The 55151-nt window shown below is 61.9% G+C and carries 62 protein-coding genes and 1 pseudogene; 51 read left to right on the forward strand and 12 right to left on the reverse strand.

Annotated features, from left to right (window positions below; translation table 11 throughout):
* The 38 genes and pseudogenes from tuf to EN808_RS09040 all read left to right on the forward strand — a co-directional run.
* Positions 1-127, forward strand: a pseudogene (gene tuf / locus EN808_RS08855) (elongation factor Tu); the annotation flags it as partial.
* 69 nt (positions 128-196) lie between these two features.
* On the forward strand, positions 197-505 hold the full coding sequence (gene rpsJ, locus EN808_RS08860; RefSeq protein ID WP_010909272.1) for a 30S ribosomal protein S10: 309 nt from the start codon (positions 197-199) through the stop codon (positions 503-505).
* Between the two features lie 61 nt (positions 506-566).
* Positions 567-1289 (forward strand): 50S ribosomal protein L3, encoded by a 723-nt coding sequence (gene rplC, locus EN808_RS08865; RefSeq protein ID WP_023757978.1) that lies wholly within the window; start codon positions 567-569, stop codon positions 1287-1289.
* Positions 1289-1909: a 50S ribosomal protein L4 gene (gene rplD / locus EN808_RS08870; protein WP_015317984.1), complete on the forward strand. Its 621-nt coding sequence runs from the start codon at positions 1289-1291 to the stop codon at positions 1907-1909. Before rplC ends, rplD begins: the two co-directional genes overlap by 1 nt.
* Positions 1906-2199 carry a 50S ribosomal protein L23 gene (locus EN808_RS08875; RefSeq protein WP_010909275.1) on the forward strand — a complete coding sequence of 98 codons (294 nt, stop codon included), beginning with the start codon at positions 1906-1908 and terminating at the stop codon, positions 2197-2199. Before rplD ends, EN808_RS08875 begins: the two co-directional genes overlap by 4 nt.
* A gap of 22 nt (positions 2200-2221) precedes the next feature.
* Positions 2222-3055, forward strand: a complete 834-nt coding sequence (rplB, locus tag EN808_RS08880; RefSeq protein ID WP_127278266.1) for a 50S ribosomal protein L2 — start codon at positions 2222-2224, stop codon at positions 3053-3055.
* Positions 3056-3071: 16 nt separating this feature from the next.
* Positions 3072-3350: a 30S ribosomal protein S19 gene (gene rpsS / locus EN808_RS08885; protein WP_027044977.1), complete on the forward strand. Its 279-nt coding sequence runs from the start codon at positions 3072-3074 to the stop codon at positions 3348-3350.
* 2 nt (positions 3351-3352) lie between these two features.
* Positions 3353-3742: a 50S ribosomal protein L22 gene (gene rplV, locus EN808_RS08890; RefSeq protein ID WP_006205462.1), complete on the forward strand. Its 390-nt coding sequence runs from the start codon at positions 3353-3355 to the stop codon at positions 3740-3742.
* The gene (gene rpsC / locus EN808_RS08895) at positions 3742-4467 is read left to right on the forward strand and encodes a 30S ribosomal protein S3 (RefSeq protein ID WP_013895697.1); all 726 of its coding nucleotides are present in this window, start codon (positions 3742-3744) and stop codon (positions 4465-4467) included. The genes rplV and rpsC overlap by 1 nt, the downstream gene beginning before the upstream one ends.
* Positions 4468-4494: 27 nt before the next feature.
* Positions 4495-4908: a 50S ribosomal protein L16 gene (gene rplP / locus EN808_RS08900; RefSeq protein WP_006205460.1), complete on the forward strand. Its 414-nt coding sequence runs from the start codon at positions 4495-4497 to the stop codon at positions 4906-4908.
* A gap of 13 nt (positions 4909-4921) precedes the next feature.
* Entirely contained in the window at positions 4922-5122 is a 201-nt protein-coding gene (gene rpmC / locus EN808_RS08905) for a 50S ribosomal protein L29 (protein WP_006205459.1), read from the forward strand.
* Positions 5123-5133: 11 nt separating this feature from the next.
* Positions 5134-5373, forward strand: a complete 240-nt coding sequence (gene rpsQ / locus EN808_RS08910; protein ID WP_010909280.1) for a 30S ribosomal protein S17 — start codon at positions 5134-5136, stop codon at positions 5371-5373.
* A 72-nt stretch (positions 5374-5445) separates the two neighbouring features.
* Complete coding sequence (gene rplN / locus EN808_RS08915) at positions 5446-5814, forward strand: 50S ribosomal protein L14 (protein ID WP_006205457.1); 369 nt, start codon at positions 5446-5448, stop codon at positions 5812-5814.
* A 12-nt stretch (positions 5815-5826) separates the two neighbouring features.
* On the forward strand, positions 5827-6141 hold the full coding sequence (gene rplX / locus EN808_RS08920; protein ID WP_006205456.1) for a 50S ribosomal protein L24: 315 nt from the start codon (positions 5827-5829) through the stop codon (positions 6139-6141).
* Positions 6134-6712, forward strand: a complete 579-nt coding sequence (gene rplE / locus EN808_RS08925; protein WP_127278265.1) for a 50S ribosomal protein L5 — start codon at positions 6134-6136, stop codon at positions 6710-6712. The genes rplX and rplE overlap by 8 nt, the downstream gene beginning before the upstream one ends.
* 27 nt (positions 6713-6739) lie before the next feature.
* The gene (rpsN, locus tag EN808_RS08930; protein ID WP_010909282.1) at positions 6740-7045 is read left to right on the forward strand and encodes a 30S ribosomal protein S14; all 306 of its coding nucleotides are present in this window, start codon (positions 6740-6742) and stop codon (positions 7043-7045) included.
* Positions 7046-7057: 12 nt separating this feature from the next.
* Complete coding sequence (gene rpsH / locus EN808_RS08935; RefSeq protein ID WP_006205453.1) at positions 7058-7456, forward strand: 30S ribosomal protein S8; 399 nt, start codon at positions 7058-7060, stop codon at positions 7454-7456.
* 88 nt (positions 7457-7544) lie between these two features.
* Positions 7545-8078 carry a 50S ribosomal protein L6 gene (gene rplF / locus EN808_RS08940; protein WP_013895694.1) on the forward strand — a complete coding sequence of 178 codons (534 nt, stop codon included), beginning with the start codon at positions 7545-7547 and terminating at the stop codon, positions 8076-8078.
* 138 nt (positions 8079-8216) lie between these two features.
* Positions 8217-8576: a 50S ribosomal protein L18 gene (gene rplR / locus EN808_RS08945; RefSeq protein WP_135915581.1), complete on the forward strand. Its 360-nt coding sequence runs from the start codon at positions 8217-8219 to the stop codon at positions 8574-8576.
* A gap of 76 nt (positions 8577-8652) precedes the next feature.
* The gene (gene rpsE / locus EN808_RS08950; protein WP_032933400.1) at positions 8653-9216 is read left to right on the forward strand and encodes a 30S ribosomal protein S5; all 564 of its coding nucleotides are present in this window, start codon (positions 8653-8655) and stop codon (positions 9214-9216) included.
* A gap of 24 nt (positions 9217-9240) precedes the next feature.
* A complete protein-coding gene (gene rpmD / locus EN808_RS08955) occupies positions 9241-9438 on the forward strand; it encodes a 50S ribosomal protein L30 (RefSeq protein WP_006205449.1) in 198 nt (65 codons plus the stop codon).
* Positions 9439-9460: 22 nt separating this feature from the next.
* On the forward strand, positions 9461-9934 hold the full coding sequence (rplO, locus tag EN808_RS08960) for a 50S ribosomal protein L15 (RefSeq protein WP_095775807.1): 474 nt from the start codon (positions 9461-9463) through the stop codon (positions 9932-9934).
* Positions 9935-10127: 193 nt separating this feature from the next.
* Entirely contained in the window at positions 10128-11468 is a 1341-nt protein-coding gene (gene secY, locus EN808_RS08965; protein WP_015317976.1) for a preprotein translocase subunit SecY, read from the forward strand.
* Positions 11465-12061, forward strand: coding sequence for an adenylate kinase (locus EN808_RS08970; RefSeq protein WP_127281107.1), 597 nt, complete (start codon positions 11465-11467; stop codon positions 12059-12061). The genes secY and EN808_RS08970 overlap by 4 nt, the downstream gene beginning before the upstream one ends.
* Before the next feature lie 217 nt (positions 12062-12278).
* Entirely contained in the window at positions 12279-12647 is a 369-nt protein-coding gene (rpsM, locus tag EN808_RS08975; protein WP_006205445.1) for a 30S ribosomal protein S13, read from the forward strand.
* Positions 12648-12807: 160 nt separating this feature from the next.
* A complete protein-coding gene (rpsK, locus tag EN808_RS08980; RefSeq protein WP_006205444.1) occupies positions 12808-13197 on the forward strand; it encodes a 30S ribosomal protein S11 in 390 nt (129 codons plus the stop codon).
* Positions 13198-13299: 102 nt separating this feature from the next.
* Positions 13300-14310, forward strand: coding sequence for a DNA-directed RNA polymerase subunit alpha (locus tag EN808_RS08985; protein WP_006205443.1), 1011 nt, complete (start codon positions 13300-13302; stop codon positions 14308-14310).
* Positions 14311-14414: 104 nt separating this feature from the next.
* Complete coding sequence (gene rplQ / locus EN808_RS08990; RefSeq protein ID WP_127279754.1) at positions 14415-14843, forward strand: 50S ribosomal protein L17; 429 nt, start codon at positions 14415-14417, stop codon at positions 14841-14843.
* Positions 14844-15024: 181 nt separating this feature from the next.
* Positions 15025-16518 (forward strand): DegQ family serine endoprotease, encoded by a 1494-nt coding sequence (locus EN808_RS08995; RefSeq protein ID WP_135915582.1) that lies wholly within the window; start codon positions 15025-15027, stop codon positions 16516-16518.
* A 40-nt stretch (positions 16519-16558) separates the two neighbouring features.
* A complete protein-coding gene (locus EN808_RS09000; RefSeq protein ID WP_127279756.1) occupies positions 16559-17866 on the forward strand; it encodes a replication-associated recombination protein A in 1308 nt (435 codons plus the stop codon).
* Positions 17867-17895: 29 nt separating this feature from the next.
* A complete protein-coding gene (locus EN808_RS36950) occupies positions 17896-18543 on the forward strand; it encodes a DUF930 domain-containing protein (protein WP_245525051.1) in 648 nt (215 codons plus the stop codon).
* Positions 18544-18700: 157 nt separating this feature from the next.
* Positions 18701-19531, forward strand: coding sequence for an aspartyl/asparaginyl beta-hydroxylase domain-containing protein (locus EN808_RS09010; protein ID WP_127869363.1), 831 nt, complete (start codon positions 18701-18703; stop codon positions 19529-19531).
* Between the two features lie 351 nt (positions 19532-19882).
* A complete protein-coding gene (locus EN808_RS09015) occupies positions 19883-21538 on the forward strand; it encodes a hypothetical protein (protein WP_135915583.1) in 1656 nt (551 codons plus the stop codon).
* 75 nt (positions 21539-21613) lie between these two features.
* The gene (gene crcB, locus EN808_RS09020; protein ID WP_127869361.1) at positions 21614-21988 is read left to right on the forward strand and encodes a fluoride efflux transporter CrcB; all 375 of its coding nucleotides are present in this window, start codon (positions 21614-21616) and stop codon (positions 21986-21988) included.
* 107 nt (positions 21989-22095) lie between these two features.
* Positions 22096-23076 (forward strand): RluA family pseudouridine synthase, encoded by a 981-nt coding sequence (locus EN808_RS09025; protein ID WP_135880295.1) that lies wholly within the window; start codon positions 22096-22098, stop codon positions 23074-23076.
* Positions 23077-23123: 47 nt separating this feature from the next.
* Entirely contained in the window at positions 23124-23996 is an 873-nt protein-coding gene (locus tag EN808_RS09030; RefSeq protein ID WP_189524082.1) for a DMT family transporter, read from the forward strand.
* Between the two features lie 11 nt (positions 23997-24007).
* The gene (locus EN808_RS09035; protein ID WP_135915585.1) at positions 24008-24799 is read left to right on the forward strand and encodes an ATP12 family chaperone protein; all 792 of its coding nucleotides are present in this window, start codon (positions 24008-24010) and stop codon (positions 24797-24799) included.
* A 184-nt stretch (positions 24800-24983) separates the two neighbouring features.
* On the forward strand, positions 24984-26873 hold the full coding sequence (locus EN808_RS09040; RefSeq protein ID WP_135915586.1) for an MFS transporter: 1890 nt from the start codon (positions 24984-24986) through the stop codon (positions 26871-26873).
* 80 nt (positions 26874-26953) lie between these two features.
* Here the strand turns inward: EN808_RS09040 and EN808_RS09045 are convergent, their stop codons facing one another.
* A complete protein-coding gene (locus tag EN808_RS09045; protein ID WP_127280109.1) occupies positions 26954-27148 on the reverse strand; it encodes a DUF2735 domain-containing protein in 195 nt (64 codons plus the stop codon).
* A gap of 312 nt (positions 27149-27460) precedes the next feature.
* Here EN808_RS09045 and EN808_RS09050 point away from each other — a divergent pair, with 312 nt between their 5' ends.
* Positions 27461-28501, forward strand: coding sequence for a glutamine synthetase beta-grasp domain-containing protein (locus tag EN808_RS09050; protein ID WP_135915587.1), 1041 nt, complete (start codon positions 27461-27463; stop codon positions 28499-28501).
* A 115-nt stretch (positions 28502-28616) separates the two neighbouring features.
* Here the strand turns inward: EN808_RS09050 and EN808_RS09055 are convergent, their stop codons facing one another.
* Positions 28617-29789 (reverse strand): P1 family peptidase, encoded by a 1173-nt coding sequence (locus tag EN808_RS09055; RefSeq protein WP_135915588.1) that lies wholly within the window; start codon positions 29787-29789, stop codon positions 28617-28619.
* Positions 29790-29823: 34 nt separating this feature from the next.
* A complete protein-coding gene (locus EN808_RS09060; RefSeq protein ID WP_135915589.1) occupies positions 29824-30426 on the reverse strand; it encodes a TetR/AcrR family transcriptional regulator in 603 nt (200 codons plus the stop codon).
* Positions 30427-30572: 146 nt separating this feature from the next.
* Here EN808_RS09060 and EN808_RS09065 point away from each other — a divergent pair, with 146 nt between their 5' ends.
* The gene (locus tag EN808_RS09065; RefSeq protein ID WP_135915590.1) at positions 30573-31997 is read left to right on the forward strand and encodes an APC family permease; all 1425 of its coding nucleotides are present in this window, start codon (positions 30573-30575) and stop codon (positions 31995-31997) included.
* Positions 31998-32807: 810 nt separating this feature from the next.
* Here the strand turns inward: EN808_RS09065 and glnA are convergent.
* Both glnA and EN808_RS09075 read right to left on the reverse strand, forming a co-directional pair.
* The gene (gene glnA / locus EN808_RS09070; protein WP_127279623.1) at positions 32808-34217 is read right to left on the reverse strand and encodes a type I glutamate--ammonia ligase; all 1410 of its coding nucleotides are present in this window, start codon (positions 34215-34217) and stop codon (positions 32808-32810) included.
* 66 nt (positions 34218-34283) lie between these two features.
* Entirely contained in the window at positions 34284-34622 is a 339-nt protein-coding gene (locus EN808_RS09075) for a P-II family nitrogen regulator (protein WP_006205430.1), read from the reverse strand.
* Positions 34623-34978: 356 nt separating this feature from the next.
* Between EN808_RS09075 and EN808_RS09080 the strand changes: the two genes are divergently transcribed.
* On the forward strand, positions 34979-36508 hold the full coding sequence (locus EN808_RS09080) for an NAD(P)H-hydrate dehydratase (RefSeq protein WP_135915591.1): 1530 nt from the start codon (positions 34979-34981) through the stop codon (positions 36506-36508).
* Between the two features lie 26 nt (positions 36509-36534).
* On the opposite strand, the gene EN808_RS09085 is transcribed toward EN808_RS09080, so the two are convergent.
* On the reverse strand, positions 36535-38067 hold the full coding sequence (locus EN808_RS09085) for an acyl-CoA carboxylase subunit beta (RefSeq protein ID WP_127869351.1): 1533 nt from the start codon (positions 38065-38067) through the stop codon (positions 36535-36537).
* A 411-nt stretch (positions 38068-38478) separates the two neighbouring features.
* Between EN808_RS09085 and EN808_RS09090 the strand changes: the two genes are divergently transcribed.
* Complete coding sequence (locus tag EN808_RS09090) at positions 38479-39903, forward strand: DEAD/DEAH box helicase (RefSeq protein ID WP_135867747.1); 1425 nt, start codon at positions 38479-38481, stop codon at positions 39901-39903.
* A gap of 104 nt (positions 39904-40007) precedes the next feature.
* Here EN808_RS09090 and EN808_RS09095 read toward each other — a convergent pair whose 3' ends face one another.
* Complete coding sequence (locus EN808_RS09095) at positions 40008-40982, reverse strand: alpha/beta fold hydrolase (RefSeq protein ID WP_127869349.1); 975 nt, start codon at positions 40980-40982, stop codon at positions 40008-40010.
* A gap of 92 nt (positions 40983-41074) precedes the next feature.
* The gene (locus EN808_RS09100) at positions 41075-41896 is read right to left on the reverse strand and encodes an SDR family oxidoreductase (protein ID WP_127280474.1); all 822 of its coding nucleotides are present in this window, start codon (positions 41894-41896) and stop codon (positions 41075-41077) included.
* A gap of 225 nt (positions 41897-42121) precedes the next feature.
* On the opposite strand from EN808_RS09100, the gene EN808_RS09105 reads away from it, so the two are divergent.
* The 6 genes from EN808_RS09105 to EN808_RS09130 all read left to right on the forward strand — a co-directional run bounded on the left by EN808_RS09105 (position 42122) and on the right by EN808_RS09130 (position 46681).
* Positions 42122-43156 (forward strand): cysteine synthase A, encoded by a 1035-nt coding sequence (locus EN808_RS09105; protein ID WP_127869348.1) that lies wholly within the window; start codon positions 42122-42124, stop codon positions 43154-43156.
* Complete coding sequence (locus EN808_RS09110; RefSeq protein ID WP_135915592.1) at positions 43156-43899, forward strand: alanyl-tRNA editing protein; 744 nt, start codon at positions 43156-43158, stop codon at positions 43897-43899. Before EN808_RS09105 ends, EN808_RS09110 begins: the two co-directional genes overlap by 1 nt.
* Before the next feature lie 36 nt (positions 43900-43935).
* Positions 43936-44802 carry a 3-mercaptopyruvate sulfurtransferase gene (gene sseA / locus EN808_RS09115; RefSeq protein ID WP_135915593.1) on the forward strand — a complete coding sequence of 289 codons (867 nt, stop codon included), beginning with the start codon at positions 43936-43938 and terminating at the stop codon, positions 44800-44802.
* Positions 44803-44806: 4 nt separating this feature from the next.
* The gene (locus tag EN808_RS09120) at positions 44807-45370 is read left to right on the forward strand and encodes a GNAT family N-acetyltransferase (protein WP_127280900.1); all 564 of its coding nucleotides are present in this window, start codon (positions 44807-44809) and stop codon (positions 45368-45370) included.
* 98 nt (positions 45371-45468) lie between these two features.
* Positions 45469-46026 carry an OmpA family protein gene (locus EN808_RS09125; RefSeq protein WP_135915594.1) on the forward strand — a complete coding sequence of 186 codons (558 nt, stop codon included), beginning with the start codon at positions 45469-45471 and terminating at the stop codon, positions 46024-46026.
* A 187-nt stretch (positions 46027-46213) separates the two neighbouring features.
* Positions 46214-46681: a DUF1203 domain-containing protein gene (locus EN808_RS09130; RefSeq protein ID WP_127869345.1), complete on the forward strand. Its 468-nt coding sequence runs from the start codon at positions 46214-46216 to the stop codon at positions 46679-46681.
* Between the two features lie 234 nt (positions 46682-46915).
* Here EN808_RS09130 and EN808_RS09135 read toward each other — a convergent pair whose 3' ends face one another.
* Complete coding sequence (locus EN808_RS09135) at positions 46916-48220, reverse strand: outer membrane beta-barrel protein (RefSeq protein ID WP_127869344.1); 1305 nt, start codon at positions 48218-48220, stop codon at positions 46916-46918.
* 215 nt (positions 48221-48435) lie between these two features.
* On the reverse strand, positions 48436-49551 hold the full coding sequence (gene ald, locus EN808_RS09140) for an alanine dehydrogenase (protein ID WP_019858003.1): 1116 nt from the start codon (positions 49549-49551) through the stop codon (positions 48436-48438).
* 156 nt (positions 49552-49707) lie between these two features.
* Between ald and EN808_RS09145 the strand changes: the two genes are divergently transcribed.
* On the forward strand, positions 49708-50181 hold the full coding sequence (locus EN808_RS09145) for an Lrp/AsnC family transcriptional regulator (RefSeq protein ID WP_015317948.1): 474 nt from the start codon (positions 49708-49710) through the stop codon (positions 50179-50181).
* Here EN808_RS09145 and EN808_RS09150 read toward each other — a convergent pair.
* Positions 50178-50600 (reverse strand): hypothetical protein, encoded by a 423-nt coding sequence (locus EN808_RS09150; protein WP_127280884.1) that lies wholly within the window; start codon positions 50598-50600, stop codon positions 50178-50180. The genes EN808_RS09145 and EN808_RS09150 overlap by 4 nt on opposite strands.
* A 196-nt stretch (positions 50601-50796) precedes the next feature.
* On the reverse strand, positions 50797-51447 hold the full coding sequence (locus tag EN808_RS09155; protein WP_127280883.1) for a 5-formyltetrahydrofolate cyclo-ligase: 651 nt from the start codon (positions 51445-51447) through the stop codon (positions 50797-50799).
* 164 nt (positions 51448-51611) lie between these two features.
* Here EN808_RS09155 and EN808_RS09160 point away from each other — a divergent pair, with 164 nt between their 5' ends.
* Both EN808_RS09160 and EN808_RS09165 read left to right on the forward strand, forming a co-directional pair.
* The gene (locus EN808_RS09160) at positions 51612-52877 is read left to right on the forward strand and encodes an NAD(P)/FAD-dependent oxidoreductase (protein ID WP_135915595.1); all 1266 of its coding nucleotides are present in this window, start codon (positions 51612-51614) and stop codon (positions 52875-52877) included.
* Positions 52878-53028: 151 nt separating this feature from the next.
* Entirely contained in the window at positions 53029-55008 is a 1980-nt protein-coding gene (locus EN808_RS09165) for a bifunctional 2',3'-cyclic-nucleotide 2'-phosphodiesterase/3'-nucleotidase (RefSeq protein ID WP_135915596.1), read from the forward strand.
* Positions 55009-55151: the final 143 nt, after the last annotated feature.

Below are 55151 nucleotides of genomic sequence, written 5' to 3' on the forward strand. Positions count from 1 at the left end.
CGGCGACAACATCACGGTCGATGTCGAGCTGATCGTGCCGATCGCCATGGAAGAGAAGCTGCGCTTCGCCATCCGTGAAGGCGGCCGCACCGTCGGTGCCGGCATCGTCGTCACCATCAAAGAGTAATTTGGACTTAAACCGATCTGTCGCGGGCGCCGGAGTTGCCCGCGCCGCGCCAGAACAAGGAAGTGACGCATGAACGGACAGAATATCCGCATCCGCCTGAAGGCGTTTGATCACCGCGTGCTCGACGCCTCGACGAAGGAAATCGTGTCGACGGCCAAGCGCACCGGTGCAAACGTCCGCGGCCCCATTCCGCTGCCGACGCGGATCGAAAAGTTCACGGTCAACCGGTCGCCTCACGTCGACAAGAAGAGCCGCGAGCAGTTCGAGATGCGCACGCACAAGCGTCTGCTCGACATCGTCGATCCGACCCCGCAGACCGTCGATGCTTTGATGAAGCTCGATCTGGCCGCCGGCGTCGACGTCGAGATCAAGCTCTAAGGGAATGAGAGCGCGGTAAGGGGCGGTGTCCCTGGCCCGGAACTCTAAAGGAATTGAACCGATGCGTTCAGGTGTGATTGCAAAGAAGGTGGGAATGACCCGCATCTATAATGATGCGGGGGAACATGTTCCCGTCACCGTTCTCCAGATGGAGAACTGCCAGGTCGTGGCACAGCGCACGCAGGAGAAGAATGGCTACACCGCCGTTCAGCTCGGCGTTGGCCTCGCCAAGGTGAAGAACACGTCGAAGGCGATGCGCGGCCATTTCGCGACCGCTTCCGTCGAGCCTAAGGCGAAGGTCGCCGAGTTCCGCGTCTCCGCCGACAACATGATCGATGTTGGCGCCGAGATCACCGTCGAGCACTTTGTCGCCGGCCAGAAGGTCGATGTGACGGGCACGACGATCGGCAAGGGTTTCCAGGGCGTCATCAAGCGTCACCACATGGGTGGTGGTCGCGCGACGCACGGTAACTCGGTATCGCACCGTACACACGGTTCGACCGGCCAGCGTCAGGACCCGGGCAAGGTGTTCAAGGGCAAGCACATGGCTGGCCACATGGGCGACACCAGGGTCACCACGCAGAATGTCGAGATCGTCTCGACCGACGCCGACCGCGGCCTGATCCTGATCCGCGGTGCGGTTCCCGGATCGAAGGGCGCCTGGATCCTGGTCCGCGACGCGGCCAAGGTGGCGCTGCCGGCCAATGCGCCGAAGCCCGCCGCGATCCGTGCTGTTGCGGCAGCTGCGAAGAACGAGGCTCCGGCCACAGAGGGAGCGGAATAATGGATCTCAAGATCACAACGCTCGGCGGTAAAGACGCCGGCAAGGTGGAACTTTCCGACGGAATTTTCGGCCTTGATCCGCGCGAGGACATCCTGCAGCGCGTCGTGCGCTGGCAGCTTGCCAAGAAGCAGCAGGGCACGCACAAGGCCAAGGGCCGCGCCGAAATCGCGCGCACCGGCGCCAAGATGTACAAGCAGAAGGGTACGGGCCGCGCCCGTCACCACTCGGCACGCGCTCCGCAGTTCCGCGGCGGCGGCAAGGCCCACGGCCCGGTCGTTCGCAGCCATGAGCATGAACTGCCCAAGAAGGTTCGTGCGCTTGGCCTCAAGCATGCTCTCTCGGCCAAGGCCAAGAGCGCGTCGATCATCATCATCGACGAGCTGAAGCTGACCGAGGCCAAGACGAAGGCGCTGATCGCGAATTTCGCGACGCTGGGTCTGACCAACGCCCTGGTGATTGGCGGCGCCGAGCTTGACAAGAACTTCAAGCTGGCAGCCACCAACATCCCCAACATCGACGTGCTGCCCATCCAGGGCATCAACGTCTACGACATTCTGCGCCGCGGCACGCTGGTCCTTTCGAAGGCCGCCGTCGAGGCTCTCGAGGAGCGCTTTAAATGACCGACCTTCGTCACTACGACGTGATCGTCTCGCCGGCGATCACCGAAAAGTCGACCATGGCCTCCGAGCAGAACCAGGTCGTCTTCAACGTCGCCAAGAAGGCGTCGAAGCCGGAAATCAAGGCCGCCGTCGAAGCGCTGTTCGGCGTCAAGGTGATGGCCGTGAACACGCTTGTCCGCAAGGGCAAGATCAAGCGCTTCCGCGGCACGATCGGCCGCCAGAGCGACGTCAAGAAGGCGATCGTGACGCTGGCCGACGGCCAGTCGATCGACGTCGCGACGGGTCTCTGAGCAAGGCCGCGAGGACAGGACAATGGCACTTAAGAAATTCAACCCGATAACGCCGAGCACCCGCCAGCTGGTCATCGTCGACCGCTCGGGCCTCTACAAGGGCAAGCCCGTCAAGGGCCTGACCGAAGGCCTGACCAAGTCGGGCGGCCGCAACAATTACGGCCGCATCACGGCCCGCTTCATCGGCGGCGGTCACAAGCGTTCGTACCGCATCATCGACTTCAAGCGCCGCAAGTTCGACGTCGTCGGCACGGTCGAGCGCATCGAATACGATCCGAACCGCACCGCCTTCATCGCGCTGATCAAGTATGATGATGGTGAGCTGTCCTACATCATTGCTCCGCAGCGCCTGGCTCCCGGCGACAAGATCGTGGCGGGCGAAGCCGTCGACGTGAAGCCGGGCAACGCGATGCCGCTGGCCTCGATGCCGGTTGGCACCATCGTCCACAACATCGAGCTGAAGCCGGGCAAGGGCGCCCAGGTTGCCCGCTCCGCGGGTGGTTACGGCCAGCTGGTCGGCCGTGACCAGGGCATGGCGATCCTGCGCCTCAACTCGGGTGAGCAGCGTGTCGTTCACGGCTCCTGCATGGCCACCGTCGGTGCCGTGTCCAATCCGGACCACGGCAACATCAATGACGGCAAGGCCGGCCGCACGGTTTGGCGCGGCAAGCGTCCGCACAATCGCGGCGTGACCATGAACCCGGTCGACCATCCGCACGGCGGCGGCGAAGGCCGCACCTCCGGTGGCCGTCATCCGGTCAGCCCGTGGGGCAAGCCGACCAAAGGCAAGAAGACGCGGTCCAACAAGGCGACCGACAAGTTCATCCTGCGCTCGCGCCATCAGCGCAAGAGCTAAGAAGAGGTAACGCCAAGTGACTCGTTCTATTTGGAAAGGCCCCTTCATCGACGGCTACCTTCTCAAGAAGGTGGATAAGGTTCGTGAAGGTGGTCGCAATGAGGTGATCAAGATGTGGAGCCGTCGCTCCACCATCCTGCCGCAGTTCGTCGGCTTCACCTTCGGTGTCTACAACGGCCAGAAGCACGTTCCCGTCGCGGTGAACGAGGACATGGTCGGTCACAAGTTCGGTGAATTCGCTCCGACGCGGACCTATTACGGTCACGGCGCGGATAAGAAGGCGAAGAGGAAATAATCATGGGCAAGGCCAAAGCTCCGCGCAGGCTTGCTGACAACGAAGCGCGCGCCGTGTTGCGCACGATCCGTATCAGCCCGCAGAAGCTGAACCTGGTTGCCGCGCTGATCCGCGGCAAGAAGGTCGCGACAGCGCTTTCCGATCTCGAATTCTCGGCCAAGCGGATTTCCGGCACGGTCAAGAAGACGCTGGAATCGGCAATCGCCAACGCGGAAAACAACCACGACCTCGACGTCGATGCGCTGATCGTGGCGGAAGCCTATGTCGGCAAGTCGATCGTCATGAAGCGGTTCCACGCTCGTGGCCGCGGTCGCGCCAGCCGTATCGAGAAGCCGTTCTCGCACCTCACGATCGTCGTTCGTGAAGTCGAAGAAAAAGGGGAGGCCGCATAATGGGCCAGAAAGTCAATCCGATCGGTCTTCGCCTCGGCATCAACCGCACCTGGGATTCGCGCTGGTTCGCGAACACCGGCGAGTACGGCAAGCTGCTGCATGAGGACATCAAGATCCGCAAGTATCTTGAGAAGGAGCTCAAGCAGGCCGCGATCTCCAAGGTCGTGATCGAGCGTCCGCACAAGAAGTGCCGCGTCACCATCCATGCCGCGCGCCCGGGTCTGATCATTGGCAAGAAGGGCGCCGACATCGAGAAGCTTCGCAAGAAGCTGATGGAGATGACGAAGTCCGAGACGCACCTCAACATCGTCGAAGTGCGCAAGCCGGAAATCGACGCGACCCTGGTCGCCCAGTCGATCGCCCAGCAGCTCGAGCGCCGCATCGCGTTCCGCCGCGCCATGAAGCGTGCCGTGCAGTCGGCCATGCGCCTCGGTGCCGAAGGCATCCGCATCAACTGCGCCGGCCGTCTTGGCGGCGCCGAGATCGCGCGCATGGAATGGTACCGTGAAGGTCGCGTGCCGCTGCATACGCTGCGCGCCGATGTCGACTACGGCACGGCCGAGGCGAATACGGCTTACGGCATTTGTGGCGTCAAGGTCTGGGTATTCAAGGGCGAGATCCTCGAGCACGATCCGATGGCTTCGGAGCGTCGTGCGACCGAGGGCGATGCCGCGCATGGCGGTGGTGGTGATCGCGAACGCGGTCGTCGTCGCGAAAACGCCTGAGACATTTAGGAATTTGGAGTTAGAACGATGCTGCAGCCAAAGCGCACAAAGTTCCGCAAGCAGTTCAAGGGCCGTATCCATGGTACCGCAAAGGGCGGCACCAACCTGGATTTCGGTGGTTTCGGGCTGAAGGCGCTTGAGCCGAACCGCGTCACCGCGCGTGAGATCGAGGCGGCCCGCCGCGCGATCACTCGCGAAATGAAGCGCGCTGGCCGCGTCTGGATCCGTATTTTCCCGGACGTGCCGGTCACGTCGAAGCCGACCGAAGTCCGCATGGGCAAGGGCAAGGGCGCGGTCGACTACTGGGCGGCGCGCGTCAAGCCGGGCCGCATCATGTTCGAGATCGACGGCGTCAATGAAGAAACCGCCCGTGAGGCGCTGCGTCTCGGCGCGGCCAAGCTCTCGGTCAGGACGCGCTTCGTACAGCGCATCGCAGAATAAGGACGGGCTGATCATGAAAGCCGAAGATATCCGGACCAAGACCCAGGACCAGCTGACCGACGACCTGGCCAGCCTGAAGAAGGAGCAGTTCAACCTGCGCTTCCAGAAGGCCACCGGCCAGCTCGAGAAGACCGCGCGCGTGAGGCAGGTTCGTAAGGACATTGCGCGTATCAAGACCATCGCTGCGGAAAAGTCCGCGGCCAAGAAGGCTTAAGGACGAAAACCATGCCAAAGCGCATTCTGCAGGGCACCGTCGTCAGCGACAAGAACGAGAAGACGGTTGTCGTCAAGGTCGAACGGCGCTTCACGCATCCCGTGATGAAGAAGACCGTGCGCATGACCAAGAAGTACAAGGCGCACGACGAGAACAACGCCCACAAGGTCGGCGATCAGGTGTTCATCCAGGAATCGAAGCCGATTTCCAAGGATAAGCGCTGGATCGTCGTGTCCTCGGACCAGGCGTAAACAAACGAATTTTGGACAGACCGGGGAGGGGCTTCGAGCCCGTCCCGTTAGGAAAGAAGAAGGCGGCCAGTCATGATTCAGATGCAAACAAACCTCGACGTGGCGGATAATTCCGGCGCGCGTCGTGTCATGTGCATCAAGGTGCTGGGCGGCTCGAAGCGGAAATACGCTTCCGTGGGCGACATCATCGTGGTGTCGATCAAGGAAGCCATTCCGCGCGGCCGCGTTAAGAAGGGCGATGTGATGAAGGCGGTCGTGGTTCGCACGGCCAAGGACATCCGCCGCCCGGACGGCAGCGTGATCCGTTTCGACAAGAACGCGGCCGTTCTCGTCGACAACAAGAAAGAGCCGATCGGCACGCGTATCTTCGGACCGGTTCCGCGCGAACTTCGCGCCAAGAACCACATGAAGATCATCTCGCTCGCGCCTGAAGTGCTGTAAGGAGCCGGACCAATGCAAAAGATTAGAAAAGGCGACAAGGTCGTCGTGCTGGCCGGCAAGGACAAGGGCCGTTCGGGCGAAGTCCTTTCGGTTCAGCCGAAGGATGACACCGCGCTGGTGCGCGGCGTCAACATGATCCGTCGTCACCAGAAGCAGTCCCAGTCCCAAGAGGGCGGGATCATTACCAAGGAAGCGCCGATCCAGCTGTCGAACATCGCGCTGGCCGACCCGAAGGATGGCAAGCCGACCCGCGTCGGTTTCATCTTCCAGAAGGACGGCAAGAAGGTGCGCGTCGCCAAGCGCTCGGGAGAAGTCATCAATGGCTAAGGCTCAAACCAAGCAGGCGACCGCCAACAACACGCCGCGCCTCAAGCAGGTCTACAACGAGACCATTCGCAAGGCGCTGCAGGAGCAGTTCGGCTACGACAACGACATGCAGGTTCCGCGCCTCGACAAGATCGTGCTGAACATGGGTGTCGGCGAAGCGACCGCAGATTCGAAGAAGCCTTCGGTCGCGGCCGAAGATCTGGCGATGATCGCCGGCCAGAAGGCCGTCGTCACCCGCGCCCGCAATTCGATCGCTGGCTTCAAGGTCCGCGAGAACATGCCGATCGGCGCCAAGGTCACGCTGCGCAAGGAACGTATGTACGAGTTCCTCGACCGCCTCGTGAACATCGCGCTGCCGCGCGTCCGCGACTTCCGCGGACTGAACCCCAAGAGCTTCGATGGCCGTGGCAACTACGCCATGGGCATCAAGGAGCACATCGTGTTCCCGGAGATCAACTACGACAAGGTTGATCAGATCTGGGGCATGGACGTCATCGTTTGTACGACTGCGAAGACGGACGACGAAGCCAGGGCTTTGCTCAAGGCTTTCAACTTCCCCTTCCGCCAGTAACGGCAGCGAGAAAAGGAAAAATCTGAAATGGCAAAGACCAGCTCAGTCGAGAAGAACAACAGGCGCCGCAAGCTTGCCGACCAGTACGGTCCCAAGCGCGCTGCGCTGAAGGCGATCATCATGGATCAGTCCAAGCCGATGGAAGAGCGCTTCCGCGCTCAGCTGAAGCTTGCTGCCCTGCCGCGCAACTCGGCCAAGATCCGCATCCGCAACCGCTGCGAAGTCACCGGCCGTCCGCGGGCCTATTATCGCAAGCTCAAAGTATCGCGCATCGCGCTTCGGGATCTCGGCAACAACGGCCAGATCCCGGGCCTGGTCAAGTCGAGCTGGTAAGGAGGACATAACATGTCATTGAGCGATCCTCTCGGCGATATGCTGACCCGCATCCGCAACGCCTATGGCCGCAAGAAGTCGAGTGTCTCGACGCCGGCCTCGCGTCTGCGCACCCGCGTCCTCGACGTGCTGAAGGCTGAAGGCTATATCCGCGATTACAGCCAGACCGACTTCGACAACGGCAAGTCCGAGATCGAAATCGAGCTGAAGTATTTCGACGGTGCTCCGGTCGTGCGTGAAATCGCCCGCGTTTCGAAGCCCGGCCGCCGCGTTTACGTTTCGGCCAAGTCGATCCCGCACGTCGCCAACGGCCTCGGCATCGCCATCCTTTCGACACCGAAGGGCGTGATGGCCGACCACGAAGCACGCGAGCAGAACGTCGGCGGCGAGATCCTCTGCCAGATCTTCTGATCTGGCAGCTCACCGCAAATTGGAATCCGGTCTTCGGATCGTTCCGAAGACAGAGACCTGAAACAAGAGAAGTGACGAGGACAACAAAATGTCTCGTATTGGAAAGAAACCCGTTTCGCTGCCGCAGGGCGTGACCGCGACCGTCAACGGCCAGACCGTGACGGCGAAGGGCCCCAAGGGCGAGCTGAAGTTCGTGGTGAACGACGAAGTGCTGGTCAAGATGGAAGGCAGCGAGATCGCTGTCCAGCCGCGCGACCAGACCAAGACCGCCCGGTCCAAGTGGGGCATGTCGCGCACGCAGATCGTCAACATCCTGCAGGGTGTGAAGGACGGCTTCGAGAAGAAGCTCGAGATCACCGGCGTCGGCTATCGCGCCGCTTTGCAGGGTAAGAACCTGCAGCTGGCTCTTGGCTTCAGCCATGATGTCGTCTACGAGACGCCGGCCGGCATCACGATCACCGTGCCGAAGCCGACCGAAATCACCGTGGCCGGCATCGACAAGCAGCAGGTCGGCCAGGTTGCCGCGGAGATCCGCGAATACCGTGGTCCCGAGCCTTACAAGGGCAAGGGCGTCCGTTATGCTGGCGAGAAGATCGTCCGCAAGGAAGGCAAGAAGAAGTAATCGGTTTGGCTTGGAAAAGTCGCGGACTTTTCGGACAGGACCAAGCCACGGAAGTGTAACGCCGCGGGGAGCGGTCGCGGGAGGCGCTTCGCCTACCGCATATGGCGGCCCCCGTTTTTTGAAGGCAAGGAAGACATCATGGGTACCAAGGAAGCCATCCAGCGCCGTGCGCAACGCGTCCGCCGCCAGATCAAGAAAGTCGCCGGCGAACGTCCGCGTCTTTCGGTGCACCGCACGTCGAAGAACATCTACGTTCAGGTGATCGATGACGCCAAGGGCCACACCATCGCTGCCGCCTCGACGCTCGAGAAGGACCTCAAGGGGTCGCTCAAGACCGGCGCCGATACCGCCGCCGCCGCCGCAATCGGCAAGCTGATCGCCGAGCGCGCCACCAAGGCCGGCATCAAGGAAGTCGTTTTCGACCGTGGCCCGTACATCTATCACGGCCGCGTCAAGGCGCTGGCCGAGACTGCCCGCGAAGGCGGTCTCAGCTTCTGATTTTTCACCGTCGGCGACCCAAAGTGGCGCCGGCAATCAGCAACCCGTGCTTCCGGAAAAGAACAAGGAACAGGATATGGCACAGGAACGTAGGGAAGGCGGCCGCGGCCGCGAGCGTGAAGAGCGCGATGACGGCATGGTGGACAAGCTGGTCCACATCAATCGCGTCGCCAAGGTCGTCAAGGGTGGCCGCCGCTTCGGCTTCGCCGCGCTCGTCGTCGTCGGCGACCAGAAGGGCCGCGTCGGCTTCGGTCATGGCAAGGCGCGCGAAGTGCCGGAAGCCATCCGCAAGGCGACTGAATCGGCCAAGCGCGACATGATCTTCGTGCCGCTGCGCTCGGGCCGCACGCTGCATCACGACGTCGAAGGACGCTGGGGTGCGGGCCGCGTGCTGCTGCGCGCCGCCAAGCAGGGTACCGGCATCATCGCCGGCGGCCCGATGCGCGCTGTCTTCGAGACGCTCGGCATGCATGACGTGGTCGCCAAGTCGATGGGGTCGTCGAACCCCTACAACATGGTTCGCGCCACCTTCGACGCGCTGAAGAGCCAGATGCATCCCAAGGATGTGGCTGCCGCGCGCGGCATCAAGTATTCGACCCTTCAGGCCCGCCGCGGCACCGCCGTTGCGGCTGAAGAATAGTCGATCTGACCAGGGATTTTGACCATGGCCAAGAAAGCAACCAAGACCATCACCGTTGAGCAGATCGGTTCGCCGATCCGCCGCCCGAAGGAACAGCGCGCGACGCTGGTCGGCCTCGGCCTCAACAAGATGCACAAGCAGCGCACGCTGGAAGATACGCCCTCCGTGCGCGGCATGATCGCCGCCGTCCAGCATCTCGTCCGCGTTGTGGACGAGGGCTGAGCCAAAGCGCAGGAGAAGCAAGATGAAACTCAACGATCTGCGTGACAAGGACGGCGCGACGCACTCCAAGAAGCGTCTCGGCCGCGGTATCGGCTCCGGTTCGGGCAAGACCGCCGGTCGCGGCGTCAAGGGCCAGAAGGCGCGCTCCGGCGTTGCCGTCAACGGCTTCGAGGGTGGCCAGATGCCGCTTTACAGGCGCCTGCCGAAGCGTGGCTTCAACAACATCTTCGCCAAGAGCTTCGTTGTCGTCTCGCTGGCCCGCATCCAGGAAGCCGTCGATGCCAAGAAGCTCGACGCCAAGGCGACCGTGACGGCCGAGGCGCTTGTCGCCGCCGGCGTCATCCGTCGCGTCAAGGATGGCGTGCGCGTGCTGTCCGATGGCGAACTCAAGGCCAAGCTCGCCTTCGACGTCGCTGGCGCCTCCAAGGCCGCGATCGAGAAGATCGAAAAGGCCGGTGGGTCGGTCAAGCTGCCGGAAAAGGCAGCTGCCGAGTAACGGCAATTTGAAGCGCGGTCGGCAAGAGTGGCATCCGTTTTTGCTTTCGATCGCGCTTTGATCTGCTCAATTTAGCGGCCGCGTCAACGCGGCCGCTTGCATGTTTACAGCCCGGAGCTTATCTCGTGAGCTTCGGTGAAACGCACCGCCTGACCTCACGGGCCATCAAGCGTTACCAAGCGGAGAATCAGGCATGGCTTCGGCTGCTGAACAACTAGCCTCGAATCTGAATTTCTCGGCCTTCGCCAAGGCGGAGGACCTGAAGAAACGCATCTGGTTCACCATCGGCGCGTTGCTCGTCTATCGCCTCGGCACCTACATCCCGCTTCCCGGCATCAATCCCGATGCCTTCGCCCAGGCCTTCTCCTCGCAGAGCAAGGGCGTGCTCGGCATGTTCAACATGTTCGCCGGCGGCGCCGTGCAGCGCATGGCGATCTTTGCGCTTGGCATCATGCCCTACATCTCCGCCTCCATCATCATGCAGTTGATGACATCGGTCATTCCCTCGCTGGAAGCGCTGAAGAAGGAAGGCGAGCAGGGCCGCAAGGTCATCAACCAGTACACGCGCTACGGCACCGTGCTGCTGGCGCTGGTGCAGGCCTACGGCATTTCGGTGGGGCTGGAGAACGGCAACGGCATCGTCAGCGACCCCGGCATGTTCTTCCGCATCTCCACCGTCGTCACGCTTGTCGGCGGCACCATGTTCCTGATGTGGCTCGGCGAGCAGATCACCGCGCGCGGCATCGGTAACGGTATCTCGCTCATCATTTTCTCCGGCATCGTCGCTGGTCTTCCGCACGCCATTTCCGGCACGCTGGAGCTCGGCCGCACCGGCGCCCTGTCGACCGGCCTGATCCTGGCGATCATCGTGCTGGCCATCGTCGTGATCGCGCTCATCGTCTTTTTCGAGCGCGCCCAGCGCCGCCTGCTGATCCAGTATCCGAAGCGCCAGGTCGGCAACCGCATGTTCCAGGGCGATACCTCGCATTTGCCGCTCAAGCTCAACACGTCGGGCGTCATCCCGCCGATCTTCGCGTCGTCGCTGCTGCTGCTGCCGGCCACCGTCGCCGGCTTTTCGCAGACGACCAACATGCCGGCCTGGGCGAGCACCATCCTGGCCTCGCTCGGCCACGGCCAGCCGCTCTACATGGCATTCTACGCGGCGATGATCGTGTTCTTCGCCTTCTTCTACACTGCGATTGTCTTCAACCCGAAGGACACCGCCGACCAGCTCAAGAAGCATTCGGGCTTCATCCCGGGCTATCGCCCGGGCGAGCGCACCGCCGATTACATCGATTACGTTCTCACCCGCATCACCGTCGTCGGCGCCATCTATCTGGTGCTGGTGTGCCTGCTGCCGGAGTTCCTGATCTCGGCGACTGGCGTACCATTCTACCTTGGTGGCACATCGCTTCTGATCGTGGTCAGTGTCACGCTCGATACGGTTGCGCAGATTCAGGGTCACCTGATCGCGCACCAGTATGAAGGCCTGATCAAGAAGTCGAAGCTGCGCGGGGGGAAGAAAGCCAGATGAGGTTGATTTTGCTTGGGCCGCCGGGGGCGGGCAAGGGGACACAAGCACAAAGACTGGTAGAAAAACACGGCATTCCCCAGCTCTCGACGGGTGACATGCTGCGTGCCGCCGTCCAGGCGGGTACCGAGGTCGGCAAGCGCGCCAAGGCGGTGATGGATGCTGGAGAACTGGTATCCGACGCCATCGTCAACGCCATCGTCGCAGAACGTATCGATCAGGCCGACTGCGCCAAGGGGTTCATCCTCGACGGCTACCCGCGTACGCTTGTGCAGGCCGATGCGGTTGAATCGATGCTCTCGGAGCGCAGCATTGGTCTCGATACGGTTATCGAACTGGTCGTCGATGACAGGGCTTTGGTCGGCCGCATCGTCAAGCGCGCCGATGATGCCAAGGCCGCCGGCCAGCCGGTGCGCAAGGACGACAATCCCGCTGTGTTCGAAGAGCGCCTGCGGGAGTACTACAAGAAGACCGCTCCGCTGACCGGCTACTACTATGCCAAGGGCAAGCTCAAGACTGTGGACGGCATGGCCAGTATCGACGCGGTGACCGCCGAGATCGAGACCGTGCTCGCCGCGGCCGCAAAGGCGCGGTAAGGGAATTTAAAGATTAAGCTTGACGGAGACGGTTCGCTGCGGTATGGCGGCCCGTCTTCCTATCAGGTGCGCACTTTGCTTGTCCGCAAGGGCAAGGCAGTCGCTTTGAACTGGAAACTCCCGCAAGGGCCGGCCTCCACCGGACGCGGGGCAATTTGAACAGCGCCGGGATCTGCCTTGTTTAAGGTCGTCCGGTCCACATGGAGAAGAGAAGAACATGGCTCGTATAGCCGGCGTCAACATTCCGACCAACAAGCGCGTCGTCATCGCGCTTCAGTACATTCACGGCATTGGCAAGAAGTTCGCCCAGGAGATCGTCGACAAAGTCGGCATCCCCGCCGAGCGCCGCGTCAACCAGCTGACCGACGCGGAAGTGCTGCAGATCCGCGAGACCATCGACCGCGATTACCAGGTCGAAGGCGACCTGCGTCGCGAAGTGTCGATGAACATCAAGCGTCTGATGGACCTCGGCTGCTACCGCGGCCTGCGTCACCGCCGCTCGCTGCCGGTTCGCGGTCAGCGCACCCATACCAATGCACGTACCCGCAAGGGCCCGGCCAAGTCGATTGCCGGCAAGAAGAAGTAATTTTTAGGGGAATAAGGGAGTAGGGGAGTAAGGCAGTAGGGAATGCCCGTCGATCGGGTCGCATTTTTCCCTACTCCCTTACTGCCCTATTCCCCTACTCCCTTAGTAAGGTGGAGCCGCTGGCATTACGGCGGTGTAGAGATCAACTGAAAGGACTACCATGGCCAAGGAAGCCGCACGTGTTCGCCGCCGCGAACGCAAGAACATCTCGTCGGGCGTTGCCCACGTCAATTCGACCTTCAACAACACGATGATCACCATCACCGACGCGCAGGGCAATTCGATCGCCTGGTCGTCGGCCGGTGCCCAGGGCTTCAAGGGTTCGCGCAAGTCGACCCCGTTCGCCGCCCAGATGGCTGCCGAGGACGTTGCCAAGAAGGCCCAGGAACACGGCATGCGCATGCTCGAAGTCGAGGTCTGCGGACCGGGCTCGGGTCGTGAATCGGCGCTGCGCGCCCTGCAGGCGGCCGGTTTCACCATCACCTCGATCCGTGATGTGACGCCGATCCCGCACAATGGCTGCCGCCCGCGCAAGAAGCGCCGCGTCTAACATTATTGAACGCCGCGCGAACGCTTACGAAAGCGTTCCTCCACGGTATTCCAGGTCGCCCGCCACGATTGGATGGTGGCGGGTCAACGGAAGGAAAGCATCATGATCCAGAAAAATTGGCAGGAACTGATCAAGCCGAACAAGATCGAGTTCTCGTCGAAGAAGAAGACCCTGACCACGCTGGTCGCCGAACCGCTCGAGCGTGGCTTTGGTCTTACCCTCGGCAACGCGCTGCGCCGCGTGCTTCTGTCTTCGCTGCGCGGTGCGGCTGTCACCGCCGTGCAGATCGACGGCGTATTGCATGAATTCTCGTCCATCGCCGGTGTGCGCGAGGACGTGACCGATATCGTCTTGAACATCAAGGAAATCGCCATCCGCATGGAAGGCGACGGCCCCAAGCGCATGGTCGTGCGCAAGCAGGGCCCGGGTGCGGTTCTCGCCGGCGACATCCAGACGGTTGGCGATGTCGAGATCCTCAACCCCGACCACGTCATCTGCACGCTGGACGAAGGCGCTGAAATCCGCATGGAATTCACCGTCGACACCGGCAAGGGTTACGTGCCGGCCGAGCGCAATCGCGCCGAGGACGCGCCGATTGGCCTGATCCCGGTCGACAGCCTCTATTCGCCGGTCAAGAAGGTCTCCTACAAGGTCGAGAACACCCGTGAGGGGCAGGTTCTCGACTATGACAAGCTGACCATGACCATCGAGACCGATGGCTCGATCTCGGGCGAGGACGCGGTGGCTTTCGCCGCCCGCATCCTGCAGGACCAGCTTGGCCTGTTCGTCAACTTCGACGAGCCGCAGAAGGAAGTCGCCGCCGAAGCCGTCACCGAGCTCGCCTTCAACCCGGCGCTGCTCAAGAAGGTCGACGAACTCGAGCTTTCGGTGCGTTCGGCCAACTGCCTGAAGAACGACAACATCGTCTACATCGGCGATCTCATCCAGAAGACCGAAGCCGAGATGCTGCGCACCCCGAACTTCGGCCGCAAGTCACTGAACGAGATCAAGGAAGTGCTGGCGGCTATGGGCCTGCACCTCGGTATGGAAGTGCCGGACTGGCCGCCGGAAAACATCGAAGACCTCGCCAAGCGTTACGAAGACCAATATTGAGCATGAACTCCAAGGATCGGCGGCGTGAGCCGCTCGGTCCGACGGTCATGCGGAAAACCATCAGAGGCCGTGGCCTCTTGAACAACTGAAGAAGGAAAAGAGCCATGCGCCACGGTTTCAAAGGCCGCCGCTTCGCCCGCAGCATAAGCCACCGCAAGTCGATGTTCGCCAACCTGGCGGTGTCGCTGCTCGAGCACGAGCAGATCGTCACCACCTTGCCGAAGGCGAAGGATTTGCGTCCGATCGTCGAGAAGCTGGTCACGCTCGGCAAGCGCGGCGACCTGCACGCCCGCCGCCAGGTGATCGCGCAGATCGGCAATGAAGGCGTCGTCAAGCGCCTGTTCGACACCATCGCCCCGCGCTACGCCACCCGCAACGGCGGCTATCTGCGCATCATGAAGGCAGGCTTCCGTCACGGCGACAATGCCGCGATGGCCGTCATCGAGTTCGTCGACCGCGACACCGACGCCAAGGGCGCCGGCGACCGCGCCCGCCTTGAGGCGGAAGGCACGGACGAAGCCGCGGCCGCATAAGGCTTCGTCTTTCCAGATTGAATTAAAGGGGCCTGCGGGCCCCTTTTTCATATTCTGTGCGCGCCAAGCCGTGCCCAAAACTATTGATTGGCGCGAAAATAATCGGATTTCAGCGGCTTAGCCTTTCATTTTGCACATTCGTCGGGACAATGCGCCCGAACTCGCCTTGGAGGATTCGCGAATGCTCGCCAAAAGACTGTCCCTTGTTCTGCTTTGCGCCTTCATGGTGTTCGCAGCCGCACCGGCAGTCCGGCAGGCGCTGGCCGAGGACGCCGCCAAGCCCGCCGATCCGGGGCTCTCCGATGTGCTGACCGACCTGCTGCATGGCGTTGAAGGCGAGAATGCCACTTCAGGCCCGGACAAGCGCGTGCCGTTCGGTCGTGAGGAAGTGCAATTGTCGTTCGCGCCTCTGGTCAAGCAGACCGCGCCGGCCGTGGTCAATGTCTATGCCTCGCAGACAGCCAAGGTGACATCGCCTTTCGAAGGCGATCCGTTCTTCGAGGAGTTTTTCGGCCGCGCCCAGCCGCGTGCTCAGTCTTCCCTGGGCTCGGGTGTGCTCGTTGATCCGAGCGGTGTCATCGTCACCAATTTCCACGTCATCAAGGACGCCGACGAGGTCAAGGTGGCGACCGCCGATGGCCGTGAATTCGCCAGCAAGGTGATGCTGAAGGACGAAACGCTCGACCTTGCCGTGCTCAAGATTGAGTCCGACAAGCCGTTCCCGGTGATCGCCATCGGCGATTCCGACGCGCTCGAAGTCGGCGACCTGGTGCTGGCCATCGGCAATCCCTTCGGCGTCGGCCAGACCACCACCAGCGGCATCGTTTCCGCCCTTGCGCGCAGCCATATAGGCGTCTCGGACTCGGGCTATTTCATCCAGACCGACGCCGCCATCAATCCCGGTAATTCCGGCGGCGCGCTGATCAACATGGGCGGCCAACTGGTCGGCATCAACACCGCCATCTACAGCCGCAGCGGCGGCTCGATCGGTATCGGCTTTGCGATCCCAGCCAACATGGTGCGGGCTTTCGCCGACGCCGCCAAGGCCGGCCTCGATTTCTTCGAACGGCCCTATATCGGCGCCGAGTTCGAAGCAGTGACACCGCAGATCGCGGAATCGCTCGGCATGGAAAAGCCGACCGGGGCGCTGGTCTCGTCCGTCGACGCGGCAGGCCCCGCCGGCAAGGCAGGACTGAAGCCGGGCGATGTCGTGCTGCAGATCAATGGCAAGCCGGTCGAGAGCATCGAGGCGCTCGACTATCGCATGGCGACGCTGTCGATCGGCACCAAGGCGAATTTCGCGATCCTGACCAAGGGCCAGCAGGCAGCGATGGATATCGCGCTGGAGCGGGCGCCGGAGGGTGCGAAAGCCTCGGAGGTGACGCTGCATGGCCGCAGCCCGTTCTCGGGCGCCAAGGTCTCGGAACTGTCGCCGCGGCTTGCCCAGAAGCTCGGCCTGCGCACGGACCTCAAGGGCGTGACGGTGATCGACATCAACCGTGATTCGCCGGCCGCCGATTTCGGTTTCCAGCCGGGCGACATCGTGCGCGAGGTCAACGGCACCAGCATCGACACCGCCGCAACGCTGGCGCAGGTAGCCCAGCAGGATACGCGCTGGTGGCGCTTTACCGTCGAGCGCGGCGGGCAGATACTGCGCCAGGTGTTGCGTTACTGAGTTCGATCTGAAGGATCGCGCTCCAAACTAAAAGAAGTGCATGGCCGATCTGTTCAGTGTCGATGAACCGGAAAAGGTGCCGCCCGGGCGGCCGCTGGCCGACAGGCTGCGGCCGAAAAACCTTGGCGAGGTCGTCGGCCAGGAGCATCTGACGGGTCCCGATGGCGCGCTGACCCGGCTGATCGGTTCCGGTTCGCTGGGGTCGATGATCTTCTGGGGTCCGCCCGGCACCGGCAAGACCACGGTGGCAAGGCTGCTTGCCGGCGAAACCAGTCTTGCGTTCGAGCAGATATCGGCCGTGTTTTCCGGCGTCGCCGATCTGAAGAAAGTGTTCGAGGCGGCCAAGCTGCGCCGCGCCAACGGGCGCCAGACGCTGCTTTTCGTCGACGAGATTCACCGCTTCAACCGTGCCCAGCAGGACTCTTTCCTCCCCGTCATGGAGGACGGGACGGTGGTCCTGGTCGGCGCCACCACCGAAAACCCATCCTTCGAACTCAACGCGGCCTTGTTGTCGCGCGCGCGGGTCATGGTCTTTCATTCGCTCGGCGAAGACAGCATCGCCAAGCTGATGATAAGGGCGGAGGAGACGGAGGGTAGGGCGCTGCCGCTCGATGACGAGGCGCGGGCGATGCTGATCCGCATGAGCGATGGCGACGGACGCGCATCGCTGACATTGGCCGAGGAAGTCTGGCGTGCAGCCAAGCCTGGCGAGATATTCGATCCCGAAGGGCTGCAGCGCATCGTCCAGCGCCGTGCGCCAATCTACGACAAGGGCCAGGATGGCCATTACAATCTGATCTCGGCGCTGCACAAGTCGGTGCGCGGCTCGGATCCGGATGCCGCGCTCTACTATCTGGCGCGCATGTTCGATGCCGGCGAGGATCCGCTCTATCTTGGCCGCCGGCTGGTGCGTATGGCGATGGAGGACATCGGGCTGGCCGATCCGCAGGCACTGGTCGTCGCCAACGCCGCCAAGGATGCCTATGACTATCTCGGCTCTCCCGAGGGCGAGCTCGCTTTCGCCGAGGCCACCGTCTATCTCGCCACCGCGCCGAAATCCAACGCCGTCTATACGGCCTTCAAGGCAGCCACGCGGGCCGCGAAGGAACATGGCTCGCTGCTGCCGCCCAAGCATATCCTCAACGCGCCGACCAAGCTGATGAAAGAGGAGGATTACGGCGCCGGCTACCGTTACGACCATGATGAGCCGGACGCCTTTTCAGGCCAGGACTATTTTCCCGAAAAAATGGGTCGACAGACCTTCTACGATCCGCCCGAACGTGGTTTCGAGCGCGATATCAGGAAGCGGCTCGACTACTGGGCAAAGCTGCGCAAAGAGCGGGAATAGCCGGTTTGCGGAGTCCGGTGGCCTTGGCGGTGCGAAACGAGGCCTCGCCCTGGGGGATTTCCACTTCGGTTCTCCTGCACGCGCTGCTCGCCGCCACGGTTATGTTGATACCACTGCAGAACCCCCCGAACCGGCGTGAGGAGGAGGAGCGCGTGTCGGTCGCCATCCTGACGCCACAGCAGTTCGAGGCTTCGACAAGACCCCCTTCACCGCCCGCCGAGGCGCCCGGCGCGCCCATACCCGCGGCCCCTGCGCCGACGCCAAGCGCTCCCCGGTCTCCCGTCGCGCCGGCCATGATTCACCCGACGCGGATGCTGTCGGCCAAGACGCTCGCCGATCCGCGCAGCAAGCAGGCCCGCGCCGATCTCGAGACCTTCGCGTCCGACGAGCGCATGGTGCAGCTTTGCAATCTGGAGGCCATGGATCAGATCCGCCAATGGCGCGCGGATTTCCAGCCGGAGCGGGTGGTGCCCTATGCAACCGCCGAGGAAAAGATCACCGGCACGACGATCGCCGCCGATGGTGCGGCTTTTCGCAGCGGTAAAAACTGGTACGGCCTGAAGTTCAAATGCCAACTCGCGCAGGACGGCGAAAGCGTCATCGGCTTTGAGTTTCTGGTCGGCGATCCCGTGGCCAGGGATAGATGGAACGAGCTTGGCTTGCCGGCGGTGCATTGACAGCCCGGCATGCTCCACCAGGCAGCCAGCCCGGCCGGATACCATGGCCGTTGTGCGGTGACCCAAAAAACCTTATCAAGGCGCACGGTCGGGCGGTGGCCGTTGCCATGATTTGGGCACCTCATTCGCAACAGGATCGCGCGTCGCGCGTGGAAAAATGACAAAAACCCTTCGCAAATCCCTTCGCAAATTCGCCATTGCCATCCCGCTTCTCGCCCTTGGCTTCTATTTCATCCCGATGCTGACGACGATCTTCATCGTCTGTGGCCTGATCGACGTACTGCGCAACAGCAGGAAGGATCTGGCGCTGTTCAGCGGCTACTTCCTTGGCAACGGGCTCTTCACCTGGTTGCTCTCACCCTTCAACCTGCTGGTCGATCTTCTGTGCTACAGAAATCCGGGCGTGTGGAAGCTGGAGCAGTTTCCCGCCGACTATCAGCGTGAGGTCAACGAGGTCCTTGATGTCTTCAAGGCGCGCAAGGACGAGATCATCGCCGACATCGACGCCAATTTCGGCACCGGCCGGCGTGGCATGTATGTCTATCAATGGTACGGCAAGCACCGGATCGACAACGTCGCTGAATTCAACAAGGATTTCAAATACATCAAGACCATTGCCGTTTCGGTCTTCAGGGGCAAGGAATCGACCTCCTGGCATTTCGGGCCGCTGCGGCTCAGCCTGCGCATTCTCTACAATCTGCTGCCGGTAAAGGCGGAGGTTTTCGTCGAGTGCAACAACGCCAGGAACTACTGGCATGACAATCCGCTCTACATTTTCGACGACACGCTGCTGCATCGTTCGGTCAACGAATATGACGGCCGCCGCTACTGCGTGTTCATGGACATTGTCAGGCCGTCGCCATTCCCGGGCCTCATCGCGGGGCTTCTCGCCATCGTCTCGGTGAGCGTCGAGCGCATCAATTCGATGTTCTACAAGAACTGGAAGATGATTGGCTCCACAAAGCCGAAGAAGGTCGAAACCACCTGAGTTGAAGATCCATCGATGCTGCCGGCTCTGCCGGCAGCATCCTGAATGCGTTAGGGCAGTTCCAGGAAACGCAGACGGCTTTCCGTCGCGAATTGCGTCAAACCAAGAGCCGCTGCCGGCGCTCCTGCATTGGTTTGAGCACCGCCAGGCAATGCTCTGACAAGCCATGCTCTGACAAGACGGGCAGCTTTAGCGTTACGTCGGTTCAGACCTCGGCCTCTTTGGGCCGTCGCCAATTCATTATATGACCTATGTCGCAGGATTCGCATTTGCCCGCACGGCTCCGGCTGCGTCAGGGTATCTCGATTCTGCCCTCGGCAGTTCTGTCTCTTCCTTCCTTGGCGGATCCAAGTGTCAAAGCACAAAGCCTTCGGAGTCTGGGCGGGAACCTACATATGCACCGTGATGCTAGGCATTGCCATCAGCGCCGCGTACATAAATCTTGAAGAACCGGTCTACTATTGGGACTACGCTGCTTATTTCAATGTGTTCAACCAGCAGGGCGCGCTCCTGGTCGAGGATCCCTTCAACTGGCTGAACCAGGTGGGTACTTCTATTGCCACGCAGGATTATGGTGTGGCTATCCTGGTGCCGTTGATGCCCTTTCACATCGTCTTCGGTGGTTCGAGGCTTTCCTTCGTCGCTGGAATAGTCTCGGTCTACCTGGTTCCAGCGGTTTTTTTCATAGGCAGGATAAGTTATCTCGAGGCGGTCTCCGAGGCACCTTCTCGCGGCTGGCCAGCCGTTTGGATCGCGGCCTTGCTCTACACGCCGTTCTGGGCGCCGACACTGCGTGGAATGCCTGATGTTGCCGGTTGTCTCGCTCTCACCGCGGCAACCTATGTCCTGTGGAAGTCAAAATTCCTGACCCGCGAACCGGTGGCGAGCGGAATATCGGTCGGCGCCAGCCTATGGTTGGCCTTCATGCTGCGGCGCTGGTACGCCTACGCTGCTATCGGGGTCACCCTTTCCGCGGCGTTCCTGGGCCTGCTGCAGATCGCAAGGGATCGGGATCTTCCGGCATTCCGCGCTACGGCTGGGGGTGGCCTGTGTGCGATCTTCGTTGTCACCGCAACCGCATTGAACTTCCAGCTGCCGCTGATCGCCAGAATTCTGGGAACGAGCTACGGCGACCTCTACAGCGGATACAAGACGACCTTTGGCACTGAACTCGGTGAAATGGGGAGCCGGCTCAGCTATGTGAATTGGCTGCTGATCATTGCCGGGCTTTACATCTCCATTGCCCGCCGCAACAGGTTCTCCCTGTTCTGCGCCATCGCCTCGCTGCTGACATTTTTGATTTTCACCCGGACGCAGGATCCGGAACCCCATCATTCACTGCCGATGTTCCTTTGGCTTTTCCCTGCATACGCCCAAGCCATTGTCGCGATCGTTTCCGTGCCGGCGCTGAAATCGCGATGGTGGACCGCAGGCATGGCGGTTGCCGCTGGGCTCGCTTTCCTGGGCACATTTTTCCCGACAGGTCGTCAGCTCCTGTCTCCGGTCGATTTCTTTTTTGCGCGGGAGGCCACGCTCCCGCTCCATCTCGATAATCTCCCCGAATACAGGCGCATGATCGATGATCTGGCCGGCAGAATGGGGCCACAGGATCGCTTTTCGGTTTTTGCCTCGGGGGCAGTCATGAGCGACGCGCTGTTGTTCGGGATGGATCGGGACCTCGTTCCCCATATCGGCTGGATTTGCCAGGTGGATAGTCGTGATCGGTTTCGGCCGGACGCATTGAAATCCAGATTTGTGATCGTGACCGACCCGCCGGTTACTCATCTGCAACCGAGCGCGCAGATTTGCGTCACGCTTCCGAACCAATATATTCTTGACGGGCAAGGCATCGGTGCCGCGTACAAGCGCATTGCGCAGTACCAATTGTCCGGCGGCGTTACCGGCTATCTCTATGAGCAGATGCGCCCGGTCACGCAGCAGGAACTCAATGCGCTGTACGGCGAATTCAGGAAGAAATATCCGGACTGGACAACGCCTGTCTGGTGAACCACGACAGGCGGATCTGGCGCTGACCGAGCCCAAGGGATTGACGCCGGCGCCCTCTCAGGGGCAGTAACGGCTATGTTCAATCTGCTTCTTGTTGCTGTCGGCGGTGGCATCGGTGCCGGCATCCGCCATTTGACCAGTATGGGCGCGCTGCGCCTCGTCGGCCCCAACTATCCCTGGGGCACGATGGCGATCAACATCATCGGCTCCTTTGCTATGGGGCTGTTCATCGCCATTCTGGCGCGCCGCGGCGGATCGAACGAGCTCAGGCTATTCGTCGCCACCGGCATCCTTGGCGGCTTCACCACCTTTTCCGCCTTTTCCCTCGATTTCGCGACGCTGTGGGAGCGGGGAGCCACGCTACCTGCGCTTGGTTACGCGCTTGCAAGCGTCATTGGTGCGATCACTGCGCTGTTTCTGGGACTTTGGCTCGCAAGAAGCCTGCCATAAAGCACGCGATGGCGTGCTTTGTGGTTTTGGGCGGCGTGCATTAGTGCTATTGCCGCGCCAAACGCAGGCCAAGAGCCCTGCTCGGGAAACGGATAAGCGAAAAAGACATGGCAGGCGTTGAACAGATCACGGTGGAGGCCGGCGAGGCGGGCATGCGACTCGATCGCTGGTTCAAGACCCATTTCCCGGGTCTTGGCTTCGGCCATCTGCAGAAGCTGCTGCGCTCCGGCCAGATCCGCGTCGATGGCGGTCGGGTCAAGGCCGACACCCGTGTGGAGCCGGGCCAGATGGTGCGTGTGCCGCCGCTCGAGGTGGACAAGAAGGGCGAGAGCGCGCTCACAGGCCACTCGATCCGCAACCAGGGTGACGCCGATGTGCTCGCCAAGATGCTGATCCATGAGGATCCGAAGGTCTTCGTCTTCAACAAGCCGGCGGGCCTCGCCGTTCAGGGCGGCTCCGGCGTCACGCGCAATGTCGACGACATGCTGGAAGCCTGGCGCAACCAGAAGGGCGAGAAGCCGCGGCTGGTGCATCGGCTCGACCGCGATACGTCGGGCGTGCTGGTCGTCGCCCGTACCAGGCTGGCCGCCATGAAGCTCTCCGAGGCGTTCCGGGCACGGGAAACCAAGAAGACCTACTGGGCGCTGGTCAAGGGCGTGCCGCCCAAGCGCGAGGACAAGATCTCGACTTGGCTGATCAAGGAGGCGACGCCGGACGGCGACCGCGTGCGCATCGCCGCGCATGGCGAAAAGGGCGCCGACCACGCCGTGTCCTATTACCGCATCATCGAGCAGGCGGCGCAGACCATGACCTGGCTGGAGATGGAGCCTTATACGGGCCGCACGCACCAGCTCCGCGTCCACGCCGCCTATATCGGCTGTCCGATCATCGGCGACCCGAAATACTTCGAAGCCGACACCAACTGGGATTTTCCCGGCGGCATTCAAAACCGCCTGCACCTGCACGCGCGCCGCATCATTATTCCGCACCCGGACAAGGGCGTCATCGATGTCACCGCGCCGATGCCGCCGCACATGCGCCAAAGCTGGAACCTGATCGGCTTCGACGACGCCAGCGCGGAGGATTGACCGTGAGCGGCGCCACCGACGCGCTTGATCGGCGCGACGCTGTCGATATGGCCGCCGCCGCCATCATGGTCGGCCTGACCTTTTCCTGGGGGCTGAACTACGTCGCCGCCAAAATCTCCTATGCCGGCTACGACCCGGTCTTCCTGTCGATCGCGCGTTCGGTCATTGGTGGTTTCTGCGTTTTCCTCTGGTGCCGATGGCGCGGCATTGCGCTGTTCGCCAGGGATGGGACATTGCTGGCCGGCATCGCGGTCGGCGTGCTTTTCGGCGTCGAGTTCCTTTGCCTCTATGTCGGCCTGGAGCATACGACCGTTGCCCGAAATACGCTGCTGGTCAACTCGATGCCGTTCTGGATGCTGATCGGCGGCCACTTCCTGCTCGGCGAACGGATCAGCACGCGCAAGTTCCTTGGCCTGCTGTTGGCCTTTGCGGGTCTCGCCACCGTTTTTTCCGACAAGCTTGGCGGTAGCGGAGACATGCTGTTCGGCGATCTCCTGAGCCTTGGTTCCGGGTTTTTCTGGGCTCTGACCAACATCCTCATCAAGCGATCGAAACTGGTCGAGGCAACCGCGGAGAAGCTGCTGCTCTATCAACTCGCCGGCGCGGCGGTCGTTGGCGTGTTGGTGATGCCTCTCGCAGGCCCGCCGGTTCGCGATCCAGCCTTGCTGCCGACATTGGCGCTGCTTTTCCAGGCGATCTATATCGTCGCCTTCACCTACGTGCTGTGGTTCTGGCTGCTGCGCCGCTATCCGGCCTCCGGCCTGTCGAGCTTCACCTTCCTCTCGCCGGTTTTCGGTGTTTTATGCGGCTCGATGTTCTTGAATGAGCCGCTGACCATTCGCATCTTCCTGGCACTTGGTCTCATCGCGGCGGGCCTGATCATCGTCAACCGGCCGGCGCGCAAGCTGACGCCGGTGTGAAAGAGATTTTCATGCGCGATATCCTCAACGACCTCGAAGCGGGCAAGTATCTTTCCGATCCGGATCCGGTGCGTCGCGCCCAGATCCAGATGAAGACGCCGCTGCCCAAGCGCTTCTACAAGGAGGTTTCGGTCGTGCCGGTGGAAGCTGGCTTTGCCGTGCAACTCGACGGCAGGCCGGTGCGCACCCCGGGCAAGGCGTTGCTGGCGCTGCCGACCGAGGCGGCCGCGGCGCTGGTTGCCGACGAGTTCGCGGAACAGGGCGAGACGATCAATCCGGTGATGATGCCGGTGATGCGGCTGGTCAACACCGCCATCGATGGCGTGGCCAGCGATCCGCAGGCGGTGCTGGAAGACATTCTGCGTTTCGCCTCGTCGGACCTGCTCTGCTATCGCGCCGACGCCCCACAAGGGCTGGTCGAGCGGCAGAACGAGCAGTGGGATCCCGTCATCGACTGGGCGCGCGCTTCGCTCGGGGTTCGCTTCAACCTTGCCGAGGGCATCATCCATGTCGAGCAGCCGCGCGAGACCATTGCCGTGCTGGGCAGCCATCTGGCGCAGCGCGCCCAACCGCTGCGCCTTGCCGCCATTCATGTCATGACGTCGCTGACCGGCTCGGCACTGCTGGCGCTGGCGGTCGATTTCGGCGAGCTCGACGGCGAGGAAGCCTGGGCCGCCGGCCATGTCGACGAAGACTGGCAGATCGCGCAGTGGGGACAGGACGCCGAAGCCGTCGCGCGCCGCACCGCGCGCAAACGAGATATGATGGCCGCCGTCAGCCTGCTCGAAGCGCTGCAGGCCTGAGCGCTTCGCTCCGCCTTCGCACTGCACCTAATACGAAAGTCATAATCCCATCGTCGCGGTGCCTTTCCCCGGCGCTTTCTGCCATTTTTCCTGTGTTGGCTGCGTCTTGTGAGTCCGCGTTCCGAGGAGAACGCGGACGTTGGCGCACGGCATCGAGGACTGGGTCTCACGGGAGGATAACTCAATGGCAATGGCATCGACCGCCGGCGGAACGAGCCGCGGCATGACGCGAGAGGAGAAGAAAGTCATCTTCGCTTCGTCTCTCGGCACCGTTTTCGAATGGTACGATTTCTATCTCTACGGCTCGCTGGCGGCTTTCATCGGCTCGACCTTTTTCAGCCCGACCATTCCCGAGGCAACGCGCAACATCTTCGCGCTGCTTGCCTTTGCCGCGGGCTTCCTGGTGCGCCCGTTCGGCGCGCTGCTGTTCGGTCGCATCGGCGACCTCGTCGGCCGCAAATACACATTCCTGGTCACCATGACGATCATGGGTCTCTCGACCTTCCTGGTCGGCCTGCTGCCCGGCTATGCGACCTTGGGCATCGCGGCTCCGGTGATCCTGATCGCCCTGCGCATGCTGCAGGGCTTGGCGCTGGGCGGCGAATATGGTGGTGCGGCCACCTACGTCGCCGAGCACGCGCCCGATGACCGCCGCGGCTTCTACACCTCATGGATCCAGACGACCGCGACACTAGGCCTGTTCCTGTCGCTGATCATCATCCTGATCGTGCAGGGATCGCTGAGCAAGGAGACCTACGCCGCCTGGGGCTGGCGCATTCCTTTCATCGTCTCTTTCCTGCTGCTCGCCGTTTCTATCTGGATCCGGTTGTCTCTGTCGGAGTCCCCGACCTTCCAGAAGATGAAGGAGGAAGGCAAGGGCTCCAAGGCGCCGCTCTCGGAAGCCTTTGGTCAGTGGAAGAACGCCAAGATCGCGCTCCTGGCGCTGCTCGGCCTCACCGCCGGTCAGGCCGTCGTCTGGTACAACGGCCAGTTCTACGCGCTGTTCTTCCTGCAGAACGTGCTGAAAGTCGACGCGCAGTCGGTCAACATCATGATCGCCATCGCGCTGGCGCTCGGCTCGATCTTCTTTGTCGTGTTCGGCTGGCTGTCCGACAAGATCGGCCGCAAGCCGATCATCATGGCTGGCCTTGCGCTGGCCATCGTCTGCACCTTCCCGCTGTTCAAGGCGTTGACCTGGGCCGCCAATCCGGCGCTCGCCAAGGCACAGCAGAGCACCCGGGCAACGGTGACGGCGGCACCCGGCGACTGCAGGTTCCAGTTCAATCCGGTCGGCACGGCTAAGTTCACGACATCCTGCGACATCGCGACTTCGTTCCTGACCAAGAACTCGGTTCCGTACGATGTGGTGTCGACGGCGGCGGCCGGGACGGCTGCGTCAGTCAAGATTGGTACAGAGACGGTGCCGTCCTACGATGCGGTCGCGGCCGGCGATCAGGCCAAGGCCAAGGACGCGGTCTTCGTCAAGGCCGTCAACATGTCCCTGCGGGACAGCGGTTATCCGCTGAAGCGTGCGGCAATTAAGGTTGCGGACCAGAAACTCGATGCCTTCATCGCAGCCAATCCTGAACTCAAGCTCGACGCAGCCGCGATCCGCGGCGGCGAGAAGGCAGCGGTGCCGACCGATCAGGCGGTCAAGGACAAGCTCTTGACCGCCGATGAGGCCGCGGGCGCACCCGAGGTCACCGTCTACAACATACCGGACGGCGGTGCCTTTGCCATGTTCGCCGACCCGGCGGCGGTGAACTGGCCGATGACAATCGGTATCCTGTTCATCCTGGTGCTGTTCGTGACCATGGTTTATGGGCCGATCGCGGCGATCCTTGTCGAGATGTTCCCGACTCGCATCCGCTACACCGGCATGTCATTGCCTTACCACATCGGCAATGGCTGGTTCGGCGGCCTGCTGCCGGCGACGGTGTTCGCGCTCAGCGCCTACAAGGGCGACATCTACTATGGCCTTTGGTACCCGGTGGTCATCGCGGCGATGACGCTGATCATCGGCATGATCTTCGTCAAGGATACGCTGGGAACCGACCTGCACGCCAAGGAGTAGTCGATAGGCTCTTACGAACGAAAAGCCCGGCGCGAGCGATCGCGCCGGGCTTTTTCATGCGAGATCGACGTGGAGCGGCTTCAGCTTTTCCGTTGCGGGTTTTCTTCCTCGACGGCGGCCTCGTGGTACCAGCCATCGAAATCGGCGTGCTCGCCGCGAAGCGCGGCAAGCTCTGCCGCGAATTTGGCCTTGGCGCCTAAATTTAAGGCAGGCCTGCGCGCTGCCAGCGGGAACATCAGGATTTTCGCCGACGGACGCGATTGCGTGACTTGCATTGCCGGTCTCCCTTGTTTTTCAGAAGCTCGTCGATTCAGTTCTCATCAAAATAGGTTCTGCGAGTCATTTAGGCAATATGCCTACGAAAAGATCATGGTTTGCCTATGATTTAAGCAGTATTGCGGCTTGGGCGATCTGCACGCATTGCTGGGACGGCTCAGCAAAATCAAAGCCTTGGCATGACCATTTTGCCGCACCCGTCGGAGGCCGAGTGGCATACGAATTGCTTTTTAATCATCGGCAGGCCGGCCTGTTTCGGCCATGCATCGACATCGCCTGCTTGCGGTGTCCAAGCAACGAGAGGCTCTAGAATGACCAAATACAAGCTCGAGTATATCTGGCTCGATGGATACACCCCGGTCCCCAATCTTCGCGGCAAGACGCAGATCAAGGAATTCGCCGAGTTCCCGACGCTCGAGCAGCTGCCGCTGTGGGGCTTCGACGGGTCATCGACGCAGCAGGCCGAAGGGCATAGCTCCGACTGCGTGCTGAAGCCGGTCGCGGTCTACCCGGATCCGGCCCGCACCAACGGCGCGCTCGTCATGTGCGAAGTCATGATGCCCGATGGCGTTACGCCGCACGCTTCCAACAAGCGCGCCACCATCCTCGACGACGAAGGCGCCTGGTTCGGCTTCGAGCAGGAGTATTTCTTCTACAAGGACGGCCGTCCGCTCGGCTTCCCCGAGAGTGGCTATCCCGCACCGCAGGGTCCGTACTATACCGGCGTCGGCTATTCGAATGTCGGCTCCGTTGCGCGCCAGATCGTCGAGGAACATCTTGATCTCTGCCTCGCGGCCGGCATCAACCACGAAGGCATCAACGCCGAAGTGGCCAAGGGCCAGTGGGAATTCCAGATTTTCGGCAAGGGTTCCAAAAAGGCCGCCGACCAGATGTGGATGGCCCGCTATCTGATGCAGCGCCTGACCGAGAAGTACGGCATCGACATCGAATACCATTGCAAGCCGCTCGGCGACACCGACTGGAACGGCTCGGGCATGCATGCCAATTTCTCGACCGCCTATATGCGTGAAGTCGGCGGCAAGGCCTATTTCGAAGCGCTGATGGCGGCTTTCGACAAGAATCTGATGGACCACATCGCCGTCTACGGCCCGGACAACGACAAGCGTTTGACCGGCAAGCATGAGACCGCGCCGTGGAACAGGTTCAGCTATGGCATCGCCGATCGCGGCGCGTCGATCCGCGTCCCGCATTCGTTCGTCAAGAACGACTACAAGGGCTATCTGGAAGACCGCCGTCCGAACTCGCAGGGCGACCCCTACCAGATCGCCTCGCAGATCCTGAAGACGATCGCTTCGGTGCCGGCCAGCGCAGAGGTTTCGGCCGCCGCCTGATCCTCTTTGCGGCGCATGCAACTCGGCGCCGCGAACGGATGCTCATTATGGAAAAGGCCCGGGCTGAAAACGCCCGGGCTTTTTTTTGTCAAGCAGTTTGCCGGATTGGCCTTCGTTATTGTCGATCAGCCATGACCCCACGCGCGTTCAGCGCCGTCACCACCTTGGCATGCGGCAGGGCCGGGGTCCTATTGCCGTCGCGGCCGATCATGTCGCTGTTGGCGACAAGCGCGTTGAGCACCGCCTCTTCGGCTGCTTGCACGACGGCTGCGTAGAAATCATCCATGCGACCCCACGGGATGAAATCCATGTGCCCATAGCTGTGTTCGGTCGCCGGTCCCCGCGGGAAGCGGCCGTTGAGGGCGTCGCGGTTGGCGGTCGAGAAAGCGAGAAAGATATCGCCGGAGAAATGCGAGCCGGTGGTGCCTGTCCGTGCGAGACCGAGCGGCACGCGCCTGGCCAGCGCCTTGCACTGGCCAGGCAGCAGCGGCGCATCTGTGGCGACGATGCCGATGCAGGAGCCGGCGCCCGTCGGGCCGCCGCTGAAATAGGCCTCCATCGGGTTGTCGTCGGCCAGTTCGTTGCCGAGCGGCGCGCCGGCAATGGTGAGTTCCCGGCGCGAGCCGAAATTGGCTTGCAGGAAGACGCCGACCGTGTAGGAGCGATGACCGTAGTCGACGACCCTTGAAGCCGTGCCCGAGCCGCCCTTGAAAGCGTAGCAGTTCATGCCCGTGCCGCCGCCGACCGAGCCTTCCTCGATGTGCCCGCTTGTCGCATTGTCGATCGCCGCGATCGCATGGTCGACCGTGACATGCGAGCCGTTGATATCGTTGAGATAGCCATCCCAGGTTTCGGCCACCACCGGCAGCAGCCACTGATCGGCGACGTCGGGCTTGTGGCGCGCGACCCAGTCGATGATGCCGCGATGACAGGGGCCGACCGCATGGGTGTTGGTGATCAGGATCGGCAGGCTGATGCTACCGGCTTCCTCTATCCACGAGGCGCCGGTCATTTCGCCATTGCCGTTGAAGGAGTGATAGCCGGCGGCGCAGGCCACGCCGACACCGTCGTGGCCGAACGGCAGTATCGCCGTCACGCCGGTGCGCACCGGTCCCTGTCCGAGCGCGAGCTTGCCTTCGCCCTTGATGATCGTGGAGTAGCCGACCAGGACGCCTCCGACATCGGTGATGGCATTGGCGGGGCCGGGCGTGCCCTGCAAGGGAATGGCGAGCGCCCGGGCGCGGGCCTTGCCGGCTGGCGTGGTGGTATGGGTCGGCAGTTGGTCCATGCTGGGGTTCCGCTCCGTTGATTGATATTCTGGCTCAGCGAAGGCTGCAGCCCGTCGCAAGCTCGGCATAGCTGGTCAGGATCGCCATCGCCGAAGGTTGATCGACCGCGGGCACGATATTGACGAGATGCAGCCCCAGGCCATCCTCGAGCACGACCAGGCTGCGCGCGATCGTCTCGCTGGTCGCCCGTAGTTTAAAGATGCCGGTGGCGGCGCCCGCCTCCAGTATGCCGACATAGATCGACACCTGCCGCTCGAACAAAGTGATGTGGCGGGCCGCGTAGCTCGCATCCGAGCGCGAATAGGCGCCAAGTTCGAGCAGCAGCCGGCAGAGCTGGTCGTCCGCGTCCGTCGGCAGTCCGCTTTCGATCATCGTTTTCAGCCGCAGCCGCGGATCGGCGATCTCGGCAACCGACGCCGCGCGTATGGTGCAGAACCGCTCGACGGCCTTGCGTTGCACATCGTCCAGCAGGTCCTTCAGGCCAGGATAATAATAGAGCAGGGCGCTCGAACTCATCCCTGCCTCATTGGCGACGTCGCGCAACGTGACGCCGGCAAGGCCGCGCTTGGCGATCATCGATTCCGCTGCCGCGACGAGCGTGAGGCGACGATCGGCCTGGGTTTTGGGTCGTCCCATCTTCGTTTCCTGAATTTGATTCAGTTTAAAACAGTCTCATGAAATTTCGCAAGCACCAATGCACCATATTAATTGACGATATCTGACTCCATCGCTAGGCTCCCCTCGGAGGAAAATTTTTATCCTATTAAAAAAAGGGGAGGAAGATGTCTACAAACGAAGCAACGACAGGGTCAACTGCCAAGGCCGCGCCCGCCGCCAAGGGACTGGATCGGGCGTTGAATGCGCTCGGCACGCTGATGATCGTGCTATCGGCAGTGACGCCGGCATCCTCGGTGTTCATCATCGTGCCGGGCGTCATCGCGCTGGCCGGCACCGGTTCATTCCTCAGTTTTGTCATTGCCGCGGTCATCGGGCTGTTCATGGCCTTCGTGTATGCCGAACTCTCATCGGCCTATCCGATGGCCGGCGGCGAATACACCATGATCGGCCGCACGCTCGGCCGCTTCTGGGGCTTCGTCACGCTGGTGCTGGTGTTTGTCTCGATCGTGCTGATCGTCGCCGTCATCGCGCTTGGTGTCGGCACCTATCTCGGCGTGCTCATCCCCAACCTCAGTCCGCAATGGGTCGGCGTGGTGACGATCGGGCTGGCCGGCACGGTCGCGGCGATGCGCATCAAGCTCAATGCCTTCGTCACCGGAATTTTCCTCGGCATTGAGATGCTGGCGCTGCTGATCCTGACCGGTCTCGGCTTTGCTCATGTCGAACGACCGCTCTCCAGCCTGTTCACCTCGCCGCAATTGCTCGACGCCACCACGAACACGCTTGTTCCGGCCTCGGCCGGCATCATCCTGGCATCAACCGCTGTTTCGCTGTTTGCCTATAACGGCTATGGCGCGGCCGCTTATTTCGGCGAGGAGACACAGGATGCCAGGCGCAACATCGGCAAGGTGGTGCTCTGGGCATTGGTGATTACCGTCGCGGCCGAACTCATTCCGCTGACGGCGGTGTTGCTGGGGTCTCCGGATCTTCCCGGCCTGCTCGCGGCACCCCAGAAGATCGAGTATTTTCTGGAAGCGCGCGGCGGCCATGCGCTGACGGTTCTGATCAGCCTTGCCATCGTCGTTGCCATCTTCAACGCCGTCATCGCCATCATCCTGCAGGCCGCCAGGCTGCTGTTCAGCTCCGGCCGCGACAAGACCTGGTTCGGCCCAATCAACGCCGCCGTCGCCTCGGTCCATGGCAGCTACGCATCGCCCTGGATCGCCACCATCGTCGTGGCGGTGCTGGCTGCGCTCGCCTGCTTCATCGATCTCAATCTGCTGCTGGTGGTCAGCGGCACGTCGCTGGTGGTGATCTACGCGCTTTTGTGCGTGGCGGTGTTTGCCGGCCGCCGCAATGGCACCACGGCTGGCGGACACTACCGCATGCCGCTGTTCCCGGTGCCGGCCGTCCTTGCCTTTGTGGCGCTGGTCTATGTCGCCTACCAGAACCTGCTCGATGCCGCTTTCGGGCGCCCGAGCCTGATCGCGACGCTGCTGATCATGGCAGTGGCGGCAATCTACTATCTGCTGATCCTGGCCAGGCGAACGGACTGGAACCTGCACGGTCCTGACGAGCTTGCTGGATAGGCGTTACCCTCCGACGCTCTGTCCTTGCGAGAACCCCGGCCGTCGCCGGGGTTCTCTTTTGTGGCGGCCCGTCCATTCCGGAGAGACTCGCTCCGGGATGCCACGTTAGCAGCGAGTGGGCGGAACAGGCGCTGAACGTCCATCAAAACCGATCGAACGGCTGCGACTTGAATACACCCAAAAAAAGTCAGGCTGAAAAGGTCGGGTCAGCTTCAGCGAATGAGGAGGCTTTTGGCCGGCATGCCATACCCTTCATCGATGGCTTGCGTTTCTGTATTTGGTGAAAAAGCCCGGAAAACTGCCTGTTTCCGGCTCGTCCGTACACCAACGAACCCCTGTATAAGCCACTGTTCATGCAAGGAAATCGCCAGTTGGTGCCATACCTCCGTGGCGTTGACATATGACGCCGCGGCATGCGTATTCACGGCTACGGGTTACGCCAAGCGATGCTGTTCGAACGGGGCGGGGGTTTCGTGAACGACTGCATTGGCGGGGGCGCCGGACGAGCGGGCATTGCAGCCTGAGGCAGTGCGCCGCTCGCTCCTGGCGTTCGATTGCGCTCGAAAGGCTACGGCTACTTGCTCGAATGGGCACTGGCTGGGTCCTGCCGCCCGTGACCTGAGGTCTTTCGCCGGCGGCCGCCGCGAGGCCCGGCAGCTCCAGCTGCGATCCGTCCTTCAAAACCTAAGCAAGTTGACCATCGTGCGTGGCTGTCTGCAAACAATCCATCGACAGAGCCCTTTGGATCAGCAAAAAGCCCTTGAAGGGGGAAATCCTTCAAGGGCTTTGAAACATTATCCGAACGGAATCCTAGACCGAATAGTACATGTCGTATTCGACCGGATGCGGGGTCATTTCGAAGCGCATCACTTCCGCCATTTTCAGTTCGATGTAGCTATCGATCTGGTCGTCGTCGAAGACGCCGCCGGCTTTCAGGAAGCCGCGATCCTTGTCGAGGCTTTGCAGCGCTTCACGCAGCGAGCCGCAGACGGTCGGGATCTTCTTCAGCTCCTTCGGTGGCAGGTCGTAGAGATCCTTGTCCATTGGCTGTCCCGGATGGATCTTGTTCTTGATGCCGTCGAGGCCGGCCATCAGCATGGCGGCGAAAGCGAGATAGGGGTTCGCGCCCGGATCCGGGAAGCGGACCTCGACGCGCTTGGCCTTTGGCGACGAGCCGAATGGGATGCGGCAGGACGCCGAGCGGTTGCGCGCCGAATAGGCGAGCAGCACCGGCGCTTCGTAGCCAGGCACCAGACGCTTGTAGGAGTTGGTCAGCGGGTTGGTGAAGGCATTGATCGCCTTGGCATGCTTGATGATGCCGCCGATATAGAACAGGCAGCTCTCCGACAGACCGGCATATTCATTGCCGGCGAAGGTCGGCTTGCCGCCCTTCCAAATCGACTGGTGGACGTGCATGCCCGACCCGTTGTCGCCGAAGATCGGCTTCGGCATGAAGGTGGCCGTCTTGCCATAGGCGTTGGCGACCTGGTGCACGACATACTTGTAGATCAGCATCTTGTCGGCGTTGCGGACCAGCGTGTCGAACTTGATGCCGAGCTCGTGCTGGGCGGCGGCCACCTCGTGGTGATGCTTTTCGACGCGCACGCCCATTTCGGCCAGCACCGTCAGCATTTCGGAACGCATGTCCTGCGCCGAATCGATCGGCGGCACCGGGAAATAGCCGCCCTTGATGCGCGGCCGGTGACCGAGGTTGCCGGTTTCGTAGTCGGTGTCGTCGTTCGACGGCAGTTCGGTCGAATCGAGCTTGAAGCCGGTGTTGTAGGGATCGGCCTTGTACTTGACGTCGTCGAACACGAAGAACTCGGCTTCCGGGCCGACATAGATGGTGTCGCCGATGCCTTCCGCCTTCATGTAGGCCTCGGCCTTCTTGGCCGTGCCGCGCGGATCGCGGTTGTAGGATTCGCCCGAGACCGGGTCGAGGATGTCGCACAGGATAACCATGGTCGACTGCGCGAAGAACGGGTCCATGTGGACCGTGTCCGGATCGGGCATCAACACCATGTCGGACTCGTTGATGGCCTTCCAGCCGGCGATCGAGGAGCCGTCGAACATGACACCGTCGGCGAACATGTCTTCCTCGACCTCGACGACATCCATCGTCACGTGCTGCAGCTTGCCCTTCGGGTCGGTGAAGCGCAGGTCGACGAATTTCACGTCGTTGTCCTTGATCTGCTTCATGATGTCTTTGGCTGTCGTCATGTCATGTATCCCTGTGTGCTGACGTTTTTTGATGGATGACGTTTCTTAGAGGATGGCCGGGTCGGATCAAACCGCGTCCATGCCGGTTTCGCCGGTGCGGATGCGCACGACTTCCTCGATATTGGAGACGAAGATCTTGCCGTCGCCGATACGGCCGGTCTGGGCCGCCTTGCGGATGGCCTCGATCGCGCCTTCCACGGCATCGTCGCCGAGCACGACCTCGATCTTCACCTTGGGCAGGAAGTCGACGACATATTCGGCGCCGCGGTAGAGTTCTGTGTGACCCTTCTGGCGTCCGAAACCCTTGGCCTCGGTCACGGTAATGCCTTGCAGTCCGGCCTCCTGAAGCGCTTCCTTCACTTCGTCCAGCTTGAATGGCTTGATGATCGCTTCGATCTTTTTCATGTAAAAAGTGGCCTCCACTGCCAAAAAAACGGGTTGTGAGCCCCCGCTTGCGCCTCCATCAAGCACGAACTGTGCCAGTCGGAGGGAACAGAAGCGGTGTCATACGATTTCAAAGCCATGTCACCCCCAGATGTAAATTCGCGTCATTCGCTGCATTGGAAGCGGCATGAATGGCAACAGCCTATCCGGCGCCACTGTGCGTGTCTGCCCAATATCTGGGCAAAGCGCTCATCTTGTGGGCAGTTTGGTGCCTGCGATCCTTGCGCCGATCGACGTGACCATGACAGCGCTACTCCTCCCCGTTTGCGTCGAGCCGAAAACTGGACAATGCTTGATCGAATGCGGATCGGCAATCCATGAGCCACGAACTTCTTACTTCCGCCGAGATGGGCGAAGCGGATCGGCTGACTATTGCAGCAGGTCCAACCGACGGCATTGGCTTGATGCGCCGTGCCGGGCAAGCCGTCGCGGCGCAAGTGCTCAGACGCTATCCCGCGGCGGCGCACGTCCATGTGTTGTGCGGCCCGGGCAACAATGGCGGCGACGGTTATGTCATTGCCCAGGTGCTTGCCAGCAGCGGCGTCGCCACCACGGTCTGGGCGCATGGTCCGCCAAGGCCGGATAGCGACGCGGCACTCGCCGCTGCGGAATGCCCAATCAAGCCCAGGCCGCTCTCGGACTTTGATGCCGGACCCGGCTCGATCGTGGTCGATGCGCTTTACGGGGCAGGGCTGTCCAAGCCGTTGTCCGGCGAGGCCGCCAGGGCGGTCGATCTCGTGAGCGACCTGCATCTGCCGGTCGTCGCGGTCGACCTGCCTTCCGGCGTCTCCGGTGACAGCGGCAAGGTGCTCGGCACATCGTTTTCAGCCGACCTTACCGTGACCTTCGCGCGCAAGAAGCCCGGCCATCTGCTCCTGCCGGGGCGGGAACGATGCGGCGAGATCGTGCTTGCCGATATCGGCATCGGCGATGACATCATTGCAAGGCTCCAGCCCCGGACATTCGAGAATGGACCAGCGCTTTGGTTACGCGGTTTGCCGGTGCCGGCCGTCGACGCGCACAAATACAGGCGCGGCCATGTCGGCGTCTGTTCCGGTGGACCCAACGCCACCGGCGCGGCGCGGCTCTCGGCGCTTGCCGCTGCCCGAAGCGGAGCAGGGGCGGTGACGGTTCTGTCGCCGGGCAACGCCATGCAGGTCAACGCCGCGCACCTGACTTCGATCATGCTGCGCAGGACCGACGATATTGCCGACATTGAAGCATTTGTCGGGGAGCGCCGGCCATCGGCCCTTGTTCTCGGACCTGGCTTTGGCGTCGGTGAAAAAACCAAGGCGTTCGCGCTCGCGCTGCTCGCTTCGGGTCAGCCGGCGGGCGCCTCCACCGGAATTGACGGCCTGGTCTTCGACGCCGACGCGATCACGTCGTTTCGCGAGGCGCCGGATGTCTTGTTCGAGGCAGCCCGCGAGCCGGACGCGCCCGCGCTGGTGATGACGCCGCATGAAGGGGAGTTCGCCAGGCTGTTTCCCGGTATCGCCGGTGACAATGCCTCCTCGAAGCTGGACAAGGCACGCGCGGCCGCCGCGAATGCCAATGCCGTCATCGTCTACAAGGGCGCCGATACGGTGATCGCCGCTCCGGATGACAGGGCGGCGATCAATTCCAACGGCGCGGCCTGGCTTGCCACAGCGGGGTCGGGCGATGTGTTGTCGGGCATCGCGGCCGGACTGCTTGCCCAGGGCATGCCGGCGTTCGAAGCGGCCTGCGCGGCGGTCTGGATCCATGCCGAGGCCGGCAGCCGGTTCGGGCCGGGACTGATCGCCGAGGATTTGCCGCTGGCTATGGTGCCGGTGCTGTGCGACCTGGTGGCTGCCGGAGGCGGGCGCTGATCAACCGCGATGCTCGCGACACCAGTTCACAGCGGAATGTTGTCGTGCTTCTTCCACGGGTTCTGCATGTCCTTGTTGCGCAGCATGCGAAGCGCCCGGGCGATACGGCGGCGGGTCGAGTGCGGCATGATCACCTCGTCGACATAGCCGCGCTCGGCGGCCACGAAAGGCGACAGGAAGCGGTCCTCGTAGGCCTTTGTATGGGCAGCGATTTTTTCGCCATCGCCGATGTCCTTGCGGTAGATGATCTCGACCGCGCCTCTCGCTCCCATGACGGCGATCTGCGCCGTCGGCCAGGCATAGTTCATGTCGCCGCGCAGATGTTTTGACGCCATCACGTCATAGGCGCCGCCATAGGCTTTGCGGGTGATGACGGTGATCTTCGGCACGGTCGCCTCGGCATAGGCGAAGAGCAGCTTGGCGCCATGCTTGATCAGGCCGCCATACTCCTGCGCGGTACCCGGCAGAAAACCGGGAACATCGACGAAGGTGACGATCGGGATTGAAAAACAGTCGCAGAAGCGCACGAAGCGTGCCGCCTTGCGGCTGGCGTCGGAATCGAGCACGCCCGCCAGCACCATTGGCTGGTTGGCGACAAAGCCGACCGTGCGGCCCTCGACCCGGCCGAAACCGGTGACGATGTTCTTCGCAAAGCTCTGCTGGATCTCGAAGAAATCGCCCTCGTCGGCGACCTTCAGGATCAATTCCCTGATGTCATAGGGCTTGTTGGCATTGTCGGGAATCAGCCGGTCGAGCGACATGTCATGATCGGTGACCGACTGGTAGCATTCGATCTCGGGAATCTCTGATGTGTTGGAAGCCGGTAGCAGGTCGATCAGCCGGCGCATCTGCAGGAGTGCTTCGACGTCATTGTCATAGGCGCCATCGGCGATCGAGGATTTCGTCGTGTGAACGGAAGCACCGCCGAGGCTCTCGGCTGTCACCGTCTCGTTGGTCACGGTCTTCACCACGTCCGGCCCGGTGACGAACATGTAGGAAGTGTCGCGCACCATGAAGATGAAATCGGTCATGGCCGGCGAATAGACGTCACCGCCGGCACAAGGGCCCATGATGACGGAGATCTGCGGTATGACGCCCGAAGCGAGCACGTTGCGCTGGAAGATTTCGGCATAGCCGCCGAGTGCCGCCACGCCTTCCTGGATGCGCGCCCCGCCGGCATCGTAGAGGCCGATGATCGGCGCACGGTTGCGCAGCGCCATCTCCTGCACCTTGATGACCTTTTCGGCATGGGCTTCCGACAGCGAGCCGCCGAACACTGTGAAATCCTTGGCGAAGAGATAGACCGGGCGGCCATTGACCGTACCCCAGCCCGTGACGACGCCATCACCTGCGATCTTGGTCTTCTCCATGCCAAAATCGGTCGAGCGATGCTCGACATACATGTCGAACTCCTCGAACGAGCCTTCGTCGAGGAACACCTCGATTCGTTCGCGCGCGGTGAGCTTGCCCTTCTTGTGCTGGGCGTCGATGCGGGCCTGGCCGCCACCCATGCGGGCGATGTCGCGCCGCCGCTCGAGTTCCTTCAGCACGTCCTTCATCGCTCGGTCCCCAGAAAACGGAAGCTGCGTTTGTGGTAATGATGCCCGACGGGGAGCGCAAGCGTCGGCTTTTTGGTCCGTTTTTGTTGCGCTGCAACATAGAGCCCTTGCATTTCGGGGCGAACTCAGCCATATGCAGCGGCATAGGCGCTTGGGCCGGACTCACCGGCCTTCTCGACGAATGAGACTGGTTGCGTCTGTTTTCCCTCTTTCCGGTATATCGGCCCCTCTTTCCGGTACATCACAAAGTGGCGAAAAAGCCCCGTGGCATGATGCCTGCGGGCACGACAGCGCAGCCGCGCGGACAATCCTGTCCGCCGCCTTGTCGTTCCATGACAGTTTATCCGACGGCAGGTTGCGCCCTGCCGCCATTGATGTTTGCGGCCAGAGGCCGCGTGAAAGAAGATTATTTTGACCAACGAAAACACTTTGCCCGGCAATGAAACCGCGGAACTCTCCGGTTTCGCGGCGCTGGGAATTACGGGTGCGCTGCTCAAGGCAACCCACAATGCCGGCTTCGCCGAACCGAAGCCGATCCAGATGCAGGCGATCCCGCCGCAGCTGCAGGGCCGTGACATTTTCGGCATCGCGCAGACCGGCTCCGGCAAGACCGCGGCCTTCGCGCTGCCGATCCTGTCGAAGATCATCGCGCTCGGCACCAAGCGGCGCGCCAAGACGACCCGTGCGCTGATCCTGGCGCCGACCCGTGAACTCGCCGTGCAGATCGAGGACACGATCAAGATCCTCGCCAAGGGCGCGCATGTCTCGACGGCACTCGTACTGGGTGGCGTCTCGCGCTTCAGCCAGGTGAAGAAGGTTGCTCCCGGCGTCGATATCCTCATCGCCACGCCCGGCCGCTTGACCGACCTCGTGCGCGAGGGCGACCTCATCCTCTCGGACACCAAATGGCTGGTGCTGGATGAGGGCGATCGCATGCTCGACATGGGCTTCATCAATGACGTCAAACGCATCGCCAAGGCGACCGCGCCCGACCGCCAGACGGCCCTGTTCTCGGCCACCATGCCGGACGAGATCGCGGAGCTCGCCAAGGGCCTCTTGAAGAACCCGGTCCGCATTGAAGTTTCGCCGCAAAGCACCGCGGCGGCCGAGATCGTGCAGGGCGTCGTCTTCGCCCGCACCAAGCAGAAGCGCCAGGTTCTGTCGACGATGCTCGCTGACGCGGCGATGAAGTCCGTCATCATCTTTTCGCGCACCAAGCATGGTGCGGACCGGGTGACCAAGGACCTCGAGCGCGACGGCTTCAAGGCCGCCGTCATCCATGGCAACAAGTCGCAGAATGCCCGTCAGAAGGCGCTGAATGACTTCCGTGACGGCTCGGTGCGCATTCTGGTCGCGACCGACATCGCGGCGCGTGGCATCGACGTGCCCGGCATCAGCCATGTCGTGAATTTCGACCTTCCGGATGAGGCGGAAAGCTACGTCCACCGCATCGGCCGCACCGGCCGCAACGGTATGGATGGCATCGCGATCACGCTTTGCGATCCTTCGGAGAACAGCAAGCTGCGCCAGGTCGAGCGGATCATCCGCACCAAGCTGCCTGTTGTTGCCGACCATCTCGGCAGCCCCGATCCGGCACGCAATCCGGCTGAGAAGAACGAGCGCTTCGAACCCGCCAACGATCGCAGCGACCGTAACGGCCGTCGCGACGGCCGGCGGCCGGGCGGCGAGAAGAAGCAGAACAACGGCTTCGGCAAGAAGCGCTTCGGCGACAAGCCGGCCTTTGCCGGCGAGCGCAAGCCCGAAGGCGCCAAGCCCTTCAAGGGCAACAACAAGCGCCGCTTCGGCGGCAAGCGTCCGGCAGCGCGGGCTGCTTGATAGGCCTCACGGACGCCTCCAATCCCTGGGGTTGGCTGGTTGACCGGATAGCAAAGAAGAGGGCGGCCGAGGCAATGCTTCGGGCGCCCTCTTCTTCTTGAAGCCTATTTCGCCACCGCTTCGATCCAGACGGCAATCCGTTGCGCCAGGAACGCCGTGGTGGATGGCGACAGCGCGTCGCCGGCAATGACATGATTGTCGGGATCGCCGGTGCTTTCCATGGGCACCAGCTCATGCGCGCCGCCCCAGCGCGCGGCGATTTCGCGGGTGCGGTCGGGCCGTACTACCTTGTCGATATCCGAGAAGATGAACAGGGCGGGGATGGTCGCCTTCTCCATAGGCGCGCCATAGGCAAGCTCGGTCAGGGCCTGCATCGGCATCGTCGCGGCGATCGGATATCTGGTGGTCCACAATTTCTCATGCAGCGCATTGCGTGGCACGAAGCTGCGCTCCTTGCCGGCGACGAGTTCGGCGATCTGCTTGCCCCAGGGCATGGTCAGGATCTCGGCGCCGGATGCCGTCACGCCGAAATTGGGCGAGATGAATGCAATGGCCGCCACACCCTCGGATGCCCCGGGCTGCGTCGCCGCCCAGGCCGCCAGCGAGCCGCCGGTCGACGTCGAGATGACGATCACCTTGTCGCCGATTGCCCGGCCGATGGCGATCGCCTCCTCATAGTCGTTGATCCAGGCATTGACGCTGCCTTGCGTCATCGCTTCGCCGTCTTGGCCATGACCGGTGAGGCGGGTGTAGAACAGGTTGGCGTCGAGCTGGTCGGCCACGTCGTCAGGTAGCGGGCGCACCTCGCCCTTCGAGGCGGAAAAGCCGTGGATGTAGACGATCGACAGCGGGGTCTTGGCATGCACCATCGGGTTGGCCCAGACGATCTCCTTTTCCAACCCGTCTCGGATATTGGGTACGGTGGCCTCCACTTTTGCCACATAGGCTTGTGGGTCGTCGCCGATGACGGAAGGATCGAAGCGGATCGTGGTGTCGATCGCTACGCGTGGACCCAGTACGAAGGTCAGTGCAAGGATGGCGACCAGGCCCAGCACAGCAAGCACGATCCGTCGCCCCATCGCAGACTCCACGCAACAATATTCAACCTATGGCGGTGGCCATGGACAGGCAACGGCCGTTCAGGCAGCCATGCCAGCAATCCTGTGGGCATCTATTCGTTGGGCGGTTTGCGCTCGTAATGCAGCGGCCGTGCCTTCCAGCTGGTCGTCAGGATGATCACCCATCGGCATAAAGGCCTTGGCAGCATGCCAAGAATTTTCAGCGGCCAGCTCGTCCGGTAAGGGAAGGTCACTTCGAAGCCACCGGACTTGATGCCCCGCACCATGCGGCGGGTCGCGCGGCCGACCGGCATCAGGCCCGGCATCGGCAGCATGTTCTTTTCGGTCAATGGCGTATCGACAAAACCGGGATTTATCACCTGAACGCGGATGTTCATCTTGTCGAAATCATACTTCAGCGACTCGGCCAGGATGTTGATGGCGGCCTTGGTGCCGCCATAGGCGGCCGTGGTCGGCCAGCCAAAATAGGCGGTCACCGAGCCGACCAGAACGACATGGCCGCGCGCGCGCACCCGCATATGCTCGACGACAGGCACCAGCCCATTGATGATGCCGAAATAGTTGACCTCGAAGGAGCGGCGGAAGTCCTTGACGACGAGGGATTCGCCGGGTGTCGAGATGTAATTTCCAGCATTGAATATGGCGAGCACGATCGGTCCGAGGTCCTTCTCGATCGCGGCGACCGTTCTTGCCATGCGCGGCTCGTCGGTGACGTCGCAGGGAAAGGACACGACCTTGCCCGGCATCTGCGCGGTCTCGACGATGAGCGTGTCGATCGGATCGTCGTCCAGCGCTGTCACCGCCACCGCATAGCCTTGTGACGCCAGGTCCCTGGCCAGCGAACGGCCAATGCCGCTGCTGCCGCCCGTGACCCAGGCGACGCCGTGTTTCGGATCGGCCCGATAGAGTGTCATGCTGCGCCCTGCCGAGTTGTTGGTGCTTTGCTCTAGCGGTGAAGAAATCGAATGAAAAGAGTGCTTTTCCACCACAGGTGCAAATGAACTGTGTGATATCGAGCCCGGTCGCGGCAAGGTCGGCACCCGCAGGGCCGGAAATGCGACTGGACCAGACGAATTCTTGCCTTGAAACCGCAGCGTTGGGTTTCTAGGGTTTCGGCGCATGTACACAAGGAATCCTGAATGCCCCGTTCTGTGATCGACGCGATCGGCAACACGCCTCTGATCCGCCTCAACAAAGCTTCCGAGGAAACCGGCTGCGAGATCCTGGGCAAGGCCGAGTTCATGAATCCGGGACAGTCGGTCAAGGATCGCGCCGGCCTGTTCATCATCCGCGACGCCGAACAACGTGGCCTGTTGAAGCCGGGCGGTGTCATCGTCGAGGGGACAGCCGGCAACACCGGCATCGGGCTGACGCTCGTCGCCAAGGCGCTCGGCTACCGCACCGTCATCGTCATCCCGGATACGCAAAGCCAGGAAAAGAAGGATACGATCCGGCTGCTCGGCGCCGAGCTGATCGAAGTGCCGGCCGTGCCCTACAAGAACCCCAACAATTACGTGAAACTGTCGGGACGGCTGGCCGAGCAGATGGCGAGGAGCGAGCCGAACGGCGCCATCTGGGCCAACCAGTTCGACAATGTCGCCAACCGCGATGGCCATATCCGCACCACGGCCGAGGAAATCTGGACCCAGACCGGCGGCAAGGTCGACGGTTTTGTCTCGGCGGTGGGTTCGGGTGGAACGCTGGCCGGTGTCGGGCTCGGATTGAAGGCCAAGAGCAAGAACGTCAAGATTGCGCTCGCCGACCCTCTTGGCGCCGCGCTCTACAGTTTCTACACCAGCGGTGAGCTGAAGTCCGAAGGCAGTTCGATCACCGAGGGCATCGGGCAGGGGCGCATCACCGCCAATCTCGAAGGCTTCACGCCTGACTTCTCCTACCAGATCAAGGACGAGGACGCGCTGCCGATCGTCTTCGACCTGATCCAGGAGGAAGGCCTGTGCGTCGGCGGCTCGACCGGCATCAACATTGCCGGCGCGATGCGGCTGGCCAGGGAATTGGGCCCGGGCCACACCATCGTGACCATCCTTTGCGACTACGGCACGCGCTATCAGTCGAAATTGTTCAACCCTGACTTCCTGCGCGACAAGAAGCTGCCGGTGCCGGGCTGGATGGAACTGCAGAGCAAGATCTCGGTGCCGTTCGAAAAGGTTGCGTGATGGCGCACAAGACGGAAGCGCTGTTTCGCGACGATGCCTATCTCAGGACGGCTGACGCCACGGTCGTCGCCATCAATGAGCGCGGCGGTATCATTCTCGACCGGACGATCTTCTACGCAACCTCGGGCGGGCAGCCGGGCGACACTGGTCATATCGAACGTGCCGATGGCAGCCGCATCGCGATCGCCGCCACGATCACCGGCGAGACCAAGGACGAGATCATCCATGTGCCGGCGCCGGAGCTGGCCACGCTGCAGGTCGGTGAGCGCGTGAAGCTGGCGATTGACTGGGAGCGCCGGCACCTGCTGATGCGCATGCACGCTGCCTGCCACCTGCTGACAGTCGTCTGCCCATTCCCGATCACCGGGGCGGCGGTCTCCGAGGACGACAGCCGTGTCGATTTCGACATTCCGGACGCCAGCTTCACCAAGGAAGAGGTGACTGCGGGCATGATGGACCTAGTGCGGGCTGATCATCCCATCTTCACCAGGCTGATCAGCGACGAGGAATTGGGCGCCAATCCCGGCCTGGTAAAATCCAAGAATGTCCGACCGCCTGTTGGCACGGGCAAGATCCGTCTCGTCTGCATCGGTGAGAACGCCTCGGTGGACAGCCAGCCCTGCGGCGGTACCCATGTGAAGAGCACCGGCGAGATCGGCGAAATCCACATCGGCAAGATCGAGAAGAAGGGCCGGGAAAACAGGCGCTTCCGCATCCGCTTCGGCCCGATGCCGGTAAATTGAACAGACAGACACCGTCAAAGAGCGGCAGGAGAAAAGATGGCCGAAGACAGCGCTTTCACCGTCGATGCGGACTGGCTGCAGGAGCGGTTGGGCCAGCCGGGCCTGACGATCGTAGACGCCTCCTGGTATCTGCCGGCGCAAAAACGCGACGCGCGCGCCGAGTATGATGCAGCCCATATTCCAGGCGCCCGTTTCCTGGACCAGGATGCCGTTTCGGACCCCGACGCCGCCTTGCCGCATACGCTCGCATCGCCGCAGCATTTTGCTCAGTATGTCGGCGCGATGGGCGTTTCTGCCGATGACACCATCGTCGTCTATGATGGCCCAGGCTTTTTCTCCGCGCCCCGGGCATGGTGGATGTTCCGCGTCATGGGCGTCTTCCAGACCTATATTCTGGACGGCGGTTTCGATGGCTGGAAGGCGTCCGGCCGGCCGATAACGGCCGAACCGACCAAGATCGCGCCAAGCGTCTTTCATGCCGATTTCGACGCTGGTCGCGTCGTCGGCCTAGCCGACATGCGCCGGATCGTCGATACGGGGGCAAGCCAGATTGCCGACGCGCGTGGGGCAGGGCGCTTTACCGGTTCAGAGCCCGAGCCCCGCGTTGGCATCCGCTCCGGCCACATGCCTGGGGCACGCAATATCCCCTATTCGGCGCTTTCCGAAAACGGCAGGCTGCTGCCGAAGGACCGTTTGCGCAAGGCGATTGAGGACGCCGGCATCGACCTGTCGAAGCCCGTTGTCACATCCTGCGGCTCCGGTGTCACGGCCGCGGTGGTCACGCTGGCACTGGAGACGGTTGGCCACACCGACAACAGGCTTTATGACGGCTCATGGACCGAGTGGGGCGGATTGCCCGATACGCCAGTCGTGACCGGCCCAGCCACTACCGGCAAGGAATGAATTGATGGAAAACGGAGTGCTGCAGGACATTGAAGTCACGGTGACTTTTCTCGAAATGCATGCACCTCCGGCCGCCTCGCCACCGGTGCCCTACAACCGCCAGGTCGCACTGCTGAAGACCAGGGACATCCCCTTGCATTTCTACCGCTACCTGATGGACCGGGTGGGGCGCAAATGGCACTGGGTCAATGTTCTGAGGCTGAATGACGATGAGCTGTCGGCCGGAATCCACCGCGAGGATCGCGACATCAGGGTGCTCTATCTCGACGGCTCGCCGGCAGGCTTCTTCGACCTCAAGCCGCATCTGCCTGAGGAAGTCGAGCTCGCCTATTTCGGCATGATGGAACACGCCACCGGGCAAGGCATCGGCCGCTGGTTCCTTGGCTCGGCGATTGCCGCGGCATGGTCGCATGGGCCGAAAAGGGTGACGGTGCAGACCTGCACGCTCGACCACCCCGCAGCCCTGCCGCTCTACCAGAAGCTTGGTTTCAAGCCGGTCGCGCAGAAGAAGGAAATCGTGCATCCCCTGCCTTTCGCCGAGCGCTCGGCAAGCGTCATGCGGCCGTAACTCCAGCCGGAATCTGAACCTTCCGTTCATCGGCGCTTCAGCCTGTCTTTGGCATGTTGCCCGCATTGCCAATGCGGCCGAGGCCGAAGGAGAAAGACATGCTGACCCGACGTACTCTTGCCGCCGCGCTGATTGCGGCGATTGCCATGCCGAGCCTTGCCGCTGCCCAGGCGACGACGCCCTCGGCCGCGACGATCGAGCGAAAGCTCGAGGCGGCACCCCGGGTCAAGCTGCGGCCGAACGAGCGCGTCACCACCCGTGAATTCAAGCGCCGGCCGGACCTGCGCCGCATGGCGCGCTCGATCGATATCCAGTCGATCAATTTCGCCTTTGGCTCCGCGGCGATTTCCAGTTCGCAGTATAACAAGATCGATAACATCGCCGATGCGCTGCGCCGCATCCTGCGTCGCGACCCCGGCGCGCGTGTGCTCATCGAGGGTCATACCGACGCTGTCGGATCGTTTCAGTCGAATCAGGTTCTTTCCGAACAGCGCGCCGCTTCGCTGAAGCGCACGCTGGTGCGTGAATTCGGCGTGCCCGGTTATGCATTGGAGACTGTCGGTTACGGCGAGGAATTCCTGCTGGTGCCGACTCAGAGCGAGAACTGGCAGAATCGCCGGGTGACATTGCGCCGCTTCGACGATTTCATCCGCTGAACGCAGGCGCCGATTCAAACTGATTAGCCGGCTTATATTGTCCCGGCTGGCAATATCGGCGCTTATCCCATTTGGTCTCGGGCCCGATTTGCCGACCGCAGGTCGGCCCTCGACTCTTGGCAGGAATCGGGTGGGAAGCATCGAAGGGGAAGCATAATTTCCGCTCAACCACACCGGAGATCATGCGATGACCATCCAGTTCAAAGCTCTGCCGACCGAAGATGTGCAAGCGCTGCAGGGGGGTGGGCCAGACGCCTATGGCAACACGCCCGAGCGCCAGGTTTCCGACGGTGACGGCATGCCTTGCCGGCATTGTTTGAAGAACATCGCCGCCGGCGATGACTACCTCGTCCTGGCCTACCGGCCGTTCCCGCAGCTTCAGCCTTATGCCGAGACGGGCCCCATCTTCCTGCACGCGCAGGAATGCGAACGCGCTGTTGAGGCGGAGATCATTCCCGAGATACTGGAAAGCGCCGACTATATCGTGCGCGGCTACGGCAAGGACGACCGCATTGTCTATGGCAGCGGCGGCGTCATCCCAACCGACGCTATAGTAGCGCGGGCGGAAACCCTGTTTGAGCGTGAAGACATTGCCTATGTGCATGTCCGCTCGGCGCGCAACAATTGCTACCAATGCCGGATCGAGCGCGCGTGAGGGCCAGGGATTGGCGATAGAAAGCTTCTGTCGCACTGCTGTCGCACGAACGCGCTAGAAAGCCATTGTCGATCGATTGGCCGACCGCGGATGAACCGGCGGCAATCTCGATATCGAGGAAGCGGGGCTTTGGCTCCGCTTTTTTGTTGCCCAGATTTCACCGCGCCATATCTCAAGCAACGAAAAAGCCCGCCGGCAACGCCGGCGGGCTTTTTGTAGGTTTGCCTGGAGGGCTTAGTTGAACTTGTACTTCGCGCCGATACGCACGGTATGGAAGGACGACGTAGAGGTAATGGAGTCGTCAGGCAGCCCCACCTCGGATGAGAAATCTTTCTTGGCGAATTGCGAGTAGCGATACTCAACACCCAAGGTAACATTGCTGGATATTGCCGTTTCCAGACCACCACCAACAGAGAAACCGCTGGAGCCCCAATCGAGGATGTCGCCGACCGGGTCCGAAGCGTTCAAGTCGAAATGCTGCCAACTGTAGCCAGCCAGCGCGTAGGCGAGGGTCGATTCATTCATTTTCATGCCGGCGCGGCCAAGCACATCGAAACCGTAGTCGGTATCGACATTGATCGATCCGCCGCCGAGGTCCAGCTTCGAGGTCATGCCGGAATAGCGGGCGTCCACCATGATGCCAGCGACCCAGCTGCCGAAGTCGTGGTCATAGCCGACATTCAGCTCGCCAAGCACGCCTTCACCGCCGAGGCCGTTGAACTTCGCGCCGCCAAGCGGTGGGATTTCGATCTGGTGCACCGACGCACCCGCGCCCAAACCGCCACCGATATAGAAGCCGGACCAGTTATAGGCGGGCGTTTCAAACGAAGTGGCGGCACCGTTCTGCGCCCCGAAGCGATAGCTGGCGGCAACCTGGAATGTGTGCCGCGACGTATCGAGATTGAGAAGGCCATCCGGAGCCCCGATAAGGCCGGCCTCGGAAAGGAGATCGTCCTTGGTGCCGAAGCGTGTATAGCGATACTCGGTCTTGATCGTCCAATTGCTGTTAATGGCCGTTTCGAGACCACCACCGACGAAATATCCGCTCTGGTCCCAATCGAAACCAAAGCCGGCGTTGGAATCAAGCTTGTACTTCTGCCAGGAATAGCCGCCCAGCACGTAGCCCAGCGTGTTCGGGGTAAGCAGATACCCTACGCGCAGACCAGCGTCGAAACCGTATGTCTCCTGGATCGAGGCGTTGAAACCACCGGCGTCGAGCTTGGTTTTGATGTCGCCGGCATGGACGTCCAGCAATCCGCCGAGCAGGAAGCGGGGCGAGACCATGTAGTCGTAGCCAGCGGTAAGTTCGCCGTAAACGCCTTCACCGCCAATGCCATTCAATGACAAGGGAGCAAAATCGCTGCTCAACTTATGGACGTTGGCTCCGGCGCCTACGCCGAAGCCGACATAAACGCCGCTCCAGTTAAAACCGGATGCCTCTACCGGCTGCACGACGTCGGCCGCATGAGCCGCCGACATCAAAGCCACGACAGAAACCGCGCCGAGAAGAATAGATTTCGCAGTAATGCGAACAAACATAGCCCGTACCCCTAATGAATAAACCCGGGGTGTTCCTAGCAGGGAGTCGGCCAATACAGGTATGACAAAAATGCAACAGCGGGAGGCTAAGTGCCCTTACGGCACACGCTTCGATGGATCCCCTGGGAAGCAGGTTTGGAGCATCATTGCCAAAAGAAAAAGCCCGCCGGAGCGAACCGGCGGGCAAAAGTGTAAGTTGACTTTTTCTGGGTGTATCAGGCCGCGAGCACGGCTTTCGGCTCGACCAGTTCGTAGCCGAGCGCTTCGGCGACCGCGCGGTTGGTGATCTTGCCTTTGTGGACGTTGAGGCCGTTGCGCAAATGATGGTCGTCGACCAGCGCCTTCAGGCCCTTGTCGGCGAGCTGCAGGCCGTAATGCAGCGTTGCGTTGTTCAGCGCATGGGCCGAAGTGACCGGCACAGCGCCTGGCATGTTGGCGACGCAGTAGTGGATAACGCCGTCGACTTCGTAAGTCGGCTCGGCGTGGGTGGTCGCATGAGAGGTCTCGAAGCAGCCGCCCTGGTCGATGGCGACATCGACCAGCACCGAGCCCTTCTTCATGCCGGACAGCATTTCACGGGTGACCAGCTTAGGCGCGGCCGCGCCCGGGATGAGCACGGCGCCGACGACGATGTCGGCCGAGAAGCATTCTTCCTCGAGCGCCTCGACGGTCGAGTAACGGGTGTGGACCCGGCCGGCGAAGAGGTCGTCGAGCTGGCGCAGACGCGGGATCGAGCGGTCGATGATGGTGACATCGGCGCCAAGGCCGGCGGCCATGCGGGCCGCGTGCAGGCCTACGACGCCGCCGCCGAGCACGGTGACCTTGCCTGGCAGCACGCCGGGCACGCCGCCGAGCAGCACGCCGCGGCCGCCATTGGCCTTCTGCAGCGCCGTGGCGCCGGCCTGGATCGACAGGCGACCCGCGACTTCCGACATCGGCGCCAGCAGCGGCAGCCCGCCACGATCGTCGGTCACGGTTTCATAGGCGATCGCCGTGACGCCCGAAGCGAGCAGGCCCTTGGTCTGCTCCGGATCCGGGGCCAGGTGGAGATAGGTGTACAGGATCTGGCCTTCGCGCAATTGCACCCACTCATTGGGCTGCGGCTCCTTGACCTTGACGATCATGTCCGACTTGGCGAACACGTCGGCGGCGGTCTTGGCGATGGTGGCGCCTGCAGCGCGATAGGCGTTGTCGTCGGCGCCGATACCGGCACCGGCACCAGCCTCGACCAGCACTTCGTGGCCGTGGGCCACATATTCGCGGACCGAACCCGGCGTAAGGCCGACACGGTATTCGTGGTTCTTGATTTCCTTGGGGCAGCCGACGCGCATTTTCTTCTCCTGATCCGGGCCCTTTTGGGCTCACTCCCTGATTGTCGGAGTGAACCATGAATCGGCTCGCAAGTGTTTGCGAATGCGCTTGCGCGAACAGGAGGGTTTCGATAATCATTGCGTGAAATAGCAGTATATTCGCAGGATTCACGAAGAATGCCGCTCGACAGGATTGATATCGCCATTCTGGAGACATTGCAGAAGGATGGCCGGATGCCGAATGCGGCCCTTGCCGAAAAGGTCGGCCTGTCGCAATCGGCCTGTTCGCGCCGGCTTGATAATCTGGAAAAATCCGGAACCATCCGCGGCTACCACGCCCGGTTGTCCAATGCGGCCCTTGGCCATCAGATGACGGCGATCGTCCACATATCCCTCTCCGGCCAGTTCGAGAAGACGCTGTCGGATTTCGAGGCGGCGATCAAACGCTGTCCGAACGTGCTGTCGTGCCACCTGATGTCGGGCGAGTACGACTATATCCTGCGGATCGCGGCCAAGGATCTCGTCGACTACGAGCGCATCCACAAGGAATGGCTGTCGGCGATGCCGCATGTAACGAAGATCAATTCGTCCTTCGCCTTACGTGAAATCGTCGACCGGACGGCCATGGGGCTAAAGCCGGAAATGGCTTAACGCCAAAGGCACACCCGGACGTCCTTCCCAATATAGCATGCGCCTTCGCGGTGAAGGTCTTCCCAACGTTCATCACCGTGAGTCGCGCGAATATCCGAGTTACCATAGCCGTCCCAAATATCGCCGTCCTTGTAGACGGCTGCCCAGTAATCCTCGGACATTTCACCAGCCCCACTATGCGTGTCAGGATAGTCGATACCCGCGAAAACTTGCCGGGGTCCCTGGATATTGAAATCGCCGCCCTTCTCGATTTGATAGGAGCATTTTCCGGATATGCGGGTCTGACCGTCAACAACAAGCAGGCAACGGCCCCATTTGTAACCGCTCGGCAAACGATGTCGTTGCGCGAGCGCGGGCGAAAAGGAAACAGCGATTGCAACGGCAGCCGCCATGGTACGCCCGATCATCTTGTCACCCATCGTGAAGCAGCCACTGTGAGGAGCGACCGGACAGTGTTGGTTCCCCAGGGCGCATGTCTAGGCAATCCTCCGCGGCACCGTGCTTTGAAAATCAGATTATTTATCGACCAAGTCGGATTTTTGTCACGTGACATTTGCGCTGCTTCCGCGCGGGGTAACCAGAAATCCGACCGGTCTCATTGGACCAAACAGGCTCTTACGCCTCCGTCACGATCCGATCCATCGGGATGTCGTGAGGTTGCGGATAGATGGTCGCGATGCGCTGCAATTCGTAGCCAACGCCGATGACCAGCGGCTTGAACGGCATGGCGGCCAGCGTGCGGTCGAAGAAGCCGCCGCCATAGCCCAGCCGATAGCTTGCCGGATCGATGCCGACAATGGGCGAGATGACGATGTCCGGCAGTACCGGATCGCCTTCGGCCGGGATCGGGATGTTCCAGACGCCTTTTTCCAACCGGTCGCCCGGTTTGTAGGCGCGGAAGATCAACGGTTGACCCTTTTCGACGACGATGGGCAGCGCGGTGCGGCCATCGCGTTCGTTGATAGACGCCATCCATGGCCGTAAATCCGGCTCGCCCCGAAACGGCCAGTAAAGGCTGACCATCCGGCCCGCTATGTCACCGATGATCGTGTCGAGGCCTTCCGCGATGCGCCGCGACATTGCGGTTCGGGCATCGGCGGAAACGGCAAGGCGCGCCGCGATCAGGCGTTCACGCTCGGCCTTTCGCCAGCGTCTCACGTCGGTCCAGTCGCTGAGTGGTGCCTGGAACGCGGGATCGAGTTCATGCATGAAGCAGGGCGGCGAAGAATACTGCGCCGGTCCTTCGTCCTCATGATCGTTGGTCATGCCTCACCTCATCTCGTGTTCGATGACGCTATACCTCGCGATACGATACAACATGTGCGTTCACGACATGGAACGACGAGTCTCGGGCACTGTCCTGCCATTGTTGCATTGCACAAAAACACCTACATCCAGGGCAGGCAATCTTGCCCATCAGGGGTGATGAAATGAGCGATGCCAGACATCATCTCGTCGTCGTCGGCGCCGGGTTCGGCGGCCTCGAATTCACCCGCGCGCTGGCTGGCGCGCCGGTGCGCATCACCATGATCGACAAGCGCAACCATCATCTGTTCCAGCCGCTGCTCTATCAGGTGGCAACCACGGCGCTGGCGACCTCGGAGGTGGCCTGGCCGATCCGCCATCTCCTGCGCAAGCGCAAGGATGTGACCACGCTGCTGGCCAATGTCACAGGAGTAGACCGGACCGGCAAACGTGTTGTGCTCGATGATGGCAGCGCCGTCGCCTACGACACGCTGGTGCTCGCCACCGGCGCGCGGCACGCCTATTTCGGCCATGACGAATGGGAGCTTTTCGCGCCGGGCCTGAAGACGCTGGAGGACGCCACCACCATTCGGCGCCGCATCCTTCTGGCCTTCGAGCAGGCGGAACGGGAACCCGACCCTGCCAGGCGCCAGGCGCTGCTGACCATTGCCATCGTCGGCGGCGGGCCGACCGGCGTCGAACTTGCCGGAACCATTGCCGAACTGGCGCATGACACGCTGCGCGGCGAATTCCGCAACATCGACACGCGCCAGACGCGCGTGGTGCTGATCGAGGCCGGCGACAGCATCCTGGCCAATTTCGCGCCGAAGCTCTCCAATTATGCCGGGAAGGCGCTGGAGCGGCTTGGTGTTGTGGTCGAGCTTGGCCGGGCCGTTACGCGCTGCGATGCCGAAGGCGTGGTTTTTGGCGATACCGTTCTGCCGGCCCGCACGATCCTGTGGGCAGCCGGCGTTGCCGCTTCGCCCGCCGCTGAATGGCTGGGCGCGAACGCGGACCGGGCCGGCAGGGTATTGGTCGAGCCTGATCTCAGCGTGCCCGGCAGCCCGGAGATTTTTGTCATCGGCGACGCCGCCCTTGTGCTGCGGCCCGACGGGCGGCCGGTGCCCGGCGTGGCGCCTTCCGCCAAGCAGGAGGGCCGCCATGTTGCCGCGACCGTCAGGGCCAGGCTTGCCGGCGACACGGGGCCGCGGCCTTTCCACTACAAGCATGCCGGTGATCTGGCGACGATCGGCAAGCGCGCCGCCGCGATCGATTTCGGCTGGATCAAGCTGACCGGCTGGCTCGCCTGGTGGCTGTGGGGCATTGCGCATATCTATTTCCTGATCGGTTTCCGCAACCGGCTTGCCGTTTCGCTGAGCTGGCTATGGATCTATGTCACGGGCCAGCGCAGCGCCCGGCTGATTACCCAGGGCGACGACGACAAGACCTGACTTTCTTCACCGAGCCTTTCATCCGGCCGTCATCTGTTGCTGATGGATTGGCGTGCCGATGCGCGCGACTTCTTGAGTGGACTTGAGCCGATTTCAGCGCGAAGTTCGCTTCGGGGCAGGGGCATGTCAGGTCGTCGAAGAAGGAGAAAACATGTCGCAACTGCTCCATCCCGTCTCTCGCCGTGGTCTCCTTGCGGGGGTCGCCGCCACAGGGGCGCTGATCATGCTTCATCCCTTCTCCGCCCGTGCGCAGGCCAACCAGGCGCATCTGAGGATCATGGAGACCACCGATATCCATGTGAACGTGCTGCCCTATGATTATTACGCCGACAAAGCCAATGACACGATGGGCCTGTCGCGCACGGCGTCCCTCATCGACGCGGTGCGCAAGGAAGCCGCCAATTCGATGCTGATCGACAATGGCGACCTTTTGCAGGGCAACCCGATGGGCGACTACATTGCCTATGAGAAGGGCCTGAAGGAGGGCGATCTCCATCCGATCATGAAAGGCATGAACCTGCTCGGTTACGAGTGTTCGACACTTGGCAACCACGAGTTCAACTACGGCCTGTCCTTCCTGGACAAGGTACTGGCCGGCGCCAATTTCCCGTTCGTCTGCGCCAATCTGATCCGGGGCACCGAGCTTGCCGCCAATCCGCGCGACGACAAGCTCTACCTCAAGCCCTACATAATCCTGGACAAGAAGATCAAGGACGGTTCAGGCACCGAGCAACCGATCAAAATCGGCATCATCGGCTTCGTACCGCCGCAGGTCATGGTCTGGGATCTCAAGAATCTCGAAGGCAACGTCAAGACGCGCGACATCGTCGAAGCGGCGAAGGCCTGGGTGCCGCAGATGAAGGAGGAGGGCGCCGACATCGTCATCGCGCTCTCGCATTCCGGCATCGACGTCAAGCAGGGTGACATGATGGAGAACGCCTCGTTCTTCGTTGCCGGCGTCGAAGGCATCGACGCGGTCTTCACCGGCCACCAGCACCTGGTCTTCCCCGGCAAGAAGGATTTCCAGGGGCTCGAGGGCGTTGACGCACAGAAAGGCACGCTGCAGGGCAAGCCCGCCGTCATGGGCGGTTTCTGGGGCTCGCATATGGGCCTGATCGACCTGATGCTGGAACGCGATGGGTCGAAGTGGAAAGTGGTCTCGGCGACCTCGGAGGCGCGGCCGATCTTCGAGCGTGTCGACAACAAGAACAAGCCGACTGTTGCCGACGACAAGCGCATCATCGCTGCTCTCGAGCAGGACCACCAGGCGACGCTCGCCTATCTGCGCCGCCCTGTCGGCAAGACCTCGGCGCCGCTCTATTCCTATTTCGCGCTGGTGGCCGATGATCCTTCGGTGCAAATCGTCAACCAGGCGCAGAGCTGGTATCTCAAGGATATCCTGAAGAGCACCCAGTGGAAGGACGTGCCGATGTTATCGGCGGCGGCGCCCTTCAAGGCCGGCGGGCGCAACGGCGCCGACTACTACACCGACGTGCCGGTGGGCGATGTCGCAATCAAGAACGTCGCCGACCTCTATCTCTATCCGAACACGGTTCGCGCGGTTGAGATCACGGGTGCCCAGGTCAAGGAATGGCTGGAGATGTCGGCCGGCATCTTCAAGAAAATCGAGGCAGGAAAAGCCGACCAGCCGCTGATCGACACCGAATTCCCATCCTATAATTTCGACGTCATAGATGGCGTAACCTACAAAATAGATTTGTCGCAGCCACCGAAATACGATGCCAAGGGCGCCGTCGCCAATGCCGGTTCCAATCGCATTGTCGACCTGAAATTCGACGGCAAACCGATTGATCCAGCAGCGAAATTCGTCGTTGCGACCAACAACTACCGTGCCGGCGGCGGTGGCAACTTTCCCGACATCAATGCCTCGAAGATCATCTACGAAGCGCCGGACACCAACCGCGACGTCATCGTCCGCTACGTCGTCAGCCAAGGCACCATCAACCCGTCGGCGGATGGCAACTGGTCGTTCGCGCCGCTGCCGGGAAGCAGCGTCGTCTTCGAGACAGGCGTCAAGGCAAAGGACTTCATCGCCGATGTGAAGTCGCTCAAGATCGAGCCGGTGGGCGAGGGCGAAGCTGGTTTTGCCCGATACCGCATCCTTCTCTGATCGACTATCAGGGCTGGATGCGGCCGGTCTTGGCCGCATCCCCGTGCGGGAGATGACCTCGCCATAGCGAGGGAGGAGCAGTCGGATCGCTCGGCACGGTCAAGAGCCTCATCCCCGCGGGTGCATGGACCTCGTGGATGGTC

The sequence above is a fragment of the Mesorhizobium sp. M8A.F.Ca.ET.165.01.1.1 genome (genome assembly GCF_004792065.1).
GTDB lineage: Bacteria > Pseudomonadota > Alphaproteobacteria > Rhizobiales > Rhizobiaceae > Mesorhizobium.

Coding starts and splice junctions, on each gene's coding strand:
- crcB (WP_127869361.1), top strand. CDS start 21,614: ATGTTCAATCTGCTTCTTGTTGCTGTCGGCGGTGGCATCGGTGCCGGC.
- EN808_RS09145 (WP_015317948.1), top strand. CDS start 49,708: ATGCCGCTCGACAGGATTGATATCGCCATTCTGGAGACATTGCAGAAG.
- EN808_RS09130 (WP_127869345.1), top strand. CDS start 46,214: ATGACCATCCAGTTCAAAGCTCTGCCGACCGAAGATGTGCAAGCGCTG.
- EN808_RS08970 (WP_127281107.1), top strand. CDS start 11,465: ATGAGGTTGATTTTGCTTGGGCCGCCGGGGGCGGGCAAGGGGACACAA.
- sseA (WP_135915593.1), top strand. CDS start 43,936: ATGGCCGAAGACAGCGCTTTCACCGTCGATGCGGACTGGCTGCAGGAG.
- EN808_RS09135 (WP_127869344.1), bottom strand. CDS start 48,220: ATGTTTGTTCGCATTACTGCGAAATCTATTCTTCTCGGCGCGGTTTCT.
- EN808_RS09125 (WP_135915594.1), top strand. CDS start 45,469: ATGCTGACCCGACGTACTCTTGCCGCCGCGCTGATTGCGGCGATTGCC.
- rpmD (WP_006205449.1), top strand. CDS start 9,241: ATGGCCAAGAAAGCAACCAAGACCATCACCGTTGAGCAGATCGGTTCG.
- EN808_RS09055 (WP_135915588.1), bottom strand. CDS start 29,789: ATGGACCAACTGCCGACCCATACCACCACGCCAGCCGGCAAGGCCCGC.
- rpsQ (WP_010909280.1), top strand. CDS start 5,134: ATGCCAAAGCGCATTCTGCAGGGCACCGTCGTCAGCGACAAGAACGAG.
- rpmC (WP_006205459.1), top strand. CDS start 4,922: ATGAAAGCCGAAGATATCCGGACCAAGACCCAGGACCAGCTGACCGAC.
- EN808_RS09035 (WP_135915585.1), top strand. CDS start 24,008: ATGCGCGATATCCTCAACGACCTCGAAGCGGGCAAGTATCTTTCCGAT.
- rpsE (WP_032933400.1), top strand. CDS start 8,653: ATGGCACAGGAACGTAGGGAAGGCGGCCGCGGCCGCGAGCGTGAAGAG.
- rplE (WP_127278265.1), top strand. CDS start 6,134: ATGGCTAAGGCTCAAACCAAGCAGGCGACCGCCAACAACACGCCGCGC.
- EN808_RS09150 (WP_127280884.1), bottom strand. CDS start 50,600: ATGGGTGACAAGATGATCGGGCGTACCATGGCGGCTGCCGTTGCAATC.
- EN808_RS09025 (WP_135880295.1), top strand. CDS start 22,096: ATGGCAGGCGTTGAACAGATCACGGTGGAGGCCGGCGAGGCGGGCATG.
- rplR (WP_135915581.1), top strand. CDS start 8,217: ATGGGTACCAAGGAAGCCATCCAGCGCCGTGCGCAACGCGTCCGCCGC.
- rpsN (WP_010909282.1), top strand. CDS start 6,740: ATGGCAAAGACCAGCTCAGTCGAGAAGAACAACAGGCGCCGCAAGCTT.
- EN808_RS09065 (WP_135915590.1), top strand. CDS start 30,573: ATGTCTACAAACGAAGCAACGACAGGGTCAACTGCCAAGGCCGCGCCC.
- rplB (WP_127278266.1), top strand. CDS start 2,222: ATGGCACTTAAGAAATTCAACCCGATAACGCCGAGCACCCGCCAGCTG.
- EN808_RS09040 (WP_135915586.1), top strand. CDS start 24,984: ATGGCAATGGCATCGACCGCCGGCGGAACGAGCCGCGGCATGACGCGA.
- rpsK (WP_006205444.1), top strand. CDS start 12,808: ATGGCCAAGGAAGCCGCACGTGTTCGCCGCCGCGAACGCAAGAACATC.
- EN808_RS09095 (WP_127869349.1), bottom strand. CDS start 40,982: ATGGGGCGACGGATCGTGCTTGCTGTGCTGGGCCTGGTCGCCATCCTT.
- secY (WP_015317976.1), top strand. CDS start 10,128: ATGGCTTCGGCTGCTGAACAACTAGCCTCGAATCTGAATTTCTCGGCC.
- rpsH (WP_006205453.1), top strand. CDS start 7,058: ATGTCATTGAGCGATCCTCTCGGCGATATGCTGACCCGCATCCGCAAC.
- rplX (WP_006205456.1), top strand. CDS start 5,827: ATGCAAAAGATTAGAAAAGGCGACAAGGTCGTCGTGCTGGCCGGCAAG.
- EN808_RS09075 (WP_006205430.1), bottom strand. CDS start 34,622: ATGAAAAAGATCGAAGCGATCATCAAGCCATTCAAGCTGGACGAAGTG.
- EN808_RS09120 (WP_127280900.1), top strand. CDS start 44,807: ATGGAAAACGGAGTGCTGCAGGACATTGAAGTCACGGTGACTTTTCTC.
- EN808_RS09010 (WP_127869363.1), top strand. CDS start 18,701: ATGACAAAAACCCTTCGCAAATCCCTTCGCAAATTCGCCATTGCCATC.
- glnA (WP_127279623.1), bottom strand. CDS start 34,217: ATGACGACAGCCAAAGACATCATGAAGCAGATCAAGGACAACGACGTG.
- rpsJ (WP_010909272.1), top strand. CDS start 197: ATGAACGGACAGAATATCCGCATCCGCCTGAAGGCGTTTGATCACCGC.
- rplN (WP_006205457.1), top strand. CDS start 5,446: ATGATTCAGATGCAAACAAACCTCGACGTGGCGGATAATTCCGGCGCG.
- rplO (WP_095775807.1), top strand. CDS start 9,461: ATGAAACTCAACGATCTGCGTGACAAGGACGGCGCGACGCACTCCAAG.
- ald (WP_019858003.1), bottom strand. CDS start 49,551: ATGCGCGTCGGCTGCCCCAAGGAAATCAAGAACCACGAATACCGTGTC.
- EN808_RS09045 (WP_127280109.1), bottom strand. CDS start 27,148: ATGCAAGTCACGCAATCGCGTCCGTCGGCGAAAATCCTGATGTTCCCG.
- rplQ (WP_127279754.1), top strand. CDS start 14,415: ATGCGCCACGGTTTCAAAGGCCGCCGCTTCGCCCGCAGCATAAGCCAC.
- EN808_RS09080 (WP_135915591.1), top strand. CDS start 34,979: ATGAGCCACGAACTTCTTACTTCCGCCGAGATGGGCGAAGCGGATCGG.
- EN808_RS09100 (WP_127280474.1), bottom strand. CDS start 41,896: ATGACACTCTATCGGGCCGATCCGAAACACGGCGTCGCCTGGGTCACG.
- EN808_RS09000 (WP_127279756.1), top strand. CDS start 16,559: ATGGCCGATCTGTTCAGTGTCGATGAACCGGAAAAGGTGCCGCCCGGG.
- EN808_RS08985 (WP_006205443.1), top strand. CDS start 13,300: ATGATCCAGAAAAATTGGCAGGAACTGATCAAGCCGAACAAGATCGAG.
- rplV (WP_006205462.1), top strand. CDS start 3,353: ATGGGCAAGGCCAAAGCTCCGCGCAGGCTTGCTGACAACGAAGCGCGC.
- rplD (WP_015317984.1), top strand. CDS start 1,289: ATGGATCTCAAGATCACAACGCTCGGCGGTAAAGACGCCGGCAAGGTG.
- EN808_RS09085 (WP_127869351.1), bottom strand. CDS start 38,067: ATGAAGGACGTGCTGAAGGAACTCGAGCGGCGGCGCGACATCGCCCGC.
- rpsM (WP_006205445.1), top strand. CDS start 12,279: ATGGCTCGTATAGCCGGCGTCAACATTCCGACCAACAAGCGCGTCGTC.
- rplF (WP_013895694.1), top strand. CDS start 7,545: ATGTCTCGTATTGGAAAGAAACCCGTTTCGCTGCCGCAGGGCGTGACC.
- EN808_RS09110 (WP_135915592.1), top strand. CDS start 43,156: ATGGCGCACAAGACGGAAGCGCTGTTTCGCGACGATGCCTATCTCAGG.
- rplC (WP_023757978.1), top strand. CDS start 567: ATGCGTTCAGGTGTGATTGCAAAGAAGGTGGGAATGACCCGCATCTAT.
- EN808_RS09105 (WP_127869348.1), top strand. CDS start 42,122: ATGCCCCGTTCTGTGATCGACGCGATCGGCAACACGCCTCTGATCCGC.
- rpsC (WP_013895697.1), top strand. CDS start 3,742: ATGGGCCAGAAAGTCAATCCGATCGGTCTTCGCCTCGGCATCAACCGC.
- EN808_RS09060 (WP_135915589.1), bottom strand. CDS start 30,426: ATGGGACGACCCAAAACCCAGGCCGATCGTCGCCTCACGCTCGTCGCG.
- EN808_RS09050 (WP_135915587.1), top strand. CDS start 27,461: ATGACCAAATACAAGCTCGAGTATATCTGGCTCGATGGATACACCCCG.
- EN808_RS09165 (WP_135915596.1), top strand. CDS start 53,029: ATGTCGCAACTGCTCCATCCCGTCTCTCGCCGTGGTCTCCTTGCGGGG.
- EN808_RS08875 (WP_010909275.1), top strand. CDS start 1,906: ATGACCGACCTTCGTCACTACGACGTGATCGTCTCGCCGGCGATCACC.
- EN808_RS09160 (WP_135915595.1), top strand. CDS start 51,612: ATGAGCGATGCCAGACATCATCTCGTCGTCGTCGGCGCCGGGTTCGGC.
- EN808_RS09030 (WP_189524082.1), top strand. CDS start 23,124: ATGGCCGCCGCCGCCATCATGGTCGGCCTGACCTTTTCCTGGGGGCTG.
- EN808_RS09155 (WP_127280883.1), bottom strand. CDS start 51,447: ATGACCAACGATCATGAGGACGAAGGACCGGCGCAGTATTCTTCGCCG.
- rplP (WP_006205460.1), top strand. CDS start 4,495: ATGCTGCAGCCAAAGCGCACAAAGTTCCGCAAGCAGTTCAAGGGCCGT.
- EN808_RS08995 (WP_135915582.1), top strand. CDS start 15,025: ATGCTCGCCAAAAGACTGTCCCTTGTTCTGCTTTGCGCCTTCATGGTG.